A 56,650-nucleotide genomic window follows, 5' to 3' on the forward strand; every position below is an offset into this window, starting at 1 on the left:
AGTCCCCTTCAGGGGATTTAGGGGTAACAAATATTGAAGTTAGTTACAAATTATAAGTTTCAAAGATTCTTTTTTGACTTTTGAGACAGCCTCTTAAAAATATAGTATTTTGTTTATTACCTCATATCAATTACGTCAACGCTTGGATTACTTGCTTGATCAAATACAAAAGTATTATCATCCACCGTTTTATTGGTTGTCATTTGCTTAATGGTGACCGTATAGCTGTTACCATCTTTACCAACCTGACGCATTGAATACAGTTGAAGGTTGTCTTTAAAAATAATCAGTTTGATTCTTGAAAAAGGTTTATCTCTGTTTTCCGGAAACAAATCTATTTCATGACATGCTTTGCCATCAGCTGTTCCATCACCAACATAGTTGAACTTGTAGCCCTCCTGATAGATGGTGAATATTGTTGCTGGGTTCAGGTTTTCCTCATCATCGGGTAGTGGCTCGGTCATGTTTACCTCTTCAGCATCGAGCATGTGCTCATATAACGTTGTGCCGTCAAAATATTTGACCACATCCATTACCGATACCTTGTATTTATTGCCTTTAAGAATGATTGATCCATCATAAACTTCTGATATGCCTTCTTGCAAATTCTCCATGGCTAAACTAAAGTCAGCGACAATTGAAGGATAAGCTTTCGTTTTTTTAGTGACTTCATCAAGAATAGATTTTGCCTTCTCGGCCGATTGCGCATTAATGGCAATCGCGATACATAAGCAAACTAAGGTTGTAAAATATTTCTTCATAATTAAGTTGTTTCTTTTCATAGAGCGCAAAGTGATTATTGCATGCTCGCTTTAATTAATAGTTGTTGGAGTAAAGCAATTATTATTCCAAAGTTAAATATTATTGATATTGACTTAGAACTTTATCTAACTCTAGTTCGTCTGGAACTAATACTTGTCGTGCCTTACTACCTTCAAATGGCCCAACAATGCCAGCCGCTTCCAATTGGTCAATGATCCGACCAGCTCGATTATATCCTATCGAAAATCGTCGTTGAATTAATGAGGTTGAACCACTTTGATTAGCAACTACTACTCGCGCGGCATCTTCAAACATAGCATCACGTTTCGACATGTCCACTTCTCCTGCTTCAGTTCCAGAATTATCATCTCCTTGATATTCGGGTAACATAAAGGCAGACACGTAGCCACGCTGTGCACCAATGTAATCGTTTACGCGTTCTACTTCAGGTGTATCAACAAAGGCACATTGCACACGTACCAAGTCGCTACCCTGTGAAATAAGCATATCACCGCGACCAATTAATTGATTTGCACCAGGAGAATCCAAGATGGTACGCGAATCGATCATTGAAGCCACTTTAAATGCAACTCGGGTAGGGAAGTTGGCTTTAATTACACCAGTAATAATATTGGTAGATGGACGCTGGGTTGCAATAATCATATGAATACCTACCGCACGAGCCAACTGTGCAATTCGGGCAATTGGTAATTCCACTTCTTTACCTGCCGTCATAATCAAGTCGGCAAATTCATCAATTACCACAACAATGTATGGTAAGAATCGATGACCCTTTTCGGGATTCAATTGACGCTTCACAAATTTATGATTGTACTCTTTTATATTTCTTGCGTGAGCACCCTTTAATAACTCATAACGATTATCCATTTCGATGGCCAAAGAGTTAAGCGTATTCACCACTTTTTGCACATCGGTAATGATTGGATCGTCTTCGTCGGGCATTTTTGCTAAAAAGTGACGTTCAATCTTTGAATAGATGTTAAGTTCCACTTTCTTAGGATCTACCATTACAAATTTAAGTTGCGAAGGGTGCTTCTTGTAGACTAAAGAGGTGATAATCGCATTTAGTCCAACCGATTTTCCTTGTCCGGTAGCACCAGCCACAAGCATGTGTGGCGCTTTGGCTAAATCAATAACAAATGTTTCATTTGAGATGGTTTTTCCAAAGGCTATTGGCAGTTCGTATTTTGTGCTTTGAAACTTTTTGGTAGATATTATTGAACGCATTGAAACCACTTCTGGCTCAGAATTTGGAACCTCAATACCTATGGTTCCTCTTCCTGGAATTGGTGCAATAATTCTAATTCCTAAGGCAGCAAGCGATAAGGCAATGTCGTCTTCTAAGTTTTTAATTTTAGAAATACGGACGCCTGGAGCAGGTACAATTTCGTATAGTGTAACTGTTGGACCAACCGTTGCCTTAATATTTTTGATCTGTATTTTATAATCTTCAAGTGTTTTTACAATGCGGTTTTTATTGGATTCTAATTCTTCCATTGTTACTTCAGAATTATCACTGCTGTGATCATCCAATAATTCAACGGTAGGCAGCTTGTATGAAGATAAATCAAGCGTTGGATCGTAATCACCCAAAGGTTCATTTTCGTTTTCCCCAACAAACTCCTCCTCTTCTACTTTCTCAATGGTTAAATTAAGGTCGAATTCATCATCTACAGAACCTGGATCCACCTCTGGCGAAAACTCCATTTCTTTTTTGAGGTCATCCACTGGTTCTGCTACAGCAGTTTCAAGCGAATTTAATTCAGTTACTGGCCCCTCTTTTATTTCGATCTCCTTGTTTGAAGGTATTATCTCTTTTTCTTCTTCAGTAGGAAGGACATCTTTTTCTATAGGTTCATCTTTGCTAATTTCAGTTTCAGTATTGGGTTCATTTGTAGAGCCTTCTTCTTTAGAAAAAGGTTTTTGCATTGCTCTATATACTGCCTCAAAAGTAATGGATAGATAGACCAGAAGATAAATCAATAATAAGATGGCTGTACCGACAATTCCGATTGAAGAGCCAAGCCATTTACTTATAAAGTAACCATGTGTTCCTCCAAGTAATAAATATTGATCATCGGTATTAGATATAAACAAAAAACCAAGGGTAACTGATAGCCATATGGTAACGACAAAACTATGAATGACGGTTTGTTTAAGCGGTAAGATACGTGCACCCATTAGTCGAAAGCCAACCACAAATAATATAAGGATTAACGAAAAAGCAGCAATTCCCACACCATCATTCATGAAATAATCAGCCAGGTAAGCACCTAGTTTACCTGTCCAGTTTTTAACCGTAATGTCAGAATCTGAGATAAGTTCCCACATGGAGATGTCAAATTTGCTTTTATCGGCAAATCCAGTGAATAACGAAGAGAAAAATGCAAGTAATAAAAAGAAACCAACTCCAACGGTAATAATACCAGAGATGAAACGCAATTTGAAATTACGAATACTTTGAATCCAATCTTTTAATAGGCTTGTAAAGGGTGTTTTTTTGATTTTTTTCTTGCTCGGTTTCTTGGCCATAGGTCATTCAGTTCAATAGGTATTTATCAAACACAAAAGTAATAAAAGCCATGCCAAATATTGAAATATGGCAAAAATCTTTATCGTACTTTTGTAAATATTATAACTGAATTAACGACGAAACGATATCTTTTATTTCATTCTGATTCGTTCGTTTGTAGTTTTTAGGAATGATAAACTCGTCCTGATCGATTTCCTTGAATTTAACCGATTCGGCTTGCATCGATAATTCAAGCCCTTGAAATACGACACTAAATTCCATTAAAGTTCCTGGTATTTCACTAAAAGGGGTATTTACATTGGAGTGACTAAAACCAAGTTCTTCGGTATAGTATAAAACAGCACTTGAAACTTTGTTATCCTTAAAGTTGGCAACTGCTTTTGTACATTTGATACCAGCAATAGTTTTTACTGAGTCCTCGAAAAATTCAATTTGGGGCAATTGCTGATCTTGAAATAGAAAGAGGTTTTCTTTTGGTTGCTGAGGATAAAACAGTTTTTTGTCAAATATTTTGAATAATGTAAAGCAAGTATCACCTTTTGATCGTGAAATATATTCCAAATTGTAGAAGTTAAACTCACCACTCAGATTAAGTTTGAAATGGTCGTCTTTAAAAATAGAGATCATTTTTTCAGGCAAGAACGAAGCAAAACCTTGATTGGCTATTTCTTCAGGATAGCTTATTGCATAGGTGATGACTCCTTGATTATTAGTATCTTTTGTTTCCTCTTTACAAGTGGTAAAAAGTAATGCCAGAATAACTGCTATAAATAACTGTTTCATGCTTTAGTTTTAGCTTTTACTTCGTCCAAAAGCTGAGTGTCAAAAGTAACAATTAAATGCATAGATGTATGTTAGTTTATCCTTAATAACTGGTATTTCATAAAAAAACAAATGCTTTTCACATGCTTGTTTAGGTAGAGTTTTAATATGTTCATTGTTCTGAAAAGATTAATTGAATCTCCGCATTAAGTAATAATCGCTTGAATTAGCTAAGTTTGTTTTAAATTGAAAGTTGAATAATTGATCTGATATATAGTGCGTTGTGTTATCAATGATGAAAGTCATAAATTAAATGACTAAAATATTGTTATATCGCAAATTGAAGACCTATTAATAATAACCAAATATTTAAAAGCCATGGGCAAATTAGCTGTTATTGCACTTGGAGGAAATGCTCTTTTGAGAGATAACCAAATTGGTACAATCGAAGAACAAGAGCAAAATACTACCGACACGTTAGAAAACATTGTATTCTTATTGAAAGAGGGTTATAATATTGTAATATCACATGGGAATGGACCCCAGGTGGGCAGTATTGTAATGCGTAACGATGCTGGAGAGCAAATGTATAATATACCGCAAATGCCATTGGACGTTTGTGTAGCTGATTCTCAAGGTGGGATTGGGTATATGATTGAACGTTCGTTGAAAAATGTGATGCGTAAGCATGATATAAAACGCGATGTGATTACATTAATGACAACTGTAGAAGTTGATCCCAATGACCCTGCATTTAAAGCACCTACAAAACGAATTGGAAAGATCGTTAACAAAGAAGAAGCTGATAAACTAGCGTCTGAAAAGGGGTGGATATTTAAAGAGGAAAAGAAGACCACAAGTGGATTTCGTCGTGTTGTTCCTTCGCCGCAACCCAAAGAAGTAGGTAACTGGGAAGTGATTGAGAAAAATGCGCGCCAAGGTACTATTGTTATAGCAGTAGGTGGTGGCGGTGTTCCTGTTTATACGGATGAAAAAGGGGATATTCGTCCAATTGAAGCTGTTATTGACAAGGATTTGGCTAACTCATTATTAGCACGCCAAATTAAAGCAGATCGCTTCTATATTTTAACAGATGTACCATTTGTTTATACTAACTTTGGACAACCTGATCAGAAGGTATTGGAGTTCTTGAACATTAAAGATACTAAGAAGTACATGGAAGATGGTATTTTTGGTGAAGGAAGCATGGCTCCAAAAATGAACGCTGCACTTCAATTCGTTGAAGGTGGTGGTGATATGAGTGTCATAACCGAGGCAACCAAATTGGTTGACAAGTCGTTTGGTACAAAAATTACTGCAGAATACGATGAGGCAGATTTGAATAAATACAATAAATAATAATTATAAAAATAGAGAATTATGGCATTTAATCTTAAAAATCGGAACTTCCTTAAGTTATTAGATTTCTCACAGGAAGAAATGAAGTTTATGCTAAAATTAGCGCAGGACTTAAAAGCTGCAAAGTATGCAGGAATTGAGCAACCACGTATGACTGGTAAAAACATAGCTCTGATTTTTGAAAAGTCTTCAACACGTACACGTTGTGCTTTTGAAGTAGCTGCTTTGGATCAAGGTGCTCACGTTACTTATTTGGGCCCTTCAGGATCTCAAATTGGTGGCAAAGAATCAATGAAAGATACGGCGCGTGTACTAGGACGCATGTATGATGGTATTGAGTATCGCGGATACGGACAAGCTATCGTTGAAGAATTAGGAAAATACGCCGGTGTTCCTGTATGGAATGGTTTGACTGATGAGTTTCACCCAACACAAATATTAGCCGATTTCTTAACAATGATGGAGCATAGCGATATGCCTTTGAATCAAGTATCGTACGCTTACCTTGGCGATGCACGTAACAACATGGCTAACTCTTTGTTAGTAGGTGGTTCTATCATGGGTATGGATGTACGTATCGTTGGTCCAGCTTCTTTGCAACCAGATGCTGATTTGGTAAAACAATGTGAAGCAATTGCTGAGAAAACAGGTGCTACCATCACCATTACCGATGATGTTAAAACTGGTGTTGAAGGATGTGATTTCCTTTATACTGATGTTTGGGTATCAATGGGTGAAGCTGACGAGGTGTGGAAAGAGCGCATTGAATTATTGAAACCATATCAGGTAAATACTTCTGCTATGGAAGCTACTGGTAATCCTAATTGTAAGTTTTTACATTGTTTACCTGCATTTCATAATCGTGAAACTAAAGTTGGAGAAGAAATTTTCCAGAAGTTCGGCTTAGATGGAATGGAAGTAACTGAGGATGTATTTGAATCGCCTGCATCAATTGTATTTGATCAAGCTGAGAATCGTATGCATACTATTAAAGCTGTTATGGTTGCGACTTTGGGCGCATAGTCAGATCTAATGGATATAGATATAAGGGCATTCAATGAAAATTGGATGCCTTTTTTTATGATTTGTTTTAGGTTAAATGAATGGCTAATAATTATTGAGTTTAAGAATCAGGACACTGTAGGTGTTTATTTAACTTATATGACTTTGGAACTTTCATTTAGGTCGCTTGTTATTATCTTCGTAGAATACTATAATTACCAAGATTATAAATTAAAGATAAAACTATGACTAAATTGAAATCGCTAGTGATGCTTGCCGTGATGGGCTTACTAATTATTGGCTGTAAAACAAAGGTTGATAATACTTCTGAGGCAGAGAAGGAATTAGCCAGTTTTAAAAAGCATGTTAATGAAATAAAACCAAATTTAAAGAATATTGAAGACATTAGTGCCATGCTGTATTTATCGGGCGCTGACTTTGATCCTGATTTAGTTCTTGATCCTAATGAATGGGAAGCAAATATTCAAAATGAAGATTTATTCGCAGCCAATATGGGGATTTATATCGTGGACGGTTTTTATCAGAAAGCCTATGATAAAAGAAAGGAAGCTTATTATAGCATTATGGCTGGTAAATCAATTGCCGCTAAACTTGACGCCATTGATATATTTGATGAATTAGTGCTCAATAAGTTGGATGCAGGTGTGGTTACCGAAGATTCAATACTTAATCATGTTGGAAATATTTTACATGATTCTGAAGTTGTTTTCAAAAATAAGAACGCCTATCGTGCGTTTGCTTCATTCTTAATTGGTACATATGTTGAGAAGCAATATATATTATTTAATAATATTTTTAATCAACCAGTTAAGTACTCTGACGAAGAGAAAATGATGTTGGCTTCACGCCAGATTATTGTGGCAAGAGAGCAATTAAAACAACTTCCGGACTTAATTAAAGTAGTTGAGGGTTTAAAGACAGATGAAGATTCTGGGATTTTGTATAACGAATTATTAGGTTTGGCGGAGATTCATAATGCCGTAAGTGCTAATAATTATCTTAATACGGTGAAGCCAGAAGATTTCTTTAGAAATGCGAAGTTAAAGGAAATGCATCAGCAAGTAAACGAAATGCGTACCTACTTAGTAACTGGGGTGCAATAAAACTGAATAATATCATTAAGCATTGTAAAGGATAGATTCTTTTGCAATGCTTTTTTATTTCTAATAATTGGTGATTGGTATTATAACTATTTTGTATGCGTAGCTTAACCATAGCCAAAATAATTTTGTCGGCATTGTAAAAAAGTCAATCGGCCAAGTAATATCCCACTATAATAACTGTGCTATTGAAAAATACATCAAGTTATTATGATTCATTTTATCACTTTGCTTATCTTCGAACACCTAAAAAACATTACAATGCATAAACTTATAGTAAGAATACTACTTCTGGCATGTTTAAGCTGGACGGTTGTCACTCCCTTGATGGCCGATGGAAAAAAGAAAATGGATCACACCATTTATGATTCATGGAAATCTCTTGATCGAGAATTTGTTATCTCTGACGATGGTCAGTTTATTTCCTATGTAATTAAGCCGCAAGAAGGCGATACTTATTTGTACATATATAATGTGCAAACACAAAAGTTGGATTCTATCCCCAGAGGTAAAAAACCTGTGTTTTCAAAAGGAGGGTCATTCTTGGCATTTAACGTGTTGGCACAAGCCGATTCTGTAAGAGCTCTTAAGCTTAAAAAGGTTAAGAAAGATAAAATGCCGAAGGATTCTTTATTTGTTAAAAACTTGAGTACTGGTGAGTTTACTATGGTAGCTGGAATTAACAAATGGAGCGCTCCTAAGGATGGTGGAGACTGGTTGGCTTATATGTTAGATAAAGAAGCTAAGAAAAGGGAAGAGCCAAAGGATTCGGCCGTGGTTGAAGAGGAAACCAAAGAAACTTTGGAAGTAGAGGCGGAAGAGACTGAGGAAGAGGAAGGAAGTAAGTTAAAGGCTGAGAAGGAAGAGAAGAAAGAAGAAAAAAAGGATAAAAAGAAAAAGCCATTTAAGTCGAAAGGCAAACCAATGGTATTTTATCGCCCATCAACAGGCGATAGTATATACATCGAAAAGGTATCGTTCTACAGTTTGGCTGAGAATGGTAATGGTGCATATGTAGTACAAAGTGTTGGTGATACCACGGAAGTTTCAAAAGTATTGAAGTTCGATCCCGAATCATTTACAGTAGATACGGTTTTTAATGAGATTGGTAAAGTTAATAAGATAAGTGCTGCATACAACGGAGAGCAATGTGCATTCTTGTTTTCAGGAGATACGGCTAAAACGAAAGTTTATCGTTTATACCACTATGGTTTAAAAATGGTACAGCCTGCTATGGTTATGGACACAATTCATTCAGCTCTTCCCGCAGAGTGGTCCGTTTCAACCAAAGGTAAATTATTCTTTTCTCGTAATGGTGAGCGTTTATTCTTTGGTGCTGGAGTTAGGCCTAAAGAAGAACCAAAAGATACCTTAACAGCGGATGAAAAAGCACACGTTGATGTTTGGAATTGGAAGGATAAAGAAATTCAGCCGATGCAGAAAAAGAACCTTTCCAAATCCAAGGATCCGGCTTATACTTGCGTTTACCATATTAAAGACCAGAAAATAGTTCAGTTGGCAAATGAGCAGTTTAAGTCGGTTGATGTACCCGATAAAGGAAATGCTACAATTGGCTTCTCCTATGACAGTGAACCATATAAGAGAGCTCAATCGTGGAATGCCATATGGGCGTCTGACGTATACAAAATAGATATTTCTAGCGGAAAGAAAACTCTATTAATTAATAGAATACATGGTAGATCTAAATCATCTTACACCGGTAGTTGGTTTGTTTATTTCGAACCGGCAGATGGACAGTATTATTCAATAAATACAGTTGATGGACAGAAACGATTGATCACACCTGGAATTACAGTATCGTTTTCAGATGAATTACAAGATATGCCAAATGAGCCTTCGGCCTATGGTATAATGGGTTTTTCTAATGATGATAGATATGTGTTGGTTTACGATCGTTACGATATTTGGCAATTGGATTTACTGGCTAAAAAAGCACCAAAGTGTTTAACCGATGGGCTTGGGCGTAAATCAAATACTTCATACAGGTATATTCAATTAAATAAAGAAGAAAAAGGTATTAATCTTAAAAAAGATATTCTTCTTAAGGCTTTTAATGATGTTAATAAAAAGTCGGGATATAGCAAGTTAGCCAAAGGAGAATTAAACCAGATTATTTTTGGTGATTATAGTGTTTACACGCCGTCGAAAGCAAAGAATGCGGATGTGTACATGTGGCGAAAGTCAACTTATACTGACTATCCTGAAATAAGAGTAAGTGATGCTAGTTACACTAATGAAAAGATTATTTCAAATACTAATCCGCAACAGAAAGATTACATATGGGGTGATATACAGTTGGTTGATTGGATAGCTTCTGATGGACTGACGCATCAAGGTTTATTAATTGTGCCTGAGAACCTGGATAAATCAAAGAAGTATCCAATGGTTTCGTATTTCTACGAGCGTTATTCAGATAACCTGCACGGCTATCGTAGTCCAGCGCCAAGTCGTTCAACGGTTAACTGGAATTTTTATGCCTCTAATGGTTATGTAATTTTCGTGCCGGATATCTTTTATCGCGATGGTGATCCTGGATTATGTGCCTACGAAGCCATAGTGAGTGGTTGCTTAGCCATGGCTGATCGTTTTGAATTTATTGATCGCGAAAATATGGGTATTCAAGGTCAGAGCTGGGGTGGTTATCAGGTGGCCCACCTTGTAACGCGGACCAATTTATTTAAAGCTGGTATGGCCGGTGCTCCGGTAAGTAACATGACTAGTGCTTATGGCGGAATCCGCTGGGGATCGGGTATGAGCCGCATGTTCCAGTACGAACATACACAAAGTCGCATAGGAGGTACCTTATGGGAAAAAACCAATAAATACATCGAGAATTCACCTGTATTTTTTGCACCACAAGTGGAAACACCATTATTGATGATGCATAATGATAATGATGGTGCTGTACCTTGGTACCAAGGAATTGAATATTTTATGGCTTTACGTCGTTTGGATAAACCAGTTTGGATGTTGGTGTATAATAAAGAGGAGCATAATTTAACTCGTCGTGCCAATTCAAAGGATTTAAGCCGTAGAATGATGCAGTTTTTTGACCACTACCTAAAAGATGCCCCAATGCCTGTTTGGATGCATGAAGGAGTTCCTGCTGTAAAAAAAGGTAAGGAAACTGGTTACGAGTTGGTTGATTAATTATCGATATTTAAAAATATTTAAGCGTTGCTCAATAGAGTGGCGCTTTTTTTTTGTGCTGTTGGTAGGTGTTTCAGCAACGAAATAAAAAATGAATGCGATTATTTATTTTGATGTTGATAATAGTAACTTTAAGCACCAAAAAAATCTAGTTATGGAATCATTACGTAAAAATCTAATTGGTTTATTGTTATTAGCTTTTGTATTACCTATGTCGATATTAGCACAAGAAAAGGTGGAAATTCATCCATTACTAGGTGATTCTATTACCTACGAAGAAGCCTATAAATACTATTTGTTTCGTGATATTGGGAAATTAGATTTTGATTATGCGCAAGTATATAAAAAATCAGATGTTTACTCGCTACATTTTTACGGTGACTCAGCTTTTTCGATTCCTATGGATAGTATGCAGTTGAAACAATATGTTGCCAATGTTGAACTGATTAATCAATATGAGTTAAGTGCTTCTCAAACTAACGATATCAATGTGAAAAGTGATAGTTTAATTGTTAAGTCAATTGATCTGCACCTAATGAACGATGAGCAGAAAAAGAAGATGATTAAGGATGCCAGACTTTACCAAATGAAAAAGTTAAACGCTGATGAACAAGGTTTACATGGTACGCAACGAGAAGATTACATAAATTATACAGGTGGAGCGGTTTGGTCGCCAAAGAAGAAAAAATAATCATTTACTTTATAACAACAAACGCCACTCAATGTAAGTGGCGTTTGTTGTATAATGCTATTTCTGTTTTCTAATTGGAAACCATTTTCCATAGGTTGCGCAGCGCCATAACCATTCGATGGGGCCAAAGCTAAAAAACTTAAACCACACATATGAGAATGCAAACTGGAATACTAAAATACCCGCAGCAACGGTAAAGGTTTGCTGAAGCGTTAATTCACCAAAGTACCCCCAGGCAATTATTGGGTAGAAAATTAAGATGCCTATTACGGTATGTCCTATGTAAGATGACATCGACTGCTGGCCATAGTTCTTTAACCATGCAAATAGAAAGAACTTAGGGAATTTATCAACCAATAATGCTAAAAGCCCAATGTAGGCCAGACCCAATGAAACCTGACCAACCTCGTGGGTTAATTTATAAAGTACATTACTCCACGATTTTGAAAAAGAAGCAATACTACCCGTCATTGTTGCGGCCAAGCCGGTAAACGTAACACCAAGAATAATTAATGGCAATAGGTATTTTATTTGTTTGCTTTTAACGGTTATAAACTCTGTTTTATGTAAATAAAAACCAAGCATGAACAGACCAAGTACCTTAAATGGACGTCCCGAAGGAATAAAGTCGTACCAACGCCAGTATAAGTTATGTAGGTTGGTTCTGAATACATCAAGGTAATTTGAGCTTCTGAAACCTTCCACAACAGCAGCGGGTGCCATATCTGCATAAGTTTTCAATGCGGTAGCTTCTGGTTTAACAATGTCCTGAGCAAAGGTGAACATGTAAATTATATCCAAGAAAATCGGAAAGGTGAAGAGTATAATCGCTGTCCAAAGCAGTTTTTTAGTTGGTAACTTACGCATGCTCCATAATAGCACGCCCATTAATGCATATAGTGTAAGTATATCGCCCGACCAGCAGAGTGCATGAATAACACCTACAGCAAATAAAATGCCAAGGCGCTTTAGGTATGTCTTATTAAACCCATCTTTTTCACCATTTCGCGAAAACTGTATGTAGAAACCAATACCAAACAACAAAGAGAATATGGTATAGAACTTCGTGTCAACAAAGAATTTAAGCAGGTTGTACAGTAACTTGTCTGTTTCTATGTTTCCCAGTGCAATGATTGAGTCGAAGGGTAGAAACTTCAAGCCACTCCAACTTAGTATGTTCGCATACAAAATACCAACCAAGGCAAATCCTCGCAATACATCGAGGAAAATGATCCGGTTTTTAGCCAAAGTTGGCTTCATTTCAGTTTGATTCATAATTTTAGGCGTATTCTTGTTTTTTTCGAGAGATGAAGATAATAAGTTTTTGAATAAAGTTCTTCGTGATTCGAAATTGATTATTACAATACAACTAAATACCTTAAATTTAACCAAGCAAATAATTCAATAGTTCCTAATTATATTTAATAACATGATTAATTTGTCACTATCTAAAACCTTGTTGTTCCTGGTATTGGTAATCCTGTGCAGTACATCTGCCTTTGCTCAAAAAGATTTATTACAGTCCGGACCAATGGTTGGTTATTCAACTATGAAAGAAGTAATGCTATGGGCTCAGACCAACAAGACAGCTACCGTTCATTTTGAATATTGGAATAAGGCTGATGTAAATCAAAGGTATCTTACAGATAAGGTAAAAACGATTAAAACAGATGCCTTTGTGGCGCGTTGTGTTGCCGATCAGTTGGAGCCTGGCTGCCAGTACGAATACCAATTGTATATTAATAATAAGTCAGTAAAGCGACCTTATAAATTGCAGTTCGAAACTCAAACCCTTTGGCAGTGGCGAACAGATGCACCTGACTTTAGCTTCGGAACAGGAAGTTGCGCTTTCATTAATGAAGAAAAATACGACAGGGCAGGTAAGCCTTATGGTGGCGATTATCAGATTTTTAAAGATATCTACAAAAAGCAACCGCAGTTTTTCTTGTGGTTAGGCGATAATGTTTATTTACGCGAAGCCGATTGGAACAGTGTTACGGGTATCAACCATCGGTACACACATACTCGTTCAACACCTGAAATGCAAGCTATGCTTGGCAGTATGCACCATTATGCCATTTGGGATGATCACGATTATGGGCCAAATGATTCGGATCGATCATACCATCTAAAAAAGGAAACACTTAAGACTTTTAAGAATTTCTTTGCCAATCCTAATTACATATTTGATGAAGGAACAGTCGGTACTTTTCAATGGGCTGATTGTGATTTCTTTTTAACGGATAACCGCTATTGGCGAACACCAAATAATCGTGATGATATTGTGGATCATGATATATTGGGCGAAGAACAGATGCAATGGCTGTTGGATGCTTTATCAAATAGTGGAGCACCATTTAAATTCGTAGTAATGGGCGGACAGTTTATTAGTCCTTTAAAACGTTATGAGAAACACGCCAATATTGCGCCCAAAGAACGTTCAGAACTAATAAGAGCCATTGAACGACTAAAGATTGAGGGAGTCGTTTTCATCTCTGGTGATGTTCACATTACTGAACTATCAAAGTTAGAAATAGATGGTGCTTACCCACTTTACGATTTAACCGTTTCGCCATTAACTTCGGGCATTGCTGGCAAAGGGGCGGAGGAGAATCCAACTCAGGTAGAGGGTACTTTGGTACGTGAGCGTAATTATTCGCTAATGAAAGTATCGGGCAAAAGAGGCGAGCGTGTATTAACGATGACCATCTATAATAGTAACGGAAAGGAAGTTTGGACGAAGCAGATTCATGCTTCAGAGTTGAAGTTTGAGAAATAATAGCTTTAACACCTAACAGGTTTTTAAAACTTGTTAGGTATAGCGTTTATATAATTATCAATTTAAGCCATGAGCAGCATACCTTTCGAACCTGGTGCATATTATCATATCTTCAATAGAGGAAATAACAAAGAGAATATTTTTAAGGAGGAAAAGAATTATAAATACTTCTTGACCAAGATGGCGCAACATCTTTTGAACATATCAAATGTGTATGCGTACTGTCTCATGTCAAATCATTTTCATTTAGTTCTTGAAATTAAGAAGCTTACAGAATTACCTAAGGAGTATCAAAGTGGTAAAAAGAGCTTGCATCAACCTTTTTCGAACATGTTTAATGCCTATACAAAAGCTGTTAATATGGCTTATGGTCGCACCGGAAGCTTGTTTCAAGAACATTTAAAGCGTAATGTGATTAATGACGAAAATTATTTGTTAGATGTTATTACTTATGTCCATTTGAATCCTGTAAAGCATGGGTTTAATACTGATTTCAAAAACTATACTCATTCTTCGTACCAAAGTATTGTAAGCACTGGTCAAACCCAACTAGAAAGAAATGCTGTTATTGATTTGTTTGGCGATAAGGATAATTTTGAATATTGCCATAAAGCCCAATTGTATCGCCTCCGCAATAAGCTAAATGAAATTGAGGATATTGATTGGTGAAGTAAAAAGAAATATACCTAACAGGTTTTTGAAACCTGTTAGGTGTTCAATAAATATAAATAGAACATGGAAAACAACGATATACTGCGTCGCTTACGCTTTACATTTAGTTTTAACGATACTAAGATGATAGAGCTTTCTGCCATGGGTAATTTAACTGTTAACCGGGCAACCATTAGCAGTTGGTTAAAGCGCGAAGGAGATGAGGATTTTATTGAGATGAATGACAAAGAGCTGGCTTCGTTTTTAAATGGATTAATTATTGACAAACGTGGTAAGCAAGATGGTCGCGACCCAGAGGCTGAAGAACGCTTAACAAATAATTTAATCCTTAAAAAGATAAAAATAGCCTTGAGTTTAACGGCCGAGGATATTGTTAATATTTTTAAAATAGTTGATAAGAAGATAACAATTAGTGAAATAGGGGCTTTTCTGCGTAACCCAAATCACAATAAATACCGCGAATTTAACGGGCAATATCTGCGTAATTTATTGTACGGCTTGCAAACAAAGTATAGCCAGAAGTAACTTGATAAACTAAAACGACCATATGAGATTCCCAGATTCATTTTGCCATTTTATTCGAAATAATACGCTGATAGAAATTAAAGGAGGAATTGAAAGAGAAAACTTCCTACCTATCTGGATTGTTGAAGCTAACGATAGATTGTTTGTTAGAACTTGGAATAAAAGCCCGAAAAGTTGGTTTACTGACTTTATAAAAACTGGAGTTGGACAAATAAAATATGGCGATCAAATAATGAAGGTTAAAGGTCAAAAACTACCAAAGGAAGACAAAATAAATCGATTAATTAATGAGGCCTATTTGAATAAATACAACCAGGAGAGAAATATAAAATATGCTGTAGGTATTTCTCAACCCGAATATGCTGATTATACCATGGAATTATTTTTTGATCGTACAGAACAATAAATTTTGATTGACTTTAAAAACATAGAATATTTAAGAGTTGGCAACAATAAGCAGAAAAGAGCTTATGAGGTTCTGACAAAAAAGTCCTGATTTCTCTCGACGAGTTTAAGATCAATATTAATTGGCACAATTCCAATCAATATTGATCTTAAAAATAGTGATTTAGATATAGTTTGTTGCTTTACTGATAGAGATAGTTTTGAGAAATTATTAAACGATTAAACTTGTATAAATGAAAAAAGCTGGAATACTATTAGCTGTTTTTGCTACGGCGTTTGTAATAAATACACAATTGCTAAAAGCACAAGAGGTAAAAAGTGATGTATTCAAACACACTGTGTTCTTTTGGTTGAAAAATCCCGATAATAAGGCGGATAGAGAAGCTTTTGAGAGTTCTTTAACGAAGTTTATTGACCATTCCTTATTTGTGCAATCAAGGCACCTGGGTATACCAGCTGACACTAATCGAAAGGTTGTGGATAACACATATACCTATTGCCTGCAAGTCACCTTTAAAAGCAAGGAGGAGCACGATAAATATCAGGCAGAAGAGGCGCATAAGATATTTATTGAAGAATCCTCGGATCTCTGGGAAAAAGTTATAGTTTACGACTCTGAAAATTTGTGGTAATGCTAGTTTTCAGATGTGCTAATAAGGAATCAACTTCGGTGGCCGAACTCAAACCAATACTAAAAAAACAGAATATGATTAATAAAAGATATCGCATTGTTCAAAGAAAAAGAAATCTAAATAAATTGTAATATTTCAAACAATTTATTTTTTCTCTTATGATTTATTGAAATTTGGTTGCATAGTTCTTACTTCATCAAATGTACCAAGGCAAACCATTTGTTATCATCGTACAATATGTCATTCACAAATAACTGACTTTGCGAGGCCATTTTATTTATCACTTGCTCCGTATATTTGTAGGAGTTTTCGGTATGGATGCATTCGCCAGCTTTAATATTAATTGGATTAGCTAAATAAGGGGATTCAAGCCAAAGCTCGTTTTTAGCTTCGAGGTGCATTTCAATACGACTTTCTGTTTTATTGAAAAATGCAATGTGCTTAAAGTCAATGGGAGATATGTCCGATTGCAGGTAGCCATTCACTGCATGCAGTATGTTCTTATTAAAGGCCTCTGTAATGCGCTGGCTATCGTTATAGGCTGCTTCAATGGTATTTTTGTCTTTTACCATGTCAACCCCGAGTATGAGCTGATCTCCCGAGTTCATGGTGTTTGCTATTTGGCTTAATAGCTTTTGAGCTAATGCAGGTGTGAAGTTGCCAATGGTACTACCAAAGAAACAAATGAGCCTTGGTTGAACGTAGGGAAGACTTTCTAGTTGCTGTGTAAAATCGGCTACGAGACCTTCAATTTTAAGATCAGGAAAACGACTATTCAGTAGTTTTGTGGAGCTGTCAACGGCTGACTCACTAAAGTCAACAGGTCTATAGGTAATGCTTGTTCTGTTATGATCAGGTATAGCATTTAATACCAGCGAGATTTTTGAACAATCGCCGCTACCCAATTCAACCAAATCGATGCTGCGTTGGTTCCCGAACAATTGTGGAGCATATCTTTTAATGACTGCTTTCTCAGTTCGCGTTGGATAATACTCCGGTAGCTTGGTAATCCATTCAAATAAGAGCGAGCCTCTTTTGTTATAAAAGAACTTACTTGATATGGATTTATGATCTTGATTTAAGCCGGAAATAATCTCATTTCGAAGTAAGTCATTGGATAGTTTCTTCAACTCATTGCGGATAGATAGCCGTTGCGCCAATGAATTTTCTACTTGGGCCTGTGTTTTTTGTTCGGAAGTAGCTAATGTGGTGTTGCTCATACAAGCAAGTTAATAAAAAATATGCATGCAACATTTCAACACTTACATTATATCACTAAAAATACTCGATCATACTGTTCTGTATTAACATGAAGTATAAGTACTAACTGCGGACTAAGGCCTTCGGACTATTCGCTCATGCTTAGCATTGCTTTTATCAAGTATCGAAACCTTAATCTTTTTATCAGGAAATTCTTCTTGCAAATATTTACGTAATACTAATGAGGGGTGGGCGTGAAGCGAGAATTTGTTGAGGTAATAATAGATCTGGAACACTATTACAGAATCCATCGTATGACGCACGGTGGATGTCTCAATCAAACTTCCATTATTAAAGCGTATGCGATCTAAAACGCTAGCTATCTCATCATCGTAGGGAACTGTGTTTTGGGCTGAATAATGAAATTCATTGCCATTGGGAGATGTAAGAAGTTTTGATTCTTCGCCACGATAGTCTTCAAGTTGATTAATGTGCATGTGGTATTGTGTAATAAACAGGGCTTCCGGGTCGTACTTAAACCTAGGTTTGGCATCGCGATGTACTTGGTTAATCCGGTGTTTTTTAGGATAAAAATTTAGCACGTCAATTATTAAGGAATCACCAACCTTGTATTGATTTAGCACCACTTCATCTATTTTATCAAAGTAGGTGATGCCTTCATGTTCGTAATAATACTTAAGTGTGTGCACTTCGTATCGGCCGCCATTAAACACACTATCGCCATATATGATTCCACTAACCGTGTCGTTAAAAACCAAAACGTAATGGTAAAAATACCATGATCCGGCCAAAGAGAAGACCAGAATACTCATGGCGATGGTACGCAAAATAAAAAAGTTGCGTTGCTTTTTAATGGTTGATTTAGTTTGGCTCATGGCCTGGGTTTTAGGTTTAGTTGTGTTGCTTTATTTCGCACCGTTAAATAAAGGTAATTCATTTAACGAAATATCCTTCTCAACTTCACCATTATTATGAGCCAGCAGCAAACCTTCTTCCAATAACATTTCGCGACTTTTAAGTCCTGTTTCATTTAATCCGCTGTTTAAACCTTCGTTTAACATACGTCCTGCTTGTAAAGGAAATTCAAATAACTGCGGAAAGTTATTCTTATCGTTTGGCTTGTCAAAGAAGGTCTTACAACTAGGTTCGGACATTGAAAGATAAATGCGACAAGTTAATGGGCGCGCTGGATACACACTACATGAGCCATTTTTCAAAAGGGGACAAGCTAGCTTATCTGCAAGTAATTCATCCTCGCTCATTCGTCCTCGCTTTTGATAATTGTCGAAGGCAGTCTGAACAACTAGTTTTTGATCGTCTTCACTGAAATTTAACTTCATGAACTCCCACATAAAATGAATTTCGTGTGAAGTGGCAAATATGGCTTGATGGCAACACCAGCTACAGCCTTTTTTACAATCGAGGGTAACATTTTGGCGTTTTGCTTCCACCGAAAGAGCTTCCACTAATCCGTCTATGGCATCTTGTGCCTGGCGAGTTGTTTGTAGTAATGACTTTTTAGAAATACCATCCCGGTCGGCTGCTAAGGCCAATCGAAGGCCATCGTTAAAAAATACCTTGTCGTTATCTGATAATTGATTTTGATCCATCTATAACTATAGTTTGTTGCAATTAAGGAAATATCTTTAACTAATCTCCTTTTTCTCTTTTGAGTTTACAAATAATATATCGCCCGTTTGCTCATAGCCATCAAATAATTCCATTTGAGAATGTTTGAGCTGTTCTTCTCTAAAACCAACGATGGTTAAACCGGCTTCTGACGAGTATTGATTAATAAGCGTTTTTACAGCTATATTTTCCTCAACAGGCAGAATTTCAATGTTGGATAGAGTGATTGGCAAGCGGCCTGTTTGTACCAGTTCGCGTAATTCATTGCGACTTTCTACCATCTGTTCTTTTGGACAAATGCTGTAAATCACAATTTTGCCCTTGCGCCAATCAGGGTGAGAAAGCACGATGTAGCCTAATAATATCATTAGGTTAGCATTGGTATGATCGGTCGGTTTTATCCAAACATGAATGCCGTTACGGTATTTTATAGCCTTGTTTGATTGTCCAAATACACAAACATCGTAATCGCCTGCGCGAGTTAGATTTATGTTCTCGACTATGCGATCTAACTCTTCAGGTGTATGTTTATCATACTCAAAAATAATCATGTTATTCTCCATGCCCGATATACTTGGCGACTGTATGGTTTGGGCAATGGCTGTGGTGTAGGATGGAGAAATCATTGTATCGATGTAAACCGAGTTATCCTTGTCGTTTTGATTGTGTATTAATTTATCCAGCTCACTCTTAGCATCTAAATATGTTTGTCGTGAGAAATAACCCTCGATGAAGTGAAAATAGGTGCCAAAGCCGTGCTTGTACGAAATCCAATTCATCAGGCTAAATATCTTGTCGCGCTCAAATGAGTTGGTTGAAAGACATAGCGCTGCAGGTCGCCATTCGTTTTTCTCGTATTTACTACGTTTCTGTTGCATGTATACCTGAAGCTTTCGGTTTAATTGAAAAATGGCTTCTTTAAAAATAGCTTCGAAACCTTTACGGTTTTTATGGTAACTGTTAATGTAGATGTACAATAGAGTAATAAAGGCATAGGCCATTATGGTGTACATGGCATTAATCTGAAACATCATCCATACCGATAATAGAAAACCAGCCAAACTAATGTACCATTTTGATCGGAATCGTGGACGGTAGGATGGGGCAGAGCCAAAGTGATTTAAAAAGGAAATGAGGCACAAGGAGCCATAAGTAATCATGAAAAACATGGATATTATCTCGGCTACAAAGTTTACATTGCCCAAACCCACAAATACAAAAGCAATGGCAATGGCTACAATGGTTGCATTTACAGGTTCTTTGGCGGCACCTTTCCCTCTAGATAGAAAGTGATTCACCTTTCGGGCGGGGAAGGATTTATCAGTGGCTAATGCTTGCAAAGTACGAGGTGCCACAAGAATAGAACCCAAGGCTGATGATATGGTAGAAGCAGCTAATCCTAAAGGAATCAGGATAAAGCCACCAATGGCTATGTTTTTCATAACCAATTGGTGGGTCAATAAATCTTCTTGAGATGCTGATGTTGCTAATTTGTAAACCACAGCCAAATAAAACAACATACCTGCAATGGTGGCATACATGGTACCCTTGGGTATACTCTTACCCGGATCTCGTAAATCACCACTCAAACCTACACCGGCTGTCATACCAGTAAAGGCTGGGAAACATATGGCAAACACATGAAAGAATTCTTTTCTATTGAAAAAACCAATGTTCTGATTACCTATGACAGCAGCTTCTGTTTCGCTTGGTGTGCCTACAAAAAAGGCAATTAATGAAATGGCCAAAAGCACCACAACTATGTACAGGGCTTTTACCCCCATATTAGCGCCTTTTTTAAGAATTAATAGAGCTAACCCCGCCATTACAGGCAAACTAATGGCTTGCCTCGGTAATTCCCATCCGTAAGTGCGGCTCCACCACTCAAAAAGTGGTTCAAATGTTTCGGTAAAGGCAATGACGTAAAAGGCAACACTAATGGCTTGCGACATGAAAAGCGCCATACCGATGGTAGCACCAATGTTAAGTCCGAATGAACGAGAAATAATGAAGTATTCACCACCGCCTTCAACTCGTGTATTTGTAGCAATTTCGCTAATGGCCAGGGCTGTTGGTATGGTTATTAAGTGTCCCAATATTATTATTAACAAACCTCCAAACATACCAATTGTACCAATAGCATAACCAAAGCGCAGAAACAAGATAGCTCCTAAGATGGTGGAGATGGCTGTGAAGAAAACTGGAGATGTTCCAAAGCCTTGTTTGTTCTTTGTGGTTGAGGTACTGCTCATGTTTAATCTTTTGCTTAAAAGTAAGAACTTAAATTAAAACTTCTATGATCATAAAGCCAATAAAAAAGCTGTACCGATGAATACGATACAGCTCAATTATGATTTTATAATTTGTTATTTTCTTTTCTTAGGTAATGGGAATTGCTCAAACATTTTTCCAATCATTTTTCGAATTTTTTTCTCAGAGTTCTTTTTACTTCCTTTAAAAGCACCCGTTGCTATTGATTGCCATACCAACTGTTTGTCGTCACGATCAATAATATCGATGATTACAGTCCCTTCTTTATACGAATGATAGTTAACCCTATTGATGCCAGTGCCAATTCCCCATCCATAATTATAAGTATCGCTTCCCCAATAAAAATTATTAACACGATCGAGTGATACCGCATCTTTACCTTGCGTAATCACCATTACTTTAACAAGTAATTCTGGTGAAAGTGTTTCGTTGTAACCACGGCTGCTTAACTCGCTTGAAATAGCATTTGCTACTATCTTCTTGGTTTCTGGGGTCATCATTTCTGATTCCAAGCGTTGCATCATCATGAAATTATTGTACTCCTTAAAACTAACCGTAGGATCAATTTCAGTGATTATTTCAAACGGTTTACAAGAAGCAAAAAGAGCAATGACGATTAAGGTTGCGAATAGTTTTACTGATTTCATCTATAAGTAATGTTTTATAATTTTTTTTCTGACGTGGGTTAAAAGTAGTTATTTTTCTGCAATTGTTTTAACGATTTTGGGTCACGTTGGTTTATTAATGTTTTTTTACTTCGGCGTAATGCCGGAAAATGCAGATGTTGGAGATAAACAAAAGGTTGCTCCATAATTGAAACAACCCTTTATTCTTTAATTAGCTTTTTTATAGTCTACATGTTATAGAAAGCCTTAAAAGCTTTAGTAATGTAGGTATGATCATTGGTTCCGCCTAGTTCACGTATCGAGTGCATACCAAGCATTGGGTTACCAATATCAACCGTACGCATATCTATTTTTCCGGTTGAAACGTTGCCTAATGTTGAACCACCAACCATGTCGGAGCGGTTAACAAATTTCTGAACAGGTACATCAGCTTCTTGACAGATATTTACAAAGGCTGCAGAGCTATCACCATCGCTGGTGTATTTTTGATTGGCATGAATTTTAATAACCGGACCTGCATTCATTACAGGGTGAAGCACAGGGTCGTGTTTTTCAGGATGATTCGGGTGCACCGAATGCGCCATATCAGCCGATATCATAAATGAATTATAGATGCAACGGTGATAATCTTCACGTGTTTTATCCAACTTCTCCATAATGCGCTCTATGATGTTTCTGAAGACAGGAGAGCCCGCTCCTTGTTTGGTTACACTACCCACTTCTTCGTTATCAAATACACATAAAAATTGAGTGTCATCAGTATCCGTGCTGTTGGTGATGGCTTTTAAGCCAGCGTGTACCATTGCTAAGTCATCTAACTTGCCACTCGAAATAAACTCTTGATTTGGCCCAACTAAACATCCCTTTTCAACTTCGTATAAGAACACATCAAAGTCCAAAATGTCTGAAGCATCCACGTTTAATTCTTCGGCCAATAACTTAAGTATGTAATTTTCTTTCTCGAATGTATCGTTAACAATGGTCATAAGTGGCAACATATCCACTTGCTTGTTAAGAGCCATGCCCTCGTTAACTTCACGATTCAGGTGAATGGCCATGTTTGGAATGATTAAAAGAGGTTTCTTTAAATCAACCAATCGGCTTTTGGGATGTAAGGGGTGATCGCCTTTAAGAATGACGCGTCCAGCGATTGACAAAGGTCGATCAAGCCAGGTTAATAAGATTGGGCCACCATATACTTCCGTATTAAGTTTCAGGTAGCCACCTGCAGCAAGCATTTCAGCATCTGGCTTAATTTTAAAACCAGGAGAATCACTATGGGCACTAATTAATTTCATGCCCGTGTTTTCAGGTTCGCCTTGTCCTAGTTTAAAGGCAAATAAAGCTGAGTCATTTTTTGTGGTGTAATATTTACCACCCTTATTTAGTTCCCATACCTGTCCCATGTCCAACTCTTGAAAACCACCCTTCTCCAATTCTTTGGCGGTGTTTTCAATGGCATGAAATGCACTTGGACTATTATCTATAAAGTCAATTAATTCTTGTGCTAACTGTATTTCTTGTGTCATGATGCTTAATCTATATGTTTATCTGCCGAAAGTTAGTTAAAAGGATGAGCTGCAATAATGAGAAAGGTCAATGTTTGAGAAAAAAAAAGCTGTTTCGAGTGAAACAGCTTTGAAAAATTTTGAAATGATAAAGTTATACAACTTTTACATTTACAGCATTTAAGCCCTTACGTCCTTCTTCAAGTTCGTAAGTTACTTCATCGTTTTCTTTAATTTCGTCAATTAAGCCATTAACGTGTACAAAGTACTCTTTGCTAGACTCTTCGTCCTTAATGAATCCATAACCTTTTGAATCATTAAAGAATTTTACAATACCTTTATTCATTATAAAAAAATTTGGTGAAACCAGTTGATAGTTAATGCACTGGTTTCATTACTAAAAATAAATTGTTCCTAACAAATGTAAAAACTATTTTTCAAAGTTTTACTGTGAAATTTGATATTTAAAATAAAAATTACGATTATTTTCAATGAATAGGCAAGAGTGTAGGTTTGTGTTCTTAGGATTATTTATAATTGCCTTGTTACAAGTTGTTTGTATGGTGGTGTTGAAAACTCACGAAAGTTGATTAAATATTTTCAGTGCAGAAACATTATCTTCGCTATGGAAAGAATTGCAATTTAGAAATATATAAAATTACCCGGTCAGAATGATTGTATGTGTTGCCGAGAAACCCAGTGTAGCGAATGAGATTGCTCAAATACTAGGGGCGAAAAATAGACGTGATGGTTATTATGAAGGTAATAACTATCAGGTAACATGGACATTCGGCCATTTGTGTGGATTAAAGGAGCCGCATGAATATTTACCTGAGTGGAAGCGATGGTATATGGGGTCCTTACCAATGATTCCTTCGCGATTCGGTATAAAGGTGATGGACGACTCAGGTATTCAAAAACAGTTTAACACCATAGCCCGATTGGTTAAAACAGCAGATGAGGTGGTTAATTGTGGTGATGCCGGCCAAGAGGGAGAGTTGATTCAGCGATGGGTATTGTTGAAAGCAGGAGCAAAATGCCCCATCAAACGTTTATGGATTTCATCCCTAACTGAGGAGTCCATTAGAGAAGGGTTTGAGAAATTAAAAGCGGGGGAAGAGTTTAATAATTTATATGCAGCTGGTAATTCTCGAGCCATTGGCGATTGGTTATTAGGAATGAATGCTACCCGTTTGTACACTTTAAAATATGGTCAGCAAGGTCAGGTATTATCCATAGGCCGTGTTCAAACCCCTACTTTAGCACTGATTGTTGATCGTCAAAAAAGCATCGATAATTTTAAGCCAGAACCTTATTGGGAATTAAAAACAAAATATAAAGAGGTACTCTTTTCTGCTACCAAGGGGCGTTTCACAAGTAAGGAAGAAGGAACGGCATTTCTTGGTAAGATAAAAGAAGATGAATTTGTAATAAAGGATTTCTCACGAAAGAAAGGTAAAGAGGCGCCGCCAAGGTTATTTGATTTAACATCGCTCCAGGTTGAGTGTAATAAGAAGTTTGCTTTTTCGGCCGATGACACACTTAAAATTATTCAGGCCTTGTACGAAAAGAAAGTAACCACTTATCCACGTGTTGATACGACTTATTTGAGCAACGATATTTATCCAAAAGTACCTGGTATTTTAAAAGGCTTAAAGGATCATGTGCATCTGACCAATCCTTTGTTGAAGGAGAAGTTGAAAAAATCGAAGAAGGTATTTGATGATAAAAAAGTAACCGATCACCATGCTATTATTCCAACAGGTGTGCACGCCAATGCTTTAAGTCGCGATGAAAAGTTAGTGTACGAAATGGTGACGCGTCGGTTTATTGCCGCCTTTTATCCCGATGCCACTATCTCTAATACGCAAGTTTTGGGAAATGCCGGTAATGTTGAGTTTAAAGCAACGGGTAAGCAATTGTTGGCTCCGGGTTGGCGCGTTGTTTTCAACGATGGTAAAGAAGCCGACAAGAAGGACGGAGAAATTATGCCTGAGTTCACTGTAGGTGAATCTGGCCCGCATGAACCACAACTGCTCGAAAAGGAAACCCAGCCTCCGAAGCATTATACGGAGGCAACCTTGCTTCGGGCTATGGAGATGGCAGGTAAGCAGATAGATGATGAAGAGTTGCGCGAAGCGATGAAGGAAAATGGTATTGGCAGACCATCTACACGAGCAGCCATTATCGAAACCTTATTTCGTCGCAAGTACATCTCGAAGAATCGTAAAAATCTGCATCCAACCATTACAGGCACGCAGTTAATTGATACCATAAAAGATGACCTTCTTAAATCGGCTGAGTTAACGGGTATTTGGGAAAAGAAATTGCGCCAGATTGAATTGGGCGAATACGATGCCACTGAATTTATGAAAGAGCTGAAGCAGATGGTGTCTGATGTTGTTTTTCATGTCAAACACGACCGTTTCGCTAAGAAGGTGGAATTAGTTGAAGAAGAAGAACCAGCTAAAAAAGAAAGCAAACCCAAGAGTAAAAAAACACCAGTGAAGTTAATTTGTCCGGTTTGCAAAGAAGGTACCATGCTTAAAGGGAAAAGTGCCTGGGGCTGTTCGCGCTATAAGGAAGCTTGTAAAACCTTAATCGCTTTTAAATTCATGGCTAAGAATTTAAGTGATAATCAAATTGAGCAATTGATACTAAAAGGCCAAACCGGATTAATTAAAGGCTTTGAAGAGGAAGGGGTTAAAGTAAATGGGCGTGTTCAGTTTAATGGCGGTGTATTAAGTTTACAAAAGGAAGAGGAGGCCGTTTGGACTTGTCCGGCATGTTTGAAAGGTGTAATTGTTGAGGGCAAAACGGCGTATGGCTGTAATAACTTTAAGAACGGTTGTAAATTGCGTTTACCATTTGAATTTATGGGTAAAAAGCTGAATAAGAAACAAATTGAAATGCTTGTTTTGAAAGGCAAAACCAATACGATTAAAGGTTTTAAAGATACCCAATCAGGCAATGATGTTGCTGGTTACCTCTTGATCGATGGAGGGCAATTGGTTTTTAAACCTAGCTAAATTCACATTATTTTGTTTGATGTCACGGCTTTTCTTATTTTTGATGGCTCGTAAAAATATGGCGTCATTTTTGTGAAATAGAATCCCATAATTTACGTTTATCAGTATTGATAATTGATTTTACTAAGAATGAAGTATTCCCAAACTATATTTGCAATTTTCATATCGGCTTTGTTAATGCTATTTTCTTTTGAAGGAAAGGCACAAACAGAGGAAGTCAAAGGCAAAGAAAAAATTAGCATTAAAGGACAAGTTTATTATTTACATCGTGCACAAAAAGCGGAAGGTCTTTTTCGAATAGGTGTGAATTACGGTGTGTCGGAAAAAGAAATTTTGGAAGCTAATCCTGAAGCTGCATTTGGAATTAAGGAAGGGCAATTACTTAAGATTCCTGTTATATCCGGCCGTAACAGTACCAAACAAGAATTAGATTCGACGGCGTACATATATCATACCGTTGAACAAGGGCAAACGGTGTTTTATCTTTCGCAGAAATATGACGTGCCTAAAGAGGTTATTCACAAATATAACCCAGGTAGTGATCAGCAATTACTCCTTGGTACTATCATTAAAATACCGAAACAATACGATGTAAAATCACCAATTGATAATAAAGATAAGGACAATGGCTTTGTGCTACATACGGCAAAGCCAAAAGAGAATATTTATGCCTTATCGCAAAAATACGGTGTAAGTATTGAATCCATCATCGAATCTAATCCTGTGTTACGTTCAGGTGTTTTGCCAAATGGCTCGGTAATTCGGATACCCATAGTTGAAAAGGAAGCGGAAGTTGCAGATACCAATAACGAGGTTTTGGAAGATGAATTGTATATTTATCACAAGATTGAGGCAGGTGAAACTTTGTTTAGTATTTCGCAAGTGTATCATTGCAAGCTAAATACCGTTCAGGATGCCAATAAATCAATCGATCCAGAGGATTTGCCATTAGGTTTTGTGGTTCGAATTCCTAAGTTATCCATGAAGAAGGGAGCGGATCATAACTCAAACAGTGATTTATTTACCATTCATAAAGTCAAGCGTAAAGAAGGTTTGTACGCCATTTCTCGTAATTATAATATTGATGCGGATATTATTCGTACAGTCAATTCGGAATATGATTTAAACAATCTGAAAAAGGGAATGTTATTGCGTATCCCAAATCGTCATTGGTTTAAAATGACATCAGATCAAGAACGAATGGCTAAAGAAGCAGCAGCAGAGGAAAGTAAATCGAAGGTTGAAATAAGTGAAGTTGACTGCAATGCCTATCGTTACGATTTAAATAAACCAACACTTAAGGTGGCAGTTCTTTTGCCATTTAATGTTGAAGCCAGTAAGCGGGTTAATATTATTGAAGAAGAGGTTGATGGTGAGATAGTAGTGAAAGATAGGGACGAGAAGATAATTTCGCGACACTCAAAGGTATTTGTTGAGTTTTATCAAGGAACTTTATTGGCCATCGATTCAATGAAGAAACAAGGCGTGAACATTGAATTATTTACATACGACACAGCTCCGGATACCAATAAGGTTAAACGAATTTTGGCTTATCCTGAGATGGTTTACATGGATTTAATAATAGGACCGGCTTATACAAGTAACCTGCGCTTGGTATCTGATTTCTCGAAACAGTACAATGTGCCAATGGTTTATCCATTCTCAACAAAGAATTCAGAATTAGCTTCCAATCCACGTTTATTTCAGGCCATGCCAATCGATACCTTATTGTTCGATAAAATGGCCAATCAAATAATAAATTCTGCTAAAAATAAACGTATTGTTTTAGTGCGTACCGAAGATTCAGAATCGGTTTATGAGCGCAAGTTGAGTAAATTATTTACCGAGAAAATATATTGGGAAAGCCTTAAAAAAGGTGAGGTACCCGACTTTGTAGAATATAAGTTCAAACAAGATGACTTGGCCAGTTTAGAGCAAATGTTTGCCAAGGATAGAGCAAATGTGGTTGTAATACCATCGGTAGAAGAAGCACAAGTAAACCGAATTATCACAACTGTAAAAGGAGCTAAGGAAAAAACAAAGGCGGATATTACCCTTTGGGGAATGCCGGAGTGGTTGCGTTACCAAACCATTAATCCTGAGGATATACATCGCTTAAATGGCCACTTATTTAGTTATTATGCTATTGATTACAACAATAAGGAAACCTTTAGCCTGATTCAGAAATATAGAACTTGGTTTAAAACCGAGCCAATGTCAATATCGCCTTATTTCCAAAATGCCAGTGTGAAATCGAATATGAGCCGCTATAGCTTGTGGGGATACGATGTGAGTTATTACTTTTTGAGTGCACTTAAAAGTTATGGAAAGCAGTTTGATTATTGTCTAGATCAACATCAACCGCATGCTATGCAAACTGCTTTGAAATTTCGTCGCCTATCAAACTGGAGTGGTTTAGTAAATGAAAGCTTGTATATACTGCATTTTACTCCCGATTATCAATTTAGGATTAAAGAGATTGACTAGAGTAGTAAGTAGATGTTAAAAACGATTGTGTTCATTGAGTTTTGTTAATTAGGACTTTATGTTGTTGATTCTATATTTTTAATCGCTTCGGTTTTACTCTTAGAATGAATGCGGAAGTTATTTTTGGACAGCTTCTTGCATTTCGCACAACTTTAGTTAGTACTTCTGCATAGTAATCACACTATTTGCAGTTATCTTTGCACAAATTTTTAAGGAATGGTATCAATTAATCAGTTAACTGTTGATTTTGGAGGTTATAAGCTCTTTGAGGATGTATCTTTTATGATACCGCCAAAAGATAGGATTGGCCTAATTGGAAAGAATGGAGCAGGTAAATCAACCTTGTTAAAGATTATGGCTGGTTTGATGGAGCCAACCACTGGTGAAGTTACTAAACCAAAGGAGTTCAAAATTGGTTATCTACCCCAGCATATGAACTATGCTGATACGCGCACTGTAATTGATGAGGTGGAGTTGGCCTTTGGTGAAATAAAATTACTTGAGAAGCAGATTGCAGACATCAACAATGAGATTGCAGAGCGAACGGATTACGAGTCGGAAGGATATATGAGTTTGCTCGATCGCTTAAATGACAAAACGGAGCGATTTAACTTAATGGGTGGTGCAAATCATACCGGATTAATTGAAACCACTCTTAAGGGACTTGGATTCGAAGCTTCCGATTTTCAACGAAATACAGGGGAGTTCAGTGGAGGATGGCGCATGCGCATCGAATTGGCAAAAATACTATTGGAGCAACCCGATATCTTTCTTCTGGATGAGCCAACTAACCACCTTGATATTGATTCCATTCAATGGTTGGAGGATTTCTTGAAGACCTACAGTGGTGCAGTGGTGCTTATTTCGCACGATAAGGCCTTTTTAGATAATATTACTAAGCGCAGCATTGAGATATCGCTTGGCCGCATTTATGACTATAAAGCCAGCTATTCGCGTTTTATGGAGTTGCGTAAGGAGCGTCGTGAACAACAGGAGAATGCTTTTAAGAATCAGCAGAAGAAGATTGAGGATACTGAAAAGTTTATTGAACGATTTCGATATAAAGCAACCAAGTCAGTTCAGGTTCAATCGCGAATAAAACAGTTGGAGAAGATAGATCGGATTGAGGTTGATGAGTTTGATAATTCGGCTTTAAATATAAAGTTTCCACCAGCTCCACGTTCAGGAACGGTTGTTGTTAAGGGTGAGCAAGTAAGCAAATCATATGGTGATTTATTGGTGCTTGATGAGGTTGATATGAGCATTGAGCGTGGTGAGAAAATAGCCTTTGTAGGTAGAAATGGTGAGGGTAAAACTACCATGGCTCGTATTATTATGAATGAGTTGGCGCACCAAGGTAAGTTAACGCTGGGGCACAATGTAAAGATTGGTTATTTTGCCCAGGATCAGGCAGAGCGCTTAGATGATAGTCATACGGTTTTTGAAACCATTGATTTGGTTGCGGTTGGTGATATTCGCACTAAGGTAAGAAACCTGTTGGGAGCCTTCATGTTTAGTGGCGAAAGTGCCGATAAGAAAGTAAGTGTATTATCGGGTGGAGAACGCACACGATTGGCAATGGTTAAGTTGTTGCTCGAGCCTGTTAATTTGTTGATACTGGATGAGCCGACCAACCACTTGGATATGCGCTCTAAAGATATACTTAAGCAAGCCCTAAGAGATTTTGAAGGCACCGTGATCTTGGTATCACACGACAGGGAGTTTTTGGATGGCTTGGTTGAAAAGGTTTATGAATTCAGACACAAGAAAATAAAGGAACACTTAGGAGGGATTTACTACTTTTTGGAGAAGAAGCGTCTTGAGAACCTGAATGATTTAAATAAGGGTATTGCTTCAAAAAGGAAGGTTCAGACTGATAAAACAGAGAGTGTTGCTAAATTATCGTTTGAAGAACGTAAGGAGCTTAGCCGAAAAGTGAAGAAGGCTCAAAAGCAGGTGGAGCAAAGCGAAACTAAAATTGCTGAACTTGAGTTGGAGCTTGAAACACTTACGGAAGAAATGAATAAGCCTGAAAATGCTTCGGATGAAAGTATGTTTAAGCGTTACCATCAGGTTGAGAAAGCGCTGGAGGAAGAAATGGAAAGCTGGGAGCAGGCTCACAGTGAATTTGAACAATTAGAACAACAAAAACGAGAAATAGACTAGTTATGGCAAAAGAACAAATGGTATTTGGTATTAGAGCCGTTGAAGAAGCAATTGCTGCCGGTAAAGAAATTGAGAAGGTATTTATCAAAAAAGGCTTGCAAGGGACACTATTTCAGGGTTTTTTGGATGAAGTAAGGGCAAATGAAATTCCTTTTCAATTTGTGCCCATCGAGAAACTTAATCGCATTACCCGTAAGAATCATCAGGGTATTATAGCGATGATTTCGCCTGTTGTTTATCAAAGTATCGAACAATTGATACCGATGCTGTACGATGAGGGTAAAGAGCCTTTTGTACTAATCCTGGATCACTTAACAGACATACGTAATTTCGGTGCCATAGCCCGTACGGCCGAATGTGCTGGTGTACATGCGATAATTATACCTGAGCGTGGAGGTGCCCCAATTAATAGCGATGCTATTAAAACATCAGCTGGAGCATTACATACAATTCCTGTTTGTCGTGTAAATAGTTTAAATACCACAGCAGAATTTCTTAAGAATAGTGGATTGAAATTAGTAGCCGCCACCGAAAAAGGGGCAGAGGATTACGATAAAGTTGATTATAGTGGACCCTTGGCCTTGATTATGGGAGCAGAAGATACAGGTGTGTCCTCTCAATTGCTTGCTGTGTCTGATGTCAAGAGTAAAATTCCTATTCTCGGAGAGATACAATCTTTAAATGTTTCGGTAGCAGCTGGTGTTTTGATGTATGAAATTTTGAAATCGCGGAAGTAAAAAAAATATAAAACTAACTTAAAAGAGTTCGTTTACCTGTAAACAGAGGGCAACAACCAAATATATACGGTGTTTTTAGTGTAAGGTTTCATCACATTTATCTACAGAAATTTGATTTTTCTCATAATCTTTCTAATTTCGGAAGGTTTTGCGATGATAAAAATCACAATTTTTTAATCAAAAGCAACGTTTATGATCCACAAGGAAAGAGTCCTAAAAGTAATAAATAAGGAGCAAGCAGATCGCGTTCCTTTTTTCTATTGGGATGTACCCGAGTTTGGTGTTAAGTTGATGAAACACCTTGGGTTAGATAATCGTGACCAGCTTCTGGAGTATTTAGATGTTGATTTCAGATGGGTAGAGCCAGATTATATTGGTAAAGATCTCATCAAAGCAGGCGGCAAAGAAAAAGTTGATATCTGGGGTGTAGGTTATTCTAGGGTTCAAAATGGAGATTTTGAATTTTGGGAAGCCACTAATTTTCCACTTCAAGGTGTTACAGAGCCCGATGTACTTGAAAAGTACTCATGGCCAACGGTCGATTTGTTTGATTTCACCACATTGGCTGGAAAGATTGAAAAGTATAAAGGTTATGCAGTTATGACCGCACCAGGTTATTCCTCGCCAGGTTTGTTTCGTATTATCCAACGTTTGTTGGGGCGCGAAGCGTTTATGGATGTTATTATGTATCATCCGAAATTTTTTGAGGCATTGACTCAAAAAGTCACTAAGTTTTATACCGATTTTATTGAGCAGTTATTTGCAAATGGTGGTGAGAAATTAGATTTCATCCGCATTGCCGATGATTTTGGTACGCAAAGTGGTTTGGCCATTAGTAACGATATTTGGGAGCAATATTGCAAGCCAGCCATTGAAGCCTTTACCGAATTACCTAAGAAACATGGAGTGAAATTTTATATGCATTCATGTGGAGCGGTTCGTAAGTTAATACCTGAGTTTGTTAGTATTGGTGCATCCATTTTGGATCCAATACAAACCAGAGCAAGTGGTATGGAACCATCGGGTTTGAAAGAAGATTTCGGTAATTACATTACATTTTGTGGGGCACTGGATGAAGAGTTGTTACTTCGTCAAGGTACACCACAGCAAGTAAAAGACGGTGTGAAAGAGCTTTTGGATACCATGGCTCCAAGAGGTGGTTTTGTGTTAGGTCCATCACACAAACTTAAAATAGAAACGCCGGTCGAGAATGTGTTAGCCATGTATGAGGCTGCAAAAGAATGGAGATATGAAACCGAATGTATAACATAGTGATAGTATATCATTTTGTTTATTATCCCGATAATTATCGGAATTAAGTCATTGAATAATCGCATTACTTTAACCTTGCTTTGTATTACAGAGCAAGGTTTTTTTTGTGGCATTGCTTAAAAATTTATTAGCTTCGTTCAAACAAAATAAAACCTTATACTATGAATCAAGTTTCGAAGATTACCGCATTGCTTTTATTGGCTCTTTTAATTTTACCCTCAACTATACAAGCACAGTTACGTTATAATTTGAAAGTAGGAGAGATGTATGGGCTGAAACAAGAGTCTTTTCAAGATATAACTCAGAATATTCAAGGAATGACGCAAAATATTAAAAATACCATTGGCGGTGACATTACTGTTACCATCGTCTCAAAAAGCAAAGGAGTGTACACATCCACCTTAGTGTTTGAATCTTTGTTATTTAAAATGGAAAGTACTATGTTCACCATAGCATATGATTCTAAAGACGAAGCTCAGGAAGAAAATATGTTATCGAAAGCATTTGATGCTATTGTTGATTTTGAGTTTACCATGATATTTGACGAGACAGGAGAAATTACTGAAGTAAGAGGCTCTGAGAAATTGTTGGAAAAGATCGCTTTGTCATATGGTAAAAGCATTGATGAATTGGGTATGGTTGCTGAGAGTGTTAAGACACAGTTTAGCGATAAGAGCATGAAACAGAACATGAGTTCAATGCTTTTGGTGTATCCTGATGAAAAACTTAAAGTGGGTACGGAGTGGACAAACGAAGTAGTAACAGCTGGAGCAATGCCCATCGTTAGCAATTACAATTATGTGGTAACAAGCGCTAATAAGTCGATTATTGAACTGAAGGGTACCGGTAAGATGACTGCGGATGATAGTGCTGGTTCGGAACAAAATGGCATGACACAAAACTTTGATTTAAGTGGTGATGTAATTGTAAGCGCTACTATTGACGCTAAAACAGCTTGGCCTCAATCAATGGAACTTAATCAAGAGATGGAAGGAAGTGTAAGCATTGAATCGCCGCAATTACCAGTACCAATGGAAGTGCCAATGACTATTAGTAGCAAATCTACTTATAAAGCTTATTAATACGTATAAATAATTCTTTTAATAGTGTGAACATAAAGGGTGTACAATTGCTTATATGGTAAGTATTGTTAATTCTAATTTATGCAGAAAGAGTAAGTGTATTGGGTTTAAGAATATGTTATAACATATTTAATGAGCTTAATTCAATTGCTTTAAGCTAGCAATATACATTTATGAAAAAGAATAAATCAAAACAATTATTCAGAATCGTATTATTGGTTGGAACAGTCGTATCGCTGTTTTTCGTTCCATGGTTATTGGTAAAGGCGTGGATAGTGCCTTTGCCAGAGACTGTTCAGGAACAATGTGATGAAGCCATTGGACATGGATTTGATGGAATGATTGTATACATAGATCAAAAGGGTCAAGTTCCCCAGTATTATACTTCGGGTTGGCATAAGAGAGAAACCAAGATACCCGCCAAACATGATGCACTATTTAAAATTGCCAGCATAAGTAAATTGTACGATGCCGTGGCTATTACCAAATTGGTCGGTGATGGACGGCTTTCTTTGGATAAAACAATCGCTGATTATTTACCTGAACTTGTTGGGAGAATCGCTTATGCTGATAAAATTACCTTGAAGTTAATGGTGCAACATAGAAGTGGCATCCCCAATTTTACGGACGCTCCAAAATTTTGGGAGGCTCCAACAGGTTCCTTTGACGAAAGTCTTGCCTTAATTGATGGTATGCCTGCTAATTTTGAACCTGACGAAAATTATGAGTATTGTAATACAAACTATTTGTTACTTAATAGAATCATGGATGATGAGTTGGGGTATGGTAACTTTCAATTCGTTCAAGAAGAAATTCTAAAGCCACTTGCACTTAACAACACCTTTGGCTCAGTAAGTGAAGTAAACATTGAAGATGTGATGAGTGGCTATCATGTAGGTTATCCCCATGATTTAAAGGGAAATGATTATGGCATGCAAGCCTCAGCTAAAGATGTAGGCACTTTCCTAAGAGCATTAAATGATGGTTCTCTGTTTGAACCTGGAGAACAGGAAATATATTCATCCATCTATGAATTTGAGCATTCAGGTTGGGTTCCAGGCTACCAAAGTTTTGCCTTTTATAACAAAGAGCTTGATGCTGTTGTTGTTGCCTTCTATAGTACAACCGATGCTAAATTGTACAATTGGAACTTATCAGAAATTATAAATAATCGAATAGTGAAAATATTGAAAAAGCAAAAAAGCTCATAACATTGTATGAGCAATCATTTCGCTAATTATTTGAGAAGGAATATGTCCTCGAATAAAATTTGCTTATGATTGTTTTAAGCTATTATATGAGTTTAAACTAACTAAGTTTTTCTTTAAAGAAATCGATGGTTCGTTGCCATGCTAATTTCGCTGCAGCCTCGTCGTAACGTGGTGTGGTATCGTTATGGAAACCATGATTTGCATCTTCATACATATAAGCTTTATAGCTTTTATTGTTTGCCTTTAATGCTTCCTCGTAGGCTGGCCAGCCAGTATTCACTCTTTTATCTAATGATGCAAAGTGCAAAAGTAATGGTGCTTTAATTAAAGGAACATCTTCGGCTTTAGGTTGCCCACCATAAAAAGGTACGGCTGCTGGTAAATCTGGAATGCGAACGGCCATCATATTCGAAATCCAACCACCGAAACAAAAACCAACAACACCAACTTTTCCATTACTTTCTCCATGATCTTTCAAAAATGCTTGAGCAGCAATAAAATCTTCTAGCATTTCATTTTTGTCTCTGGTCTTTTGCATCGTACGACCTTCATCATCCGTACCCGGATAACCTCCTATGGGCGAAAGAGCATCTGGCGCAAAAGCAATAAATCCATCTAAGGCAGCCCTTCGGGCAACATCTTCAATATGAGGATTAAGACCTCTATTTTCATGAACAATAATAATTCCGGGCAATTTGGCGGAATTGTTTGCAGGTCGTGTAAGCAGGCCTTTAATGACTCCTCCACCTTTTGACGAATTATATTCGATGTATTCTGACTTTAATCTTAAATCATTGGATGCTATTTGTTGAGCAGCAACGTAATTAGGCATTAAAAAGTTCAATAAGCCTGCAACAGTAATTCCTCCTACTGCATAGGTAGTAAGCTTATTAACAAATTCACGTCGACTGAATTTATTGTGGGCATAACCATCGTATAAATCAAAAACCTCTTGTTTTATGTCTTTCTTGCTGATCTTCTTCATGACAATATGATTTGATTTACTTATTATAACATCTTATAAATGAAAATGTTTGCCTTGATGTTTGTCTGGTGGTTTGAGCTGTTGAAATATTTAGAATGCTATTCTTTTAATGATGGGTTTAAATTCGAACTTGGAATTAATTGAGAAAGAAATAAAATAAGAAATAGCTAACTTAGCCTTGAGCTATTATAATATATTATTCACAGTAGATGGATAAACAGATTACAGAGACATTAATATGACAGAACCTTTACAGCGATATTTTACAGATAACTTTAAATGCAACGAGAATGAAATTTCTGAAATTACGAATTATTTTAAAGCTATATGTTGGCTGTGTCGCATGCTGATTTTAAATTGGCATTGAGCAGAATCTCCTTTTTTTAAAATTTCTACATTAAACTGCTCGAAAGAACCTATGTCCAATGGTTTTATAAATTTAGCTTGATGTCTAGACTCATCTATCTGCATACGGTTTATTTAAAGTGCTTTAAAACCGAAACATCCCAACATTTCGGCAAGCTCAATGTAACACATCTAACATCCTAACATCTGCACATCGAACATCTTTAAACCTTACTCTTGTCCCTTGCGCCAACTCTCTTTACTTAGTAATTCGCCTGCTTTGGTGTAATGTTTCCATTTTCCATGACGCAGACCATTCTTGTATCTGCCTTCAATCTTTAATTGTCCGTTGCGGTAGTAATAAAATGCATCGCCATCAAATAGGCCATCGTCAGATGTGAGCTCAGCTTTTTTGCGGCTATTGCTGTAATATTCCTTATAGTCGCCAACCATTACGTCATCATCAAACTCTACTTCGGCTTTTATATTATGCGCTTCATCGTCGAAATAAAAAATAGCCATGCCATCAACTTTTCCATCGTTATAGGGGATGGCAGCTTTAATGCGGCCACTGGTATAATAACTACGCCATAAACCATGTAAGAGACTGTCGCGCATTTCTCCTTCGTGAATAATGAGACTATCTTGTACCCGCTCAGGATGTGTCACCCAATAGTCAACATGGCCTTCGCTCCAGGGAAAAGTATCGTCGGGAATTAACTTGAATTTCAATTCGCGGTATTCATCCACATATAGTTCCTCTGCTGAGTTTTGTAGTTTTTCCAACTCCTCGTATAACATGGTGTTATCATCGTGCTGTGCCAGTATGCTGGTTTCAAAAAAGGCATCACTAGAGTTTAGCTGACAGCCGATGTTGGCAAATTTTATCAGTAGATTTTTATTTTGTTTCAAACTTTTTCGTGCATCAGCATTACTGTAATGATAAAGGTGCTGATAAACTTTTGGCATTTGAATGAACATGGAGAAGTTGCACTGTGGTTCGAATTGAGCGATAAATTCGTTGAATGAAGGTGTGCGTGCCAGTGTATTCCCAACTAGGTAATCATCGATCATATCCATTAATGAACTGGCCGAGTTTGAAAATACCACATAGTTATCGATGTAAGCAAAATAGGGTTTTTCCATGTTTGACATCAATCCGCCAAAGAATAGTTTAAAGAATCCTTTCATCTGCAAAAGGTGGATGTGATGGTTGCGGTATTCGATTTGATCGAACCTTACAGGCGTGCGCTTTTTTATGTGTTGAAGCAAAAGTGCCATTTTTTCCTTGGCCAAATCAATGTCATTCGCTTTAATGGCCATGAGCGCATCCAATTCTCGTGCATTCGATTCTGGTCGTAATTTTGCCAAAGCAAATTCGCCATCCAACCACGAGAATAATACATCGTCAAAATCAAGGTCTAACCACTTTTCGCTTCGTTCAATATTTTCGATGTATTCTTCATGTTTAATCGAATCACTGGCTTTGTGTTCTTTCAGTAAGTCATCATAAAAATCGCGAAAGTTCCCAGTGTTCAGGGTCATCATAATGGCTGTCTTGGCCGGAAACAAAGTATGCGCTTCCAAATCGCCAGCTTGCGCTTTTGCCAATGCTTTTACAATGGATGGGATAGAGTCGTGATAGTTGGTAAAGCCGTTTAACTGAATGTTTTTTTCTTGCCAATGCGCTACCATAGCCGAGTAAGCCATTACTTCGCTTAGATCTACTAATATTGGTTTTAAATCAGGGTATTGACTGCCCGCAAAAAGGTGTAATTGACTGTAGTTGATGTATAAGTTGAGCAGGCCAGAGCTATTTCTTTGTTGAGCAGCAATAAACTTATCATTCTGAAACCCGATTCCACTGTTTAGTTCTTTGATGCTTAGTTTTAATAGTTGAGACGAAAAGGAGCCAATTAGCAGGTTTTCTTTTATACTAAGATGGATAATGTCCTGTGGCTGATCGTAGCAAAGGCTATAGATTTTGGTATCATCATAATTATGTTCGCCCAATTCATAATCGAATAGTTTGGCCAATTGTGGAAGTACCGATAATTGTCCGTACTTACCAATATCAATGGCAAAAACGGTTTCAAAATCGCTATTGTTGAGCATTTGTACCGAAATAGCCAGAGGCCGATTTTTAAAGAGCTTTCTTAAAATAGCATTCTCCATCATTAGCGAATCGAAATGCATCATGTTGGCATCATACTCATCTAAAAGGTCTGCCTCAATTAAACTTTCCCAAAGGGCACTTTCTTTTACTTCTTTCCAGCCAAGTGTCAGGTTCTCGGTTTCCACTACAATTACTGAACTAGGGTGCATGGCTTCAATGCATTGCAATTTATCAACCTTAAGTGTTTGCATATAGATGAAGAAAGCGCCAATACCCAAGGTAATGATGGCAATAGCGATTAGGAAGTATTTTAGAAATCTCATAATTGAGCTTTGATTAGAATTTAGCTCTAATTAAGCAATATTTTTAGAAGCAGAGAAGTGAAGGGCAGAAGAAGCAATTAATTTAGATTGATTTTTTATACTCATCCGATGACTATTTACATTATACAAGAGTCATCGGATGAGTTGGTAGTATCTAAAAGTCTATTGTCTATAAATCTAATAATCTATTATCTACATTTCTAAATTCTACTTTTAAACCAATACAATTTTATTGGCTGCACACTCTTTGCGCATATCTTCAGGCCAAATGCTAGCTTGTATTTCACCAATGTGTGCTTTACGTAGGAAGAACATACATAGGCGCGATTGGCCAATTCCACCGCCGATTGACAATGGTAGTTCGCCGTTCAGAAGGCGCTTGTGGAAAAGTAATTCTTTGCGATCAGTGCAGCCTTCTATTTCAAGTTGCTTGGCTAATACCTCAGGGCTTACACGGATTCCCATCGATGATAATTCGAATGAACGTTCTAGTATTGGGTTCCAAACCAAAATATCGCCATTTAAGCCTTTATAACCTTCAGCTGTTTCTGTGCTCCAATCATCGTAATCAGGAGCGCGTCCATCGTGTTTTTCACCGTGCGATAATTTGCTACCAATGCCCATTAAAAATACTGCTCCATATTCTTTGGCAGCTGCATCTTCTCGTTCTTTGGGGCTAAGGGTAGGGTATTTTGCCAATAAGTCCTCACTATGTATAAAAGTGATGTCTTCTGGAAGGATGGGTACAATTTCCGGATAGCGTTCATAAACAATAAACTCAGTTCGTTTCATCACTTCATAAATCTTCTTTACAATGTGCTTCAGAAAATCAAGTTTATATTCTTCCTTCGAAATGTGGCGTTCCCAATCCCACTGATCAACATATAAAGAGTGGATGTTACTTAATTCTTCATCGGGGCGGATGGCATTCATATCGGTATATAAACCATAACTGCTCTCGATACCATATTCGGCCAGCATCATACGTTTCCACTTGGCCAAGGAATGTACCACCTCGGCTTGTGCGTCACCAAATTCTTTAACAGGGAAGGATACTGGACGTTCCGTTCCATTAAGGTCATCGTTAATACCGGTTCCTTTCATAACAAAAAGAGGAGCGGTAACTCTACGCAGTCGTAATTCAGCAGATAGGGCCGTTTGGAAATGATCTTTAACTACCTTAATAGCATGTTCGGTTTGTTTAAGATCTAATGATGAGCGGTAGTTTTTAGGTATAAATAGTTTAGCCATAACTTGGAAATAATAATAGTTTGAAATTAATACTTGTGGATTTGTTTCAAATTCAACACAAACATGGTAAAAATATTTTGAATTATAATCATATTGTAATAAAAATCATAAATATGAAAGTAATAGGCTTGGTTTGGTGTCAGTTTAATTATTGCTAATGCCCGCGGAAAGACTATTTTTGCGCTGCATTAAAGCGGCGGTATGTATTCAGGTAACATTACAAAACTGTATTTGATAAAGGTGGCAAAGTGGTTTATGCTTACTATGCCTATTCTTCTTTTGTTTTTTCAGGACCTTGGTTTTACGGTTGAAGAGTCGTTTCAGTTAAAGGCCATATATAGTATAGCCATCGTTATTTTTGAAATACCATCGGGTTATGCAGCCGATGTACTTGGTCGCCGAAAAACACTTATTATTGGAAGTATATTGGGTACTCTTGGCTTTGCTATTTACTCCTTTACCAGTGGTTTCTATGCATTTTTGGCGGCAGAGTTAGTTTTGGGAATCGGACAAAGTTTTATTAGTGGAGCTGATTCTGCATTGCTTTACGATAGTTTAAAGGCCGATGGCCGTGAGAAAGATTACCTTAAATACGAGGGGCGCAATTTTTCGGTTGGTAACTTCAGCGAAGCCATAGCTGGTTTTATGGGTGGAGCCTTGGCTGAGATTAGTTTACGCATGCCTTTCTATTTTCAAACAGGTATTGCTTTTATTGCCATTCCGGCGGCGTTTATGTTGATTGAACCACAATTGTATACCCGAACACAAAAGGCTACCATGCGCGATATTTGGAATGTGGTTAAGTATGCCATGCTGACCAATAAGAGTTTGCGCTATAACATTATTTATTCATCCATAATTGGTTCGGCTACACTAACCATGGCATGGGTTTATCCCTTGTATCTCAAGGAGATTAATTTTCGTGAAATCGAGATTGGAGCAACAAGTACAGCGTTAAATTTAGTGGTTGGTTTAACAACTCTGGTAGCATATAAAATAGAACAACGTTTAAGGCCGAAATCAACAGTAATTGGTGTCACTCTGGTTATTACCGGGGCTTTTATTGCAGCCGGACTGTTGCATTCGATCTATGTGTTACCTGTTTTGGTTATTTTCTATTTCTCACGAGGAATAGCCACACCTGTTCTGAAAGATTACATAAACCGCATTACATCATCTGATATGCGTGCCACCGTGTTGTCTATTCGTAGCTTAATTATTCGTGCTAATTTTTCCATTCTGGCGCCTTTGTTTGGTTATATGACTGACCGCCTAACATTAAGTCAGGCCTTTGTGATTATTGGAGCCATATTTATGGTATTAACAGGTTCAAGTATATACCTTTTTCTACGTTCATTGGAAAAACAAGAAAATTCACATTAAGCGTTTTTGTTACTTGTTTTTCTTTCGCTTGTAATCCTGCCGAAAGGAGAGGGATAAGAGATAAAGTAAAACAAATATTGGCAAAACAGCTGTTGGTATAGCTGCCTTCTTACCAAATAATGTTAATGCTGTTACAACAGCAAATCCTGAGCTTTTAATGGTTAGCAGTAAATTCTGAGATACCAGGAAAGCTGGGTTTTTAATCCATCTTTTTGCAAGATATTCATATGTGAAACCCATTACAAAGTGAGTACAGAATAATACAAGTGCAATGTTGAAAAGGATGCTTGTTTCATCAAAGAACACAGAACGATTGACTCCAATGGCAATAAATATTAGAGTGGCAAAGCCCCAATCTACTATTTTTCCGCGTATCAATTCAACTTTTGGCAACCACTTAGGCAGTAATAAGAATCGTGATAAGATTAATGGGACTACAATGGTTTTTAGCATGAGCACAAATAAACTCATTGATGAGATGCCATCATTACCGGTTAGCCACCCAACTGCGAAAGGAGTGAGGAATATGGCGCATAGAAAGGCTCCTAATACTCCCTTAATGGCATATTCAACATCGCCTTTTAAAATGTTTGAAAATGGAATAATGGCCACACCGGGAGTTGTTGTTGCAATAACTACAAACCCATAGAATAATTCCTTATCATCTATTAGCCAATTGGCAAGTAGGATGCTTACCACTGCATATATTAGGTAGTTCAAAAGCGCCCCCATCATCATAGGTTTGTACAACTTTGAAGGTGGATATAAGCTTTTTGTACGAATATTAGTCATTGAGAACGTCATGACTAAAGCCAATATATAAATGGTGTAATCCTTAATGTTGTTGGCAAAATCGCCAATAGACAGGCCTAGAACCACGGCTAATATTAATACAAAATTTCTGTTCTTAATGAGGTTTACGATAAAGGTCATGGTTTAATATTTTGCTTTTAAGAAGCGTAAAATTACAAAGAACAAGATGAAATAATTGATGCTAAAACATGATATTTGGTATTGTTCTAAGGAGCGGCTCTTTTTGAGTGTTTGAAAATAAGAGCCGCTCCATTCGTTTACTATTAGTTTTTACTGAAAGAGTTTTTGGAAAGCGCAATTTGCCTTACTTTTGAGCAAATTATAAAAAAATGTCAGAATCAATACATATCAACAACTATATACCCATTCCACCAATCTTTTATCCCGAAGGCAGTGATAAACCATTCTGCAATTGCAAGGTGTGTGGAAAGGAGCTGATGGAGAGTGGAGAGCCCTATTTGATTGAAAAGGCTTATGGTCAGGATTTAGAAAAGGAAAAGCGTCAGGTTATATTTGAATTTGTGTATTGTTTCGATTGTGTGCAAGAAGTGCATGAAACCTTATCAGTAGAGTCGAGGGTAAAAATTGCTGAGTATATGAAACAGAATACCAACCTTGAACAACGTGATGCTGAGTTGAAAAAGCATGAGCTGTTCGATGTGGACATCTGGTTACACAATTGTGTTGTTAAAAATCAGAGCATCGATGAGGTAAAGGAGTTTCAGATATACGCATTGTGCCAAGGAGGAGATTTGCTGTTTCATCAGGCGCCATATATGATTTGTGGCGATGCTGTTGATGAAATTGCGGGTTTACTATCCAATAAATCGTTAGATATATTAAATGATTTAATGACCGATTTGATTGATCTTCCTCCAGAGTTTAGCGAGTTATTCAAAACACGTCATCCTATTTTAATTTAAGCTTCGTATCAAAGTAGGTTGATATAAAACTTATTCTTGATACTTTTGCAGCATTAACAACAATAATTTATCCGTCTTGATACTTAATACTCTTTTCTTGATACTAATATTAAAATGATGAAAGGTCAACTATTTTTTATTCCCAATACACTAGGTGATAGTCCAATCGAACGTAATTTGGCAAACGAAACTATTGGAATAATTCGTTCGCTCAAATATTTTATAGTTGAGAATGTGCGTTCAACAAGGCGTTTCTTGAAGAAAGTAGATAAAAGTATTGATATCGATACTTTGACCTTCTTTGTATTAGACAAACATACCAAAGTTGAAGATTTACCAACTTTTCTGAAGCCCTTATTAGATGGTAATAATATGGGTATGGTATCTGAAGCGGGTTGTCCAGGAGTTGCTGATCCTGGTGCTGATATTGCACAATTGGCCCATGAAAGAAACATAAGAGTTGTGCCATTGGTAGGGCCATCTTCCATTTTAATGTCGGTAATGGCATCCGGTCTGAATGGTCAGAGTTTTGCATTTAATGGCTACCTACCGGTAAAAAAGGAAGAAGTACCCAAGACGATTAAAATGCTGGAGGAGCGTTCACGCCGCGAAAATCAAACGCAACTATTCATTGAAACTCCTTATCGTAACATGCGTTTATTAGAAGATCTATTGCGCCATTGCAACCCCAAAACACGCTTGTGCATTGCTTGCGATATTACTTTAGAAACTGAATATATTGTTACTAAAACCGTTGCTAAATGGAAAGGCAGTTTGCCCGATATAAATAAACGACCTGCTATCTTTTTGATTTTGGCATAGGAATAGTGCAATGTGCATAGTGCATGTTTATAAAATCGCATCTTATTTTGTTAGATGTAAGTTAAGGTTCCATCTCTAATATTTTTTAATGAAATTTTAAATTCGTATTCGAACTTGGGCATAAACACTCCATTCCCAATATTATCATTAATCTCATTTGCTGCATATTTCTTTTGTATACTATACTACAGTATTTAATAATGTGATTTTAGCTATAACATTTTGACAACTTTATGTTTAGGTTGTTTTTATGTTGAAACTTTTATTACTTTTATACTAACTTTATAAAAGGAAGTAATAAAGCATAACCTAACTGTATTAAGATGAAAACCATTTTTCCCCTAAGTATTTTAATTTTTCTGTCAGGATTTCTAAATGCCCAATCAGTTATAGATTATACAATTACAGAGAGTAGTTTTGATAATGGTGGTTCTTTCACTTATACTAGTAAAAGTATTAATAATTATGATTCCAAAGGTAATCTTGTACTGATAGAAACATATACGTGGAGTCTTGCTACAAGTGAGTGGATATTAAGTTCAAAAAGTGAATACAATTATGATTCCAATGGAAATCAAATTTTGTATGTGTCATATAACAAAGTGGCAAATACTAATGAATGGATAGGGTTATATAGATGGGAGACCACTTATGATGTAAATGGCAATGAAATCTTATTTGTAATGTTAGATTGGGATGCAAATCTCAATAATTGGATTGGCAGTTATAAATTTGAATCAAGTTATGATTCTGATAATATAGTTTCTAGTATAGATTATGTTTGGGATAAAGCTCTCAATTATTGGAAAAATGATTATAAAACCGAATTTATTTACAATTCGCATGGCAGTTTATCTATTAAAGAAGGGTATAATTGGGATGATGCTTTGAATGATTGGGTAAAAGGTTTTAATGTGGAGATAAACGAAAGTGAAAATTTAAAAATAGAGATATCTTATAAATGGGATGTCTCAAATAATAAATGGATAGAAAATTATAAAATAGAACATGCAAAAGATTCCAGAGGGAATATAATTAGTAATATCTCTTATTCTTGGGATACTTCGCTTAGTGATTGGATTGGCACTTCTAAAAGAGAATATAGTTTTGATGTTAATGGTTTTAAAACTGAGTATTTAAGATATGAATGGAATGCATCATTGGATGACTGGAAAAGTTATACTAAATATGAATATTCCTACAATTCAGATGGAAACAGATTATTTTATTTATACTATAAATGGGATGAAAATACGAATGATTGGGATAATATTAGCCGAAAAACATATTATTATAAGGACTCTGAAGTTGCTATTCAAAATGGTATTGAAATAATGAATTGCAATGTTTATCCTAATCCGGCATTAAATGTAATTAATATTGATGTTGAAAAGGGTTTAATTGAAATGAATGCAGAATTATTTGATATTAATGGGACACAGGTATTAAAAGAGGATATATCTAAGAAAAATAAAATATACGTTGATCATTTGGACAGAGGTATTTATTTTTTGAAAATTTCAATTGATGGAAAACTATCTAGTCACAAAGTGCTAATTAAATAGAGTTTGCAAATTGTCACACCTACTTATTTTGTGCATTATAAGCTAGGTTGATCTGAAAAATAAATTATACTCATGTTCAAAATTAGGCGTAAATATACCTTTCCCAATATTATCATTAATTTCACTCATCGACCAAAAACGCAACTCATCTACTTCATCATCGGCTTTCTTAAAAGTCCCTTTGTGCTTGGTGCGAAAAAGGAATACCAATTCTTTTTCGATTTCACTTTCCCAGATATAAGGCTGTAGTGTTTGTTGATTAAATTGTGTCAAACCTATTTCTTCAAAAGCTTCTTTTTTGAGGGCTTGTTCTATATTTTCACCTGCGCTAACATGGCCACCAACAGCAGTATCCCATTTGCCTGGTTGAATCATTTTATTCGTAGCTCGTTTTTGCAGTAATAACTGACCTTTGTTAAACACATGAAGGTGTACCACTGGGTGCAGTAGTCTTGATCCTGAATGAACCACTGAGCGTGGTGCGGAACCTAGTACCTGGCCTTTTTCATTAACAAGGGGTAACCATTCTTCGTTTTTATATTTTGTGTTTTGTTGCTTTTTAATGAACCATTCAAAGGCAAAATACAAGCCCATTATTACAAATAATCCTGGTCCGTTTAAGAAGGTCCAAATGGCTTTATTTTCAATAAAGGCGGATATTAGGGCAGCTAAAGAGTAGAGTAGGAGTACCCAAAATATACGCTTCATGCTGTTTTGCACTTCCCACAATTGATACGGGTTCATTTGCATTTGCTTCATGTATCGTTTGGTCATCTGAAGCAATAGGTTATGTTTCGAAAAAGCTGAGAAGCCGATTAAGCCAGTCATCAACAGGCTAATGATACCCGGTTTGAGCTTAAAGAATACTTCATTATCCAGTAGAATTGAAACAGCACCTAAAGCCACTAAAAGGCCCACATCAAAAATGACAAAGCGATCGATTTTTCGTTCTTTAATATAGCTATAAGCCAATTCAATTACCCCAACAGTAATAGCGACAACAAGGCCATATAAAGTACCCCATATTTCGTCAACAACAATAAATACGATAATGGGTAAGAAACCTGGAAGCAGACGTTTTAAGAGGTCAAATTTGTTCATACATATGTTTTGATGCGTGAAGATATAAAAAGCTAAGCATCGTGCAAGGAGCGGCTCTCTTTTGCAAGACATCCTTAAAGAACCGCTCCTTCGATTTATATCAGTAAACTAGACCTCGGCCACCTAATAGTATGTTATCTGCTTATCGAGATGAAATATGATTTGCATTAAACAAGCTCGCGAGCAATGTCAACCTGGGGCGCGACTCTCGCGACCTGTAAATAGTCGCACCCCGGGTAAATATCAAAAAAGGACACCCAGTATAGATGTCCTTCATATATCAATTTATAAGATTGCTTATTACGCAGCCATCTTTAATTCTTCTGTTTCAACTTGTTGCTTTCTTAGTTTATTGGTGTTAAGTATCAATAAAATAGATGAAACCAGCCCTAGGAATAAGAAGCCAATTAAATAATAAAGCGCTACTTGATAAGAACCAGTAGTATCTTTTAAATAAGAGATTATTTGAGGACCAACTATTCCAGCCAATGCCCATGCTGTTAGTATATAACCGTGAATAGCACCCAGTTCTTTTGTTCCGAATAAATCGCCAATAAAGGCAGGAACAGTGGCAAATCCACCACCATAACAGGTTAGGATGATTAAGAATGCAACCTGAAAACCAATTTTACCAGCATCAGAAATACTTCCTCCAAAGAAAGTTGTTAAGTAATAGAAGGCTGCAATTTGAATCACAAAAAATGAAATGTACGTTGCCGGTCGGCCAATGTAATCGGAAAGAGTAGACCATGCCAATCGTCCAAAGGCGTTGAACATACTCATTAGCATTACCAACACAGCGGCAGCTTCAACCGAGAGCATTACAATTTCGCGTCCCATAGAGTTGGCTACTGAAATCAATGCAATACCACTGGTTACGTTAATGAATAAAATGGCCCATAAAAAGTAAAAGCGAGCCGTCTTCAATGATTGGTTAGCTGTGATATTTGATAAATCCTTTTTGATGGCTTTACCATTTTTGCCAACTTCGTCAGGGTTGTAGCCTTCAGGTAACCAGTCAACTGGTGGCTTTTCGAGGTATTGTGCCGATGAAAACATTAATACACCATATACAGGACCTAGAATCATCAGGATACTTGATATGCTTGTAATGCCAAACAATGGGAAGATGCTTTTAATCAAATAGATTTGAATGGCTGCACCTAATCCAAATCCCATAATGGCCATACCTGTTGCTAATCCTCTGCGATCGGGAAACCACTTAACCATGGTTGATACAGGTGTAACATAACCCATACCTAAACCAATACCACCAATCATACCATAAGTGGCGTAAAGCAAATAAAGATTTTCCATTTTTAGTGCTACACCACCAAGGAAAACGCCAGTTCCAAAGAAGATGGAAGCAACGGTTCCTGTAAATCGAGGACCTTTACGTTCAACAACTTTACCCATAAAAGCGGCTGATACACCAAGAAAGAATATGGCAATACTAAATACCGTTGTGATATCTTGTAATGACCAAGCTGCACTAATTTGGTTTTCTACCATGGAACCTAATTTACTCCAGGCATAGATGGAACCGATTGACATGTGAATGCCGACACCTGCTAAGGCAATAAACCATCTGTTTTTTAATTTGTTTGAACTCATTTTGTCTGTTGTTCTTTTATTTTTGTCTGTTGTCATCAATGAAGGATCGCATCTTTAAAACCAGACGGTAATAAAGATGCGATCCTTATTGAATTAATTTATTATAATCTCTTTAAAATAAGGCTTAAGAATGTTAAAAGCAGTATTTAGTTGTTCTTGAGTATTAGAAGGAACCCCTTCTAGCTCATATTTCCAGCCCATGTGCTCGTACTTGTGAGAACCCAAATGATGGTAAGGTTGAATCTCCAATTTCTCGATGTTGTTTTGTGTTGAGAAATGTTTTCCTAAGGTGTGCAGATCATCCTGATCGTCGCTATAACCTGGGACAAGTACATAACGCAACCAAACTGGTTTGTTAATTTCGTTAAGGTATTGAGCAAAAGCTAAAGTGCGATCGTTGCTTTTTCCAACCAGCTTATTGTGCTTCTCGTTGTTCATGTGTTTAACATCCATCAATACGATATCAACGTACTGCATTAGCTCTTTAACGTAATCGTTAAGAATACTGCCGTTGGTATCGATGCACACATGGAAACCTTCTTCCTTTAAAGCTTTTACAACCGGAATTAACTCTTTAGCCTGAACCAAAGGCTCGCCACCGGAAAAAGTAATACCACCTTTTTTACCAAAGAAAGGCTTTTGGTTTTTAGCCATATTAACAATCTCTTCAATGGAGGTTTCTTTTCCTCCTTTAAGTTCGATTGTGTCAGGATTGGCGCAGTACAGGCATTTAAAATTGCAACCTTGTAAAAAAGCTACCAACCTAATGCCTGGCCCGTCATAGGTTCCTAATGATTCAAAAGAGTGAACTCTTATCATGAGTTTATAAGTTGTAAGCCAGAAGGCAGAAGATGACGGTTCACCTTCTGCCTGTTAACTTCTGTCTGTATTACTTTATTACATATTGCTGTGGAAGCTACGCGAAATAACTTCCATTTGTTGTTCGCGTGTTAAGCGTACAAAGTTTACAGCATATCCTGATACACGAATTGTTAACTGTGGATATTCGCCTGGGTTCTCCATAGCATCTTCCAATAACTCACGGTTAAGAACATTCACATTCAAGTGATGTGCTTCTTTAGAGAAATAAGCATCCATCATTGTTACTAAGTTCTCGCGACGTACATCTTCGTCAGCTCCCAATGATTTAGGAATGATGCTAAATGTATTTGAGATACCATCCAATGCATTTTTGTAGTCCAACTTAGCAACAGAGTTCAATGAAGCAATTGCTCCATTTTTATCACGTCCGTGCATTGGGTTAGCACCTGGTGCAAATGCAACTCCTTGAGCACGTCCATCTGGTGTAGCACCGGTTTTCAAACCATATACTACGTTAGACGTAATGGTAAGGATTGACATGGTTGGCTCAGCATTTTTATAAGTACCTAGTTCCTTCAATAATTGGTTGAAATCACTAGAGATTTGAACAGCCAAGTTATCAACACGATCATCATCGTTTCCATAACATGGGAATTCGCCTTCGATTTTAAAATCGGTACTTAAACCTTGCTCGTTACGAACCACTTTAACCTTAGCATGCTTGATAGCAGACAATGAATCAGCAACAATTGACAAACCAGCAATACCATATGCTAAGTTAATAGCAGGATTAGTATCAACTAAAGCCATTTGCGCTTTTTCGTAATAGTACTTGTCGTGCATGTAGTGAATGATGTTCATTGACTCGTTGTATACGCGAGCCACATCTTTCATAGCTATTTTATAATTAGCCATTACTTCGTCGAAGTTCAACTCATCGCTGCTTAGCTCAGGGATACCTTCTACAATTGTTTTTCCTGACATTTCGCAACGTCCACCGTTCACAGCTAATAGTAAAGTTTTAGCTAAGTTGGTGCGAGCACCAAAGAACTGAATTTGTTTTCCAATTTCCTGGAACGATACACAACAAGCAATACCGTAGTCATCAGACTGACGTGTATCTTGCATCAAATCGTCATTCTCGTATTGGATAGATGAAGTATCGATAGAAACCTGTGAACAGAATTTCTTGAAATTCTCAGGTAATGATTGTGACCAAAGAACAGTCATGTTTGGCTCAGGGGAGGCACCTAAGTTATAAAGTGTTTGTAAGAAACGGAATGATGTTTTGGTGATCTTATGACGACCATCCATTAACTTACCACCAATTGCTTCAGTTACCCAAGTTGGGTCACCAGCAAAAATTTCATTATATGCGTTCATACGTAGGTGACGTACAACACGCAATTTCATAACGAATTGGTCAATGAATTCCTGAGCTAACTCTTCAGTAATAGTACCATTTTCTAAATCGTACTGAATATAGATGTCAAGGAATGAAGATACATTACCCAATGACATTGCTGCACCATCTTGCTCTTTAACAGCTGCCAGGTAAGCCATGTAAACCCACTGTACAGCTTCTTGAGCTGATTCTGCAGGACGACTTAGATCTAAACCATAAGTATTACCTAATTCTTTGATTTGACCTAAAGCTTTGATTTGCTCTGCTACTTCTTCGCGAAGACGAATTTTCTCATCATTCATAGGTCCAACTAAACCAGCTAAGTCAGTTTTTTTGGCTTCAATTAAGGCATCGATACCATATAAAGCCAAGCGACGATAGTCACCAATAATACGACCACGAGCATAGTTATCAGGTAATCCGGTTAAGAAACCTAATGAGCGGTACTTACGAATCTCGTCAGTATATACATCAAATACACCATCGTTGTGTGTTTTAGCGTAGTTGCGAAAGATGTCTTTAACACGATCAGAAACTTCTAAACCTTGTTCTGAACATGCTTTTTCAACAACTGCAATACCACCATAAGGTTTCATTGCACGCTTCAATAATTCATCGGTTTGTAAACCAACAATTAATTCAAGGTCTTTTTGAATATAACCAGCCTCGAATGAAGCAATGGTAGAAACAATTTCTGTGTCGATTGAACGAACTCCATTGTTGTCCATTTCTTCCTTAATCGCTTCGCGACAAATGCTCCAAAGTTTTTTGGTTCTTTCGGTAGGACCACATAAGAATGAAGAATCACCTTCAAAAGGAGTAATGTTTTTTTGAACAAAATTTCTAACGTTAACTTGCTCATTCCACAAATCGGTGGCAAACATTTCTTTAACTTTACTCATGATTAATGTATTTATAGTTTTCTTGTTCTTGCTTTTGATGATGCAAAGTAAAGCCCATTTATTCTATTATACAATGCAAATAAAGACTTTGTAGTCTTTTATTTGTGTGTGAACGAATTGTGTTTTAAAGCGCTTAGATTAGTGTTGTTTTTGCATGATATTTTGTAAGTAGTTGGTTACATAGAATTTAAACAAGTGCAATGTGGGAATAGCAACATGATTCTTTTTATTGTAATGTGGAGATTGCAAAATGGTAATTAATGTGGCACATGTAGTTTTTAACAAAGTTTAACACGATAGCCATCATATTAGGGTGTTTTAGCTGGTAAAAGCACTAGAATATTCGATATAAATATTCGAAAATTACTGTAAGAAAATCATTCTTTTAGTTAGCATGTCAATAGAGGAACGATTCCCATTAGATAAGACAAAAAAAGAGCACCCCAAATGAGTGCTCTTTAAATTATGCAGAGATAATAGCTTATAGACTATTCAAGTAATCTGTAACGTTCTTTTCAACGCGTCCAATTACTTCGCTAACGTCGGCTTTCTGGAATTTTTCACCAATAATGCTTTCATAAAGCTCAATGTAACGTTCTGATACTTCAGTTACGTATTCATCCGACATTTCAGGTACTACTTCGCCATCGCGTCCCTGGAAATTGTTATCCATTAACCACTCACGAACAAATTCTTTCGACAACTGCTTCTGGTTTTCACCTTTGTCAAAACGCTCTTGGTAACCATCGGCATAGAAATAACGCGATGAATCAGGCGTATGTATTTCGTCGATCAAATAGATTTTACCATCTTTTCTACCGAACTCATATTTGGTATCAACAAGGATAAGGCCTTTTTCTTTGGCAATTTCACTACCACGTTTAAATAACGCTAATGAAATACGCTCCAGCTCAAGGTATTCTTCCTCAGAAACTAAACCTTGTTTGATGATTTCTTCACGTGTAATGTTTTCATCGTGCTCACCTTGCTCAGCTTTTGTAGTAGGAGTTAAAATTGGCTCAGGAAAAGCTTGGTGCTCTTTTAAACCTTCAGGTAGAGGTACACCACAAATATCGCGACCACCTTCTTTATACAAACGCCATGAACTACCAGTTAGGTAACCACGAACAATCATTTCAACAGGATAGGTTTCACAGAAGTGACCTACGGTTACCGTTGGATCAGGTGTAGCTATCTTCCAGTTAGGTACAATGTCAGCCGTTGCGTCCAAGAATTTTTCAGCAATCTGATTCAATACCTGTCCTTTGTAAGGAATACCTTTTGGTAATACCACATCAAATGCAGAAATACGGTCAGAAACAACCATTACTAAATAATCGTCGTTGATGTTATATACATCACGCACTTTTCCTTTGTAAACACTTTTTTGTCCCGGAAACTGATAATCAGTTTTAACAATTGCTTTGCTCATTATTATATTATTTGTAGTTATTTGTTAATGCTTTGCTTTTTGTCTTCTATTTTTATGCTTGGTTTTTTCTCGTATGCTTCAACAATATCCTGAACCAACTTATGTCGAACAATATCCTTAACGTTAAAGTTTATAATTTTTATACGTTCAATGTTATTTAATATCTGCATACCCTTTACAAGCCCCGAATTTTGTGGGTTAGGGATGTCAATTTGTGTAACATCGCCAGTCACAATAAATTTAGCATGTCCGCCCATTCGGGTTAAAAACATTTTTAGTTGATTGTTGGTTGTATTTTGCGCTTCATCCAAAATAACACAAGCATCATTCAAGGTACGTCCGCGCATAAAAGCCAGAGGTGCAATCTGAATAGTTCCATTTTCCATGTACTCTTTTAAGCGAGAAGCAGGAATCATGTCTTGCAGGGCGTCGTATAAAGGTTGTAAGTAAGGATCAATTTTGTCTTTCATATCACCTGGTAAGAATCCCAATTTTTCGCCCGCCTCAACAGCCGGACGACTAAGAATTATCTTACGGACCGAACGATTTTTTAAAGCCGCAACTGCTAGTGCAATGGCCGTATAGGTTTTACCTGAACCAGCCGGGCCAATGGCGAACAATAAATCATTCTTTTTAAAAGCCTCAACTAATTTTTCCTGGTTTTCGGTTCGAGCTTTAATCGGTCGCCCGCTTACACCATATAGTATGATATCAGTATCGCCACTGGCTTCACTTATGCGATCACCTTCTAATAATTCGCCTAGTGTACTTTCCTTTAATACATTGTAATGGTTGTAGTGTTCGAGAAGAGTATTGATTTTTTCTTCAAAATCGGCTACTTCTTCGGCATCACCTATTGCCTTTAACCAATTTCCACGAGCCACAATTTTCAACTTTGGAAATCTATTTTTAATAATCTCCAGTTTTGCATTTTTTATGCCCAAAAACTCCACCAAATCAACTGATTCGAGGTAAATCAATTTTTCTATCATATTTCGGCTCAAATTTCAATGCAAAGAAACAACAAATTTTGCATTTTTAAGTGTGTAGCTGTCATCTTTTAAACTGATTTAATACAGAATGTTAATGAACAATTTTTAAATACTTAATAGTAATGCTATTATCTCTGAAAGTGTAATCTGAAGTTCTGGGAATAATTGTTGAGCTTGGCCAAATAAGGCTTACATTATTAGAATTTTTTCCACTCTTGCTGATTGCATCTAACTTTAAGATATATTTGTGATGCTTAAAAAATGGAATTAACAATGGATACAACTTTACTTGCTTTTAAGGAATTGCTGGATATAATGGATGAGTTACGTGCCAAATGTCCATGGGACAAGGAGCAAACGAACGAATCGCTCCGTACGCTTACCATTGAAGAAACCTATGAATTGGCCGATGCTATTATTAAAAAGGATGCTAAGCTGATTAAAAAGGAGTTGGGTGACTTGTTGTTGCACATTGTTTTTTATGCAAAGATTGGTTCCGAGTCCAATGATTTCACAATGAAGGATGTGATTGATTCTTTAACTGAAAAATTGATCTACCGTCATCCGCATATATTTTCTGATACTGAAGTAGCCGATGCCAAGCAGGTTGAAGAAAATTGGGAAAAGCTGAAGTTAAAGGAAAAGGGCGGGAATAAATCGGTATTGGAAGGTGTGCCTATGTCGCTACCAGCTATGGTGAAGGCCAATCGTATTCAGGATAAGGCCAGAGGTGTAGGTTTCGACTGGGAACACAAGGAGCAGGTGTGGGATAAGGTAAAGGAAGAGCTTGAAGAGCTAAAGGTAGAAATTGACCAACAAGATGAAGATAAGATGGAAGCTGAATTTGGTGACTTATTATTTTCTGTGATTAATGCTGCGCGCTTGTATGGCGTAAATCCCGAGAATGCGTTGGAACGTACCAACCGAAAGTTTATTCACCGTTTCAATTATCTCGAAGAGAAAACACTTAAAGTGGGTCGTGACTTAAAGACGATGAGCTTGGCAGAGATGGATGAGATTTGGGAAGAGGCGAAAAAAGTTAGAAGTACGAAGTAAAAAGTTCGGAGTCCGTAGATTTATTGTCCGAAGTTTTGAGTCCGTATTTTCGAGTAGTTAAGATGCCATTCGAAACATAAATGTTAAGGCCTGTTAATTTTTGGCATAAAGTTTGAAATAGATCTCTCAACAGTTTTAAAACTCATACCGAGTTATTGTAGAACTAAAATTGAGAGCCATGAAAGCACCTTATATAATTTCAGCAGGCATTGTTTTTCTTCTAGCAACTTCAATTAATAGTGTTGAAGCTCAAAATCGAAGTCGACGTCAACAAGATAAGAAAGTGGAGCACTCAGATCATCGTGAAGAGCGCAATCGAAAGGATCACAACAGAAAATACGAAAAGCACCACAAACATCACCATGGTGATAAACGATCGAAACATCGGCATTATGTAAGTCGCGATCAACATTATTCATGCAAACATAACTGTAATGCTGCGTATTGTATACACCAAAATCGTAATCACAATACTAATAACTACACACATCATCACCCAGAAGTCCACGCTCGTCATTATGTGCAACGCCTACCATCGCATCGCTATTTTTCATTTTACCAAGGTGATGAAATCTATTACCATTGCCAAGGACGATTTTATAGTTATCATACTGGCAGAGGATATATTAATATAAATCTCCGTGTATTAAGTGTAAATGAAGTTCCACGACATTATTCTATTCGCGAAGTAAATGGTTACGCTTATGCTTATTGTAAAGGTTATTATTACATACCACATGCACATGGTTATTATCGCGTATCAACATCACGACAGAAATACAGCACATGTAGAGTGAGTTATTAACTGAGCAAAATTATTTTGTAAAATATATAGGGAAGTTATTTCGACTTCCTTGTTGTTTCATAATAACCTGAGTTCGACATAAAATTGCTAGCTCAAATCGCTTATAGATTGTTATGTTCTAGCTAAGTATTCTTCAATTGTTCTTTATATTTCCTTCCAATAGGAATCTCAGTATTTTGTATTAACAATATTGAGGTGTGAATTTTTTGTATGTATTGCCTATTAATTATCACTAGTGACCGACTAATTTTTTAAAATGAGGGTACTCCCTAAAGGTTTCCCCTCAAAGTTGTAAATTGATTTTGCGAAACATTTTACAAC

45 protein-coding genes are annotated in these 56,650 nt (G+C 37.0%); 24 read left to right on the forward strand and 21 right to left on the reverse strand.

What is annotated here, in order from left to right; translation table 11 throughout:
• Positions 1-116 precede the first annotated feature (116 nt).
• From lolA1 to ACRD7B_RS16285, 3 genes are all read right to left on the reverse strand, one after another.
• The gene (lolA1, locus tag ACRD7B_RS16275) at positions 117-761 is read right to left on the reverse strand and encodes an outer membrane lipoprotein periplasmic chaperone LolA1 (protein WP_430825653.1); all 645 of its coding nucleotides are present in this window, start codon (positions 759-761) and stop codon (positions 117-119) included.
• A gap of 100 nt (positions 762-861) precedes the next feature.
• Entirely contained in the window at positions 862-3,315 is a 2,454-nt protein-coding gene (locus ACRD7B_RS16280) for an FtsK/SpoIIIE family DNA translocase (RefSeq protein ID WP_430825654.1), read from the reverse strand.
• Between the two features lie 100 nt (positions 3,316-3,415).
• Positions 3,416-4,099: a hypothetical protein gene (locus ACRD7B_RS16285; RefSeq protein WP_430825655.1), complete on the reverse strand. Its 684-nt coding sequence runs from the start codon at positions 4,097-4,099 to the stop codon at positions 3,416-3,418.
• 357 nt (positions 4,100-4,456) lie between these two features.
• Between ACRD7B_RS16285 and arcC the strand changes: the two genes are divergently transcribed.
• The 5 genes from arcC to ACRD7B_RS16310 all read left to right on the forward strand — a co-directional run bounded on the left by arcC (position 4,457) and on the right by ACRD7B_RS16310 (position 11,422).
• The gene (gene arcC / locus ACRD7B_RS16290) at positions 4,457-5,437 is read left to right on the forward strand and encodes a carbamate kinase (RefSeq protein WP_430825656.1); all 981 of its coding nucleotides are present in this window, start codon (positions 4,457-4,459) and stop codon (positions 5,435-5,437) included.
• A 21-nt stretch (positions 5,438-5,458) separates the two neighbouring features.
• The gene (argF, locus tag ACRD7B_RS16295) at positions 5,459-6,460 is read left to right on the forward strand and encodes an ornithine carbamoyltransferase (protein WP_430825657.1); all 1,002 of its coding nucleotides are present in this window, start codon (positions 5,459-5,461) and stop codon (positions 6,458-6,460) included.
• Positions 6,461-6,684: 224 nt separating this feature from the next.
• Positions 6,685-7,563 (forward strand): hypothetical protein, encoded by an 879-nt coding sequence (locus ACRD7B_RS16300; RefSeq protein ID WP_430825658.1) that lies wholly within the window; start codon positions 6,685-6,687, stop codon positions 7,561-7,563.
• Positions 7,564-7,821: 258 nt separating this feature from the next.
• A complete protein-coding gene (locus tag ACRD7B_RS16305; protein ID WP_430825659.1) occupies positions 7,822-10,731 on the forward strand; it encodes a S9 family peptidase in 2,910 nt (969 codons plus the stop codon).
• Between the two features lie 154 nt (positions 10,732-10,885).
• Positions 10,886-11,422, forward strand: a complete 537-nt coding sequence (locus tag ACRD7B_RS16310; RefSeq protein ID WP_430825660.1) for a hypothetical protein — start codon at positions 10,886-10,888, stop codon at positions 11,420-11,422.
• 57 nt (positions 11,423-11,479) lie between these two features.
• Here the strand turns inward: ACRD7B_RS16310 and ACRD7B_RS16315 are convergent, their stop codons facing one another.
• On the reverse strand, positions 11,480-12,697 hold the full coding sequence (locus ACRD7B_RS16315) for a DUF418 domain-containing protein (RefSeq protein WP_430825661.1): 1,218 nt from the start codon (positions 12,695-12,697) through the stop codon (positions 11,480-11,482).
• Positions 12,698-12,851: 154 nt separating this feature from the next.
• On the opposite strand from ACRD7B_RS16315, the gene ACRD7B_RS16320 reads away from it, so the two are divergent.
• The 6 genes from ACRD7B_RS16320 to ACRD7B_RS16345 all read left to right on the forward strand — a co-directional run bounded on the left by ACRD7B_RS16320 (position 12,852) and on the right by ACRD7B_RS16345 (position 16,435).
• Complete coding sequence (locus tag ACRD7B_RS16320; RefSeq protein ID WP_430825662.1) at positions 12,852-14,201, forward strand: alkaline phosphatase D family protein; 1,350 nt, start codon at positions 12,852-12,854, stop codon at positions 14,199-14,201.
• A gap of 69 nt (positions 14,202-14,270) precedes the next feature.
• A complete protein-coding gene (locus tag ACRD7B_RS16325; protein WP_430825663.1) occupies positions 14,271-14,870 on the forward strand; it encodes a transposase in 600 nt (199 codons plus the stop codon).
• A gap of 66 nt (positions 14,871-14,936) precedes the next feature.
• Positions 14,937-15,398, forward strand: coding sequence for a YehS family protein (locus tag ACRD7B_RS16330; protein WP_430825664.1), 462 nt, complete (start codon positions 14,937-14,939; stop codon positions 15,396-15,398).
• A gap of 22 nt (positions 15,399-15,420) precedes the next feature.
• Positions 15,421-15,804 carry a DUF2255 family protein gene (locus tag ACRD7B_RS16335; RefSeq protein WP_430825665.1) on the forward strand — a complete coding sequence of 128 codons (384 nt, stop codon included), beginning with the start codon at positions 15,421-15,423 and terminating at the stop codon, positions 15,802-15,804.
• A 120-nt stretch (positions 15,805-15,924) separates the two neighbouring features.
• A complete protein-coding gene (locus ACRD7B_RS16340; protein WP_430825701.1) occupies positions 15,925-16,026 on the forward strand; it encodes a DUF4269 domain-containing protein in 102 nt (33 codons plus the stop codon).
• 10 nt (positions 16,027-16,036) lie between these two features.
• Positions 16,037-16,435, forward strand: a complete 399-nt coding sequence (locus ACRD7B_RS16345) for a Dabb family protein (RefSeq protein WP_430825666.1) — start codon at positions 16,037-16,039, stop codon at positions 16,433-16,435.
• Between the two features lie 188 nt (positions 16,436-16,623).
• Here the strand turns inward: ACRD7B_RS16345 and egtD are convergent, their stop codons facing one another.
• The 7 genes from egtD to ACRD7B_RS16380 form a co-directional block, all read right to left on the reverse strand.
• Positions 16,624-17,655, reverse strand: a complete 1,032-nt coding sequence (gene egtD, locus ACRD7B_RS16350; RefSeq protein ID WP_430825667.1) for an L-histidine N(alpha)-methyltransferase — start codon at positions 17,653-17,655, stop codon at positions 16,624-16,626.
• A 114-nt stretch (positions 17,656-17,769) separates the two neighbouring features.
• Positions 17,770-18,531 carry a hypothetical protein gene (locus tag ACRD7B_RS16355; protein WP_430825668.1) on the reverse strand — a complete coding sequence of 254 codons (762 nt, stop codon included), beginning with the start codon at positions 18,529-18,531 and terminating at the stop codon, positions 17,770-17,772.
• 30 nt (positions 18,532-18,561) lie between these two features.
• On the reverse strand, positions 18,562-19,266 hold the full coding sequence (locus ACRD7B_RS16360) for a YkgJ family cysteine cluster protein (RefSeq protein ID WP_430825669.1): 705 nt from the start codon (positions 19,264-19,266) through the stop codon (positions 18,562-18,564).
• A 36-nt stretch (positions 19,267-19,302) separates the two neighbouring features.
• Entirely contained in the window at positions 19,303-21,537 is a 2,235-nt protein-coding gene (locus ACRD7B_RS16365) for an APC family permease (RefSeq protein WP_430825670.1), read from the reverse strand.
• 114 nt (positions 21,538-21,651) lie between these two features.
• Positions 21,652-22,203 (reverse strand): DUF4136 domain-containing protein, encoded by a 552-nt coding sequence (locus ACRD7B_RS16370; RefSeq protein ID WP_430825671.1) that lies wholly within the window; start codon positions 22,201-22,203, stop codon positions 21,652-21,654.
• 206 nt (positions 22,204-22,409) lie between these two features.
• Positions 22,410-23,711: a M18 family aminopeptidase gene (locus ACRD7B_RS16375; RefSeq protein ID WP_430825672.1), complete on the reverse strand. Its 1,302-nt coding sequence runs from the start codon at positions 23,709-23,711 to the stop codon at positions 22,410-22,412.
• A 133-nt stretch (positions 23,712-23,844) separates the two neighbouring features.
• Entirely contained in the window at positions 23,845-24,036 is a 192-nt protein-coding gene (locus tag ACRD7B_RS16380; RefSeq protein ID WP_430825673.1) for a cold-shock protein, read from the reverse strand.
• A 325-nt stretch (positions 24,037-24,361) separates the two neighbouring features.
• On the opposite strand from ACRD7B_RS16380, the gene ACRD7B_RS16385 reads away from it, so the two are divergent.
• From ACRD7B_RS16385 to ACRD7B_RS16415, 7 genes are all read left to right on the forward strand, one after another.
• The gene (locus tag ACRD7B_RS16385) at positions 24,362-26,719 is read left to right on the forward strand and encodes a DNA topoisomerase 3 (RefSeq protein ID WP_430825674.1); all 2,358 of its coding nucleotides are present in this window, start codon (positions 24,362-24,364) and stop codon (positions 26,717-26,719) included.
• Between the two features lie 129 nt (positions 26,720-26,848).
• Complete coding sequence (locus tag ACRD7B_RS16390; RefSeq protein WP_430825675.1) at positions 26,849-29,206, forward strand: amino acid ABC transporter substrate-binding protein; 2,358 nt, start codon at positions 26,849-26,851, stop codon at positions 29,204-29,206.
• Between the two features lie 216 nt (positions 29,207-29,422).
• Entirely contained in the window at positions 29,423-31,372 is a 1,950-nt protein-coding gene (locus ACRD7B_RS16395) for an ABC-F family ATP-binding cassette domain-containing protein (protein WP_430825677.1), read from the forward strand.
• Between the two features lie 2 nt (positions 31,373-31,374).
• On the forward strand, positions 31,375-32,109 hold the full coding sequence (gene rlmB, locus ACRD7B_RS16400) for a 23S rRNA (guanosine(2251)-2'-O)-methyltransferase RlmB (RefSeq protein WP_430825678.1): 735 nt from the start codon (positions 31,375-31,377) through the stop codon (positions 32,107-32,109).
• Positions 32,110-32,301: 192 nt separating this feature from the next.
• Positions 32,302-33,381, forward strand: a complete 1,080-nt coding sequence (locus ACRD7B_RS16405; RefSeq protein ID WP_430825679.1) for a uroporphyrinogen decarboxylase family protein — start codon at positions 32,302-32,304, stop codon at positions 33,379-33,381.
• A gap of 161 nt (positions 33,382-33,542) precedes the next feature.
• Entirely contained in the window at positions 33,543-34,463 is a 921-nt protein-coding gene (locus tag ACRD7B_RS16410; protein WP_430825680.1) for a DUF6263 family protein, read from the forward strand.
• Between the two features lie 173 nt (positions 34,464-34,636).
• Positions 34,637-35,674 (forward strand): serine hydrolase domain-containing protein, encoded by a 1,038-nt coding sequence (locus ACRD7B_RS16415; protein WP_430825681.1) that lies wholly within the window; start codon positions 34,637-34,639, stop codon positions 35,672-35,674.
• A 97-nt stretch (positions 35,675-35,771) separates the two neighbouring features.
• On the opposite strand, the gene ACRD7B_RS16420 is transcribed toward ACRD7B_RS16415, so the two are convergent.
• The 3 genes from ACRD7B_RS16420 to asnA all read right to left on the reverse strand — a co-directional run bounded on the left by ACRD7B_RS16420 (position 35,772) and on the right by asnA (position 40,694).
• Positions 35,772-36,659 (reverse strand): dienelactone hydrolase family protein, encoded by an 888-nt coding sequence (locus ACRD7B_RS16420; protein WP_430825682.1) that lies wholly within the window; start codon positions 36,657-36,659, stop codon positions 35,772-35,774.
• A 576-nt stretch (positions 36,660-37,235) separates the two neighbouring features.
• Positions 37,236-39,443 (reverse strand): DUF3352 domain-containing protein, encoded by a 2,208-nt coding sequence (locus ACRD7B_RS16425; protein ID WP_430825683.1) that lies wholly within the window; start codon positions 39,441-39,443, stop codon positions 37,236-37,238.
• A 213-nt stretch (positions 39,444-39,656) separates the two neighbouring features.
• Positions 39,657-40,694 (reverse strand): aspartate--ammonia ligase, encoded by a 1,038-nt coding sequence (asnA, locus tag ACRD7B_RS16430; protein WP_430825685.1) that lies wholly within the window; start codon positions 40,692-40,694, stop codon positions 39,657-39,659.
• Positions 40,695-40,895: 201 nt separating this feature from the next.
• On the opposite strand from asnA, the gene ACRD7B_RS16435 reads away from it, so the two are divergent.
• On the forward strand, positions 40,896-42,077 hold the full coding sequence (locus tag ACRD7B_RS16435; RefSeq protein WP_430825687.1) for an MFS transporter: 1,182 nt from the start codon (positions 40,896-40,898) through the stop codon (positions 42,075-42,077).
• Positions 42,078-42,086: 9 nt separating this feature from the next.
• Here the strand turns inward: ACRD7B_RS16435 and ACRD7B_RS16440 are convergent, their stop codons facing one another.
• Positions 42,087-43,010, reverse strand: a complete 924-nt coding sequence (locus tag ACRD7B_RS16440) for a bile acid:sodium symporter family protein (RefSeq protein WP_430825688.1) — start codon at positions 43,008-43,010, stop codon at positions 42,087-42,089.
• A 209-nt stretch (positions 43,011-43,219) separates the two neighbouring features.
• On the opposite strand from ACRD7B_RS16440, the gene ACRD7B_RS16445 reads away from it, so the two are divergent.
• The 3 genes from ACRD7B_RS16445 (at position 43,220) to ACRD7B_RS16455 (ending at position 46,200) form a co-directional block, all read left to right on the forward strand.
• Positions 43,220-43,813, forward strand: coding sequence for a hypothetical protein (locus ACRD7B_RS16445; protein WP_430825689.1), 594 nt, complete (start codon positions 43,220-43,222; stop codon positions 43,811-43,813).
• Positions 43,814-43,930: 117 nt separating this feature from the next.
• Positions 43,931-44,635, forward strand: a complete 705-nt coding sequence (locus ACRD7B_RS16450; RefSeq protein WP_430825690.1) for an SAM-dependent methyltransferase — start codon at positions 43,931-43,933, stop codon at positions 44,633-44,635.
• A gap of 323 nt (positions 44,636-44,958) precedes the next feature.
• The gene (locus ACRD7B_RS16455) at positions 44,959-46,200 is read left to right on the forward strand and encodes a T9SS type A sorting domain-containing protein (protein WP_430825691.1); all 1,242 of its coding nucleotides are present in this window, start codon (positions 44,959-44,961) and stop codon (positions 46,198-46,200) included.
• A 42-nt stretch (positions 46,201-46,242) separates the two neighbouring features.
• On the opposite strand, the gene ACRD7B_RS16460 is transcribed toward ACRD7B_RS16455, so the two are convergent.
• The 6 genes from ACRD7B_RS16460 to ACRD7B_RS16485 form a co-directional block, all read right to left on the reverse strand.
• Positions 46,243-47,301 (reverse strand): NUDIX domain-containing protein, encoded by a 1,059-nt coding sequence (locus ACRD7B_RS16460; RefSeq protein ID WP_430825692.1) that lies wholly within the window; start codon positions 47,299-47,301, stop codon positions 46,243-46,245.
• Positions 47,302-47,601: 300 nt separating this feature from the next.
• Positions 47,602-48,915 carry an L-lactate MFS transporter gene (locus ACRD7B_RS16465; protein ID WP_430825694.1) on the reverse strand — a complete coding sequence of 438 codons (1,314 nt, stop codon included), beginning with the start codon at positions 48,913-48,915 and terminating at the stop codon, positions 47,602-47,604.
• Between the two features lie 93 nt (positions 48,916-49,008).
• Positions 49,009-49,734 carry a pyruvate formate-lyase-activating protein gene (pflA, locus tag ACRD7B_RS16470; RefSeq protein ID WP_430825695.1) on the reverse strand — a complete coding sequence of 242 codons (726 nt, stop codon included), beginning with the start codon at positions 49,732-49,734 and terminating at the stop codon, positions 49,009-49,011.
• Positions 49,735-49,812: 78 nt separating this feature from the next.
• On the reverse strand, positions 49,813-52,044 hold the full coding sequence (gene pflB, locus ACRD7B_RS16475) for a formate C-acetyltransferase (protein ID WP_430825696.1): 2,232 nt from the start codon (positions 52,042-52,044) through the stop codon (positions 49,813-49,815).
• 481 nt (positions 52,045-52,525) lie between these two features.
• Positions 52,526-53,476 (reverse strand): phosphoribosylaminoimidazolesuccinocarboxamide synthase, encoded by a 951-nt coding sequence (locus ACRD7B_RS16480; protein WP_430825697.1) that lies wholly within the window; start codon positions 53,474-53,476, stop codon positions 52,526-52,528.
• Positions 53,477-53,493: 17 nt separating this feature from the next.
• Positions 53,494-54,468, reverse strand: a complete 975-nt coding sequence (locus ACRD7B_RS16485) for a PhoH family protein (RefSeq protein ID WP_430825698.1) — start codon at positions 54,466-54,468, stop codon at positions 53,494-53,496.
• Between the two features lie 273 nt (positions 54,469-54,741).
• Between ACRD7B_RS16485 and mazG the strand changes: the two genes are divergently transcribed.
• Complete coding sequence (gene mazG, locus ACRD7B_RS16490; protein ID WP_430825699.1) at positions 54,742-55,524, forward strand: nucleoside triphosphate pyrophosphohydrolase; 783 nt, start codon at positions 54,742-54,744, stop codon at positions 55,522-55,524.
• Between the two features lie 178 nt (positions 55,525-55,702).
• Entirely contained in the window at positions 55,703-56,329 is a 627-nt protein-coding gene (locus tag ACRD7B_RS16495) for a hypothetical protein (protein ID WP_430825700.1), read from the forward strand.
• The last annotated feature ends 321 nt before the right edge of the window (positions 56,330-56,650 follow it).

Source organism: Carboxylicivirga fragile (assembly GCF_050589805.1).
In the GTDB taxonomy this organism is placed as follows: domain Bacteria; phylum Bacteroidota; class Bacteroidia; order Bacteroidales; family Marinilabiliaceae; genus Carboxylicivirga; species Carboxylicivirga fragile.

What these genes read in the sequence shown, in the direction of transcription:
- lolA1 (WP_430825653.1), bottom strand. Translation starts at nt 761, where the DNA reads ATGAAGAAATATTTTACAACCTTAGTTTGCTTATGTATCGCGATTGCC.
- ACRD7B_RS16280 (WP_430825654.1), bottom strand. Translation starts at nt 3,315, where the DNA reads ATGGCCAAGAAACCGAGCAAGAAAAAAATCAAAAAAACACCCTTTACA.
- ACRD7B_RS16285 (WP_430825655.1), bottom strand. Translation starts at nt 4,099, where the DNA reads ATGAAACAGTTATTTATAGCAGTTATTCTGGCATTACTTTTTACCACT.
- arcC (WP_430825656.1), top strand. Translation starts at nt 4,457, where the DNA reads ATGGGCAAATTAGCTGTTATTGCACTTGGAGGAAATGCTCTTTTGAGA.
- argF (WP_430825657.1), top strand. Translation starts at nt 5,459, where the DNA reads ATGGCATTTAATCTTAAAAATCGGAACTTCCTTAAGTTATTAGATTTC.
- ACRD7B_RS16300 (WP_430825658.1), top strand. Translation starts at nt 6,685, where the DNA reads ATGACTAAATTGAAATCGCTAGTGATGCTTGCCGTGATGGGCTTACTA.
- ACRD7B_RS16305 (WP_430825659.1), top strand. Translation starts at nt 7,822, where the DNA reads ATGCATAAACTTATAGTAAGAATACTACTTCTGGCATGTTTAAGCTGG.
- ACRD7B_RS16310 (WP_430825660.1), top strand. Translation starts at nt 10,886, where the DNA reads ATGGAATCATTACGTAAAAATCTAATTGGTTTATTGTTATTAGCTTTT.
- ACRD7B_RS16315 (WP_430825661.1), bottom strand. Translation starts at nt 12,697, where the DNA reads ATGAATCAAACTGAAATGAAGCCAACTTTGGCTAAAAACCGGATCATT.
- ACRD7B_RS16320 (WP_430825662.1), top strand. Translation starts at nt 12,852, where the DNA reads ATGATTAATTTGTCACTATCTAAAACCTTGTTGTTCCTGGTATTGGTA.
- ACRD7B_RS16325 (WP_430825663.1), top strand. Translation starts at nt 14,271, where the DNA reads ATGAGCAGCATACCTTTCGAACCTGGTGCATATTATCATATCTTCAAT.
- ACRD7B_RS16330 (WP_430825664.1), top strand. Translation starts at nt 14,937, where the DNA reads ATGGAAAACAACGATATACTGCGTCGCTTACGCTTTACATTTAGTTTT.
- ACRD7B_RS16335 (WP_430825665.1), top strand. Translation starts at nt 15,421, where the DNA reads ATGAGATTCCCAGATTCATTTTGCCATTTTATTCGAAATAATACGCTG.
- ACRD7B_RS16345 (WP_430825666.1), top strand. Translation starts at nt 16,037, where the DNA reads ATGAAAAAAGCTGGAATACTATTAGCTGTTTTTGCTACGGCGTTTGTA.
- egtD (WP_430825667.1), bottom strand. Translation starts at nt 17,655, where the DNA reads ATGAGCAACACCACATTAGCTACTTCCGAACAAAAAACACAGGCCCAA.
- ACRD7B_RS16355 (WP_430825668.1), bottom strand. Translation starts at nt 18,531, where the DNA reads ATGAGCCAAACTAAATCAACCATTAAAAAGCAACGCAACTTTTTTATT.
- ACRD7B_RS16360 (WP_430825669.1), bottom strand. Translation starts at nt 19,266, where the DNA reads ATGGATCAAAATCAATTATCAGATAACGACAAGGTATTTTTTAACGAT.
- ACRD7B_RS16365 (WP_430825670.1), bottom strand. Translation starts at nt 21,537, where the DNA reads ATGAGCAGTACCTCAACCACAAAGAACAAACAAGGCTTTGGAACATCT.
- ACRD7B_RS16370 (WP_430825671.1), bottom strand. Translation starts at nt 22,203, where the DNA reads ATGAAATCAGTAAAACTATTCGCAACCTTAATCGTCATTGCTCTTTTT.
- ACRD7B_RS16375 (WP_430825672.1), bottom strand. Translation starts at nt 23,711, where the DNA reads ATGACACAAGAAATACAGTTAGCACAAGAATTAATTGACTTTATAGAT.
- ACRD7B_RS16380 (WP_430825673.1), bottom strand. Translation starts at nt 24,036, where the DNA reads ATGAATAAAGGTATTGTAAAATTCTTTAATGATTCAAAAGGTTATGGA.
- ACRD7B_RS16385 (WP_430825674.1), top strand. Translation starts at nt 24,362, where the DNA reads ATGATTGTATGTGTTGCCGAGAAACCCAGTGTAGCGAATGAGATTGCT.
- ACRD7B_RS16390 (WP_430825675.1), top strand. Translation starts at nt 26,849, where the DNA reads ATGAAGTATTCCCAAACTATATTTGCAATTTTCATATCGGCTTTGTTA.
- ACRD7B_RS16395 (WP_430825677.1), top strand. Translation starts at nt 29,423, where the DNA reads ATGGTATCAATTAATCAGTTAACTGTTGATTTTGGAGGTTATAAGCTC.
- rlmB (WP_430825678.1), top strand. Translation starts at nt 31,375, where the DNA reads ATGGCAAAAGAACAAATGGTATTTGGTATTAGAGCCGTTGAAGAAGCA.
- ACRD7B_RS16405 (WP_430825679.1), top strand. Translation starts at nt 32,302, where the DNA reads ATGATCCACAAGGAAAGAGTCCTAAAAGTAATAAATAAGGAGCAAGCA.
- ACRD7B_RS16410 (WP_430825680.1), top strand. Translation starts at nt 33,543, where the DNA reads ATGAATCAAGTTTCGAAGATTACCGCATTGCTTTTATTGGCTCTTTTA.
- ACRD7B_RS16415 (WP_430825681.1), top strand. Translation starts at nt 34,637, where the DNA reads ATGAAAAAGAATAAATCAAAACAATTATTCAGAATCGTATTATTGGTT.
- ACRD7B_RS16420 (WP_430825682.1), bottom strand. Translation starts at nt 36,659, where the DNA reads ATGAAGAAGATCAGCAAGAAAGACATAAAACAAGAGGTTTTTGATTTA.
- ACRD7B_RS16425 (WP_430825683.1), bottom strand. Translation starts at nt 39,443, where the DNA reads ATGAGATTTCTAAAATACTTCCTAATCGCTATTGCCATCATTACCTTG.
- asnA (WP_430825685.1), bottom strand. Translation starts at nt 40,694, where the DNA reads ATGGCTAAACTATTTATACCTAAAAACTACCGCTCATCATTAGATCTT.
- ACRD7B_RS16435 (WP_430825687.1), top strand. Translation starts at nt 40,896, where the DNA reads ATGTATTCAGGTAACATTACAAAACTGTATTTGATAAAGGTGGCAAAG.
- ACRD7B_RS16440 (WP_430825688.1), bottom strand. Translation starts at nt 43,010, where the DNA reads ATGACCTTTATCGTAAACCTCATTAAGAACAGAAATTTTGTATTAATA.
- ACRD7B_RS16445 (WP_430825689.1), top strand. Translation starts at nt 43,220, where the DNA reads ATGTCAGAATCAATACATATCAACAACTATATACCCATTCCACCAATC.
- ACRD7B_RS16450 (WP_430825690.1), top strand. Translation starts at nt 43,931, where the DNA reads ATGAAAGGTCAACTATTTTTTATTCCCAATACACTAGGTGATAGTCCA.
- ACRD7B_RS16455 (WP_430825691.1), top strand. Translation starts at nt 44,959, where the DNA reads ATGAAAACCATTTTTCCCCTAAGTATTTTAATTTTTCTGTCAGGATTT.
- ACRD7B_RS16460 (WP_430825692.1), bottom strand. Translation starts at nt 47,301, where the DNA reads ATGAACAAATTTGACCTCTTAAAACGTCTGCTTCCAGGTTTCTTACCC.
- ACRD7B_RS16465 (WP_430825694.1), bottom strand. Translation starts at nt 48,915, where the DNA reads ATGAGTTCAAACAAATTAAAAAACAGATGGTTTATTGCCTTAGCAGGT.
- pflA (WP_430825695.1), bottom strand. Translation starts at nt 49,734, where the DNA reads ATGATAAGAGTTCACTCTTTTGAATCATTAGGAACCTATGACGGGCCA.
- pflB (WP_430825696.1), bottom strand. Translation starts at nt 52,044, where the DNA reads ATGAGTAAAGTTAAAGAAATGTTTGCCACCGATTTGTGGAATGAGCAA.
- ACRD7B_RS16480 (WP_430825697.1), bottom strand. Translation starts at nt 53,476, where the DNA reads ATGAGCAAAGCAATTGTTAAAACTGATTATCAGTTTCCGGGACAAAAA.
- ACRD7B_RS16485 (WP_430825698.1), bottom strand. Translation starts at nt 54,468, where the DNA reads ATGATAGAAAAATTGATTTACCTCGAATCAGTTGATTTGGTGGAGTTT.
- mazG (WP_430825699.1), top strand. Translation starts at nt 54,742, where the DNA reads ATGGATACAACTTTACTTGCTTTTAAGGAATTGCTGGATATAATGGAT.
- ACRD7B_RS16495 (WP_430825700.1), top strand. Translation starts at nt 55,703, where the DNA reads ATGAAAGCACCTTATATAATTTCAGCAGGCATTGTTTTTCTTCTAGCA.